Consider the following 57,671-nt stretch of genomic DNA (forward strand, 5'->3'; position numbering starts at 1 on the left):
TCATCTAGTGAATCTTTCCAGTATGGTATCTCTATATTGAATGTTTGTTTGATTTTTGATTTATTTAGTAAACTATAGTGTGGGCGCATTGCCGGTGTTGGGTACTCTTTTGTCTCAATTGGTTTTATTTTACAATCAAGTTTTGCCATACGCATAATCTCTTTTGCAAAATCATACCAAGAAAGTACACCTTCATTTGAATAGTTATATATCTCTACATCTTGATTGTCTATTTTAGGTAATATTTCTAAGATAGCAAGAGCTAAATCTTTTGCATAAGTTGGAGTTCCAACTTGATCAAAGATGACCCCTAAATTCTCTTTCTCTTTACCTAAACGAAGCATAGTCTTGACAAAGTTTGCACCATATGAGCTATATACCCATGACGTTCTAATAATTATAGAGTTTTTAGGATTAATCGTTTGAAGTGCTTGTTCACCATCAAGCTTTGTTTTTCCATATACACCGTTTGGAGCTACATTATCATCTTCACTATATGGTTTATAGTTTTTTCCATCAAACACATAGTCAGTACTTACATGCACAAATTTGATGTTTTTTTCTTTTGCTAACTCTGCCATATTCTTAACAGCTATATGATTGACTAAATCTGCATTTATTTCATCAGACTCTGCTTTATCTACTGCTGTGTATGCTGCACAGTTTATGATAATGTCAATATTATTTTCTTGAATATAGCTAGATAAAATATCTTTATCTGTAATATCCAAACTACTTCTATCTGTAAAAAAGTAATTTGCCGGATATTGGCTTGAGAGTTCTTTAATCTCAGAACCCAACTGACCATTAGAACCTGTTACTAAGATGTTATTCATAGTAATTGACTCCATACTCAAACAGGTCATCAGTTTCATTTAGCTTAGGTTGTACTTTATCTTTTGCAGAAAGGTTTAGTTTTTCATGCGGTACTTGCCAATCTATGTCAATATCACTGTCATTAAACGCAATTCCACGATCACATTCAGGTGAATAGTAACTATCAACTTTATAAGCAAATACAGTATTGTCTTCTAATACTACAAACCCATGAGCAAAGCCACGAGGTACTAAAAGCTGGCGTTTATTCTCGCTACTTAATTCAACTGCAACATGTTTACCAAATGTAGGTGAACCTTTTCTAATGTCTACTGCTACATCTAAAACTTTCCCTTGAATTACACGTACTAGTTTAGTTTGTGCATGTGGTGGAAGTTGGTAGTGTAGACCACGAAGTACACCATACGAGCTTTTAGATTCGTTATCTTGACAGAAGTTAATTTTATACCCTAAAAACTCTTGAAGTTTATCTTCACGGAATGTTTCTACGAAGTAACCACGGTCATCTCCATGGACAGTTGGTTCACATATAACTACATCAGGAATATCAGTTCTTATAAAATTCATTATCTCCCCATACCTCTTGGTTGATTCGCACGTTTAATAAGATATTGACCATATTGGTTTTTCTTGAGCGGTTCTGCCAGTTCTAGAAGCTCCTCTTTTGAAATATATCCCATCTCATATGCTATCTCTTCTATACATGCTACTTTTAAAGATTGACGGTTTTCAATAGTTTGGATAAAACTACTTGCTTCAAGAAGTGATTCATGTGTACCTGTATCGAGCCATGCATATCCACGTCCCATAGTTTTTACACGTAAGCGTTCCTCATCAAGATACATTTGATTAAGAGTAGTAATCTCGAGTTCACCTCTATGAGATGGTTTTACCTCTTTCGCTTTTTTAACGACATCATTAGGATAAAAGTAAAGACCAACTACAGCATAGTTGCTTTTAGGTTCTTTGGGCTTTTCCTCTATACTTATAACATTTCCATTTTTATCAAACTCTGCAACACCATAACGTTCCGGATCATTTACATAGTAACCAAACACTGTAGCTTTACTTTCATTTTTAACATTTTTTACACTTTGCGCTAAAAGTTCTGTAAGTCCATGTCCATAAAAAATGTTATCTCCTAATACTAAACATGCATCATCACCATCTAAAAACTCTTCACCAAGTATAAAAGCTTGAGCAAGCCCATCAGGACTAGGCTGTACGACATACTCAAACTTCATTCCAATGTCACTACCATCACCAAGTAAGTTTTTAAAACTTTGTTGATCTTCCGGTGTCGAGATAATTAATACTTCCTTAATTCCTGCTAACATCAGTACTGAAAGTGGATAATAGATCATAGGTTTATCATAAATTGGAGTTAACTGCTTGCTTACACCTCTTGTAATTGGATAGAGTCTTGTACCACTCCCTCCTGCTAATATTATACCTTTCATTGTTTGCCCTCCGTTAATTTTTTTAGACCATTAAGTGCACGTATTTGATTATCTTTTTGAGATTTTTGCATAATAGCTCTATTAATTTGTCCCTCCTTATCACTAAAACGTTTAGGATGCCAAAGGTGGTAAATATTTGCTATATAACGGCACGATTTCATTTGTATACCTAGTGCTTTAAATCTCCATGTGATGTCTACATCTTCACCCTCACCGGGGTTAACAAAATCTTCATTAAAACCATTAATCGCTTCTAAATCAGTTTTATAACAAGAAAAATTACATCCTATAATATGGCGAATCTTTCTTGAGGATGTAAATTTATTTAGCAGTGAAGAGTAAAGTCCATCTTCATAATGATGCACACCATCAGAATGTAGTGAAAAGATATTCCAAAGATAGTTTTTTGAAATTTTGTCAATGGATATTTCATTCTTTAAAATAGCTTGTGAATATTTTTCACCGAGTTCTGATCTTTTGCCACAACAAACTTTATGAACTTCAGAACAATTAAAATGTCCCTTGACAAACTCTTTATGAGGAACAACATCTCCATCTATGAAAATAATATATTCACTCTGGGTATTTCTGATAGCATTATTCAAAGCTTTATTCTTTTGCCAACCTAAATCTTCTTGAGAAATATGTTTAAGATTTGGAATACTCAAGGACTCTATAAAGTTTTTCATTTCAATAGAATCACCGTCTTCACTAATAATAATTTCATCAAGGGGATATGATTGATTTTGTAAAGAATTTAAAATAATCTCTAACGATTTTATATCTTTATAAACTGAAACTATGATAGCAATACTTGAAGGTTTTTCTTGATGTTTTAATGTCATTATTTCTCTTATTCTGTATTTTAGTTTATTTTATAAAAAATTTGTTTAAAACCTAGTTATTAGAATAATTTCGTAGATTTAATTTTATTATATACCATTTCAGTCGTAATCTGTTTCATGCAAATATTGTTTTTACACTCTTTCATTGTTTTTGTATTGTAACAAGGTGAACAGTCTAATTGTAATGATATTATATTAACATTGTTGTCAGGTGATTTGTATGGTGAATCTGTAACAGGGTCATTTGGTCCCATTAGTACATAAACAGGAGTGTTAACTGCTGCGGCAATATGCCCGACAGCTGAATCTGTACAAATAACAGCTTTTGCATATTTAATTACACTACAGAGTTCTTCAATATTGTTTTTCCCGACAAGATCAAGTGTATTGCCTGGAAAAGGACGAAGTAAATTAAAAAACTGTTCTTCAGATTTTGTCCCAACAATTACTATTTGCATCTCTTTTGCTAATTGTTCAGTCAGTTCGATCCATGAATGGTTTTCCCATGCTCGATGATTTACACCGGAACGGTTGACATGAGAATTACTAGGACTAAAGACTATGTACTCTTTATTAAGATTATATTTTGAATTAATTTTCTCAAAGTCAAGTGTATGGACACTTGGAAAAGCTTTATCTAGATTTTTTTGAGATATTTTGGACTTTAAAAAAAGTTTTTGAGCCTCACCTCTGTTGATTTTTTTATTTGATTGAATAGTATTAAACTGGGCACCAATTTTTTCTTTTGCATTAATATTTTGAAGAAGATCGCGAAATTGCTTCCCATATTCAAAATTTATTAACAAGTCGTAAGTAGTTTTTCTAGAATAGTTGATGATTTTTCTTTTTTCCGTACTAAAAAAAGTGGGAACTTTTTTATACTTCAAGTTAAAAACTTTATGAACTCTTGTATCATTTTCTAGTAGTTTTCCACTTCCTGGTGTACAAACAAAATCTATGAGCGTATCTTCCCCATATTCTAGAAGTAAAGCATCTATAACACTCGTTGCATAAACAAGATCACCTAAAGCTCCACATCTTATAACTAGTATTTTCATAGATTTAAGACTCCCGATAAAGATGTTGAATAATTTGTTGTGCGATATCAGCTAGTGAAAGTTGATTGATATCAATGTTTAAATTTTGTTCGCCAAGAGTTCCGTAGGCTGCAATGATGGTATGATTAAATAGTCCTATTGATCTGGCTTTGGAAGCAGCAGCTAAATGTAGAGGACCAGTATCAGCACTTATATAAGCATCGCATGCTCTAAAAAATGCACCAAGTTCTCTAAGGTTTTTATTTGAATACTCGAGAATATCATCATTTAGTTTTGATGGAATATCAGGAGATAATATATCAATAAATAAAAGATCATTTTTGAGTTCATTCATATGTATGATAAAGTCTTTCCACCAAGCATCTTCTATCTTTTTATCAAATCTGGCATTTCTAAAAATTGCGATTACTTTTTTCGATGTTTGAACCTTATACTCTTGCAATAAGTTTTTAAGTACATCCTCCCCTTGTTCTATTTCTTGCGGAGTTAATTTAATATCTAGTTCTAGTGGATGTTGATAGTGTGATATCCCAAAACCATTAAGTATTTCTAATGGTTGTAAGCTCGCATGAGTAAATAAACCTTTATAAAGTGCTTTGTGAGTTACAGGTGCCCAACTTTTTTCATCGTTAAAGCTAAGGGTATACTTTGAATTTACAAATAATGTGACAATTTGAGAACTAAGTGAACGTGAGGAGATATTTATACAAAGATCATACTTTTTAGTTCTGGTATTTTTTATAAACTTTAAAAGTTGGAAAGGATGAACAAGCAGTTTTCTAGAAATATCTATAATCTGATCTACATTTGGCATTGGACTTAATATTTTCCCGACATTCTGACTACCAATAAAAAGATCAATTTTAATATTTGGATTGTGTTCAGCTATTTCATTAATAAGGGGCGTTAAAAATATTATATTACCTATGCGGTAATTAGGACGTATCAGTGCAATAGTATCTATCTTTTTAATATCTAAAAGTTCTGTGTTTGCAGTAGATGAAAATATTTTTGCTAAGAAAGAATTGAATAATGAATTGAATTTTCTTCTAAATTTTAAATGTAATGGTATATTCATAAGGTACTTTTTTATGCAATTATACCAAATTAACTTTTAACTTGGATAGTTAGTGTAAAATATCGTTATTAATTACGGAGAAAATATTTGAAAGAGATTATTAAAAGATTTTGGCCCTATATAAAAGAGTATAAACTTCATTATATTATGGTGTTTTTTGCAGGATTACTCATAATTGCTGCAACTGCTGGAAATGCACATATTATGAAACCGTTAATGGATGATATGTTTATAGAGAAAAAAGAGGAGATGCTTTATCTTATTCCTCTTGGACTTATAGGAATTTATCTTACAAAAGCGGTTGGAAAATATATTCAAACTGTATTTATGGAGTATATCGGGCAAAGTATCATCACGCGATTCCGTGAGATCCTTTTAGAAAAGATGATATCTATGGATATGGCATATCTCTATCAAAACAGAAGTGGAGAACTAATCTCTAGAATTACCAATGATATTGGACGTATACAGTTTTTTGTCTCTAACATGCTGCCTGATATGTTCAGAGACCTTTTAGCAGTAATTGCATTAATTGGATATGTAATATGGTTAAACCCATTACTTTCATTTTATGCATTGGTTGTAGTACCTGTTGTTATTTTACCAATAATTTCTATAGCAAAGAGATTAAAAAAGTATTCTCACCGATCGCAGGCAAAAAATGCCGATGTAGTTTCCCGTTTGACAGAGGTTTTTAATAACTCTGAAGTGATTAAAGCAAACGCAACTGAGAAGTTTGAAATAGGGCGTTTTTCTGAGCACAACTGGCAGTTTTTCAAGATTAATATGAAAGCTATTTACGTCGGTGCAATAGTTTCTCCGATCTTGGAAATTGTCGGTGTGTGTGGACTTGCAACGGTTATCTATGTTGGTGGACGTGAAGTGTATGATGGCAATATGACAGTAGGGGAATTTACGGCATTTATCACTGCTATTATTTTAGTATTTGAACCGATCCGTAAACTCGGCGGGACATACTCAAAGATCCAAGATGCACTTGCAGCGAGTGAGAGGGTATTTGAAGTTTTAGATGAAGAGCCTAAAATCGTAAACGGTACAAAAGTTTTAGAAGATGATATTCATCAAATAGAGTTTAAAGATGTTTCACTTATGTATGAGGGTTCTTATGCACTTGATAATGTCAATATTACGATTAAAGAGGGGCAAAATATTGCCCTTGTTGGAGATAGTGGCGGTGGAAAGTCTACTTTTATCTCTATGTTGCTCCGTTTTTACGATCCGGATAACGGTATTGTAAAAATTAATGGTGAAGATATTAAAAACTATGATCTGAAATCTTTAAAACACCACATATCTTTTGTAACTCAAAGAATCTATATTTTCCAAGATACGCTTGCAGCAAATGTTGCTTACGGTGAAGAGAATATTGATGAGCAAAAAGTACTTCGAGCACTAGAACTTGCAGATGCACTTGGATTCGTTGATGAGCTTGAAAATGGAATAGATACAATGATGCATGAAGCGGGAACCAACCTTTCAGGTGGTCAGCGTCAACGTATAGCGATTGCCCGTGCAATTTATAAACACTCATCACTCATCCTCTTTGATGAAGCGACATCAGCTCTTGATAATGAGAGTGAAAAAAGGATACAAAAAGCACTTGACGAGTACACAAAAGATAAAATCACTATCACGATTGCACATAGATTAAGTACAATTGAACATGCAGATAAAATTTTAGTGATGCAAAAAGGGAAAATCGTAGCACAGGGCACACATCAGGAACTTTTAGAAAATTCGGATGTTTATCAAAGGTTGTCCGGAGAGATGAAACAGTAGTCAATGAAATAAATATTTTATGTTTTTTTTTGCTATAATCTATAGCAAAGGAAGGGTGTTGTGATGGAATTAACTTACAATATATTAATTGTAGATGATATTAGTGATAATATTAAAGTAGCTATGAATATTCTCAAAGAGAATAACTATAACTTCTCTTTTGCCCTAAACGGTAAGGAAGCTTTAGAAATTGTAACAACTAAAAAGTTTGATCTTATCTTATTGGATATTATGATGCCTGAAATGAACGGCTATGAAGTATGTCAACAACTCAAAGCTGATCCTCGTACACAAGATATCCCCGTTATTTTCCTCACTGCAAAAGCCGATGTTGACTCTATTACTGAAGGACTAAAACTCGGTGCAGTTGACTATATTACGAAACCTTTTCACTCTGAAGAGCTTATAGCAAGGGTTACAACGCATTTAGAGTTGTACCATGCAAAAGAGGTTTTAAAACAAAATAATCTTGACCTGAACGTAAAGATTGTAGAACGTGAAAAAAGATATTTGAGTGAACTGGAACAAACACAAAAAGAGATCATCTATCTTTTAACAGAGTTGATGGAGTCAACTTCAGATGAAACAGGAAGGCATATTAAAAGAGTCGCTGATGCTTCAAAACTTTTAGCAACACTTCACGGTGCACTCAGTGAAGAGGAGATAAATGATGTTTACTTCGCTTCACCGCTTCACGATATCGGAAAAGTAACTATCCCCCATGAAGTGTTAAATAAACCGGGTCGTTATACTGAAGAAGAGTTTAAAATTATGCAGGAACACACTACAAATGCACATAAATTCTTACAACATTCTCAAAGAAGATTGATCAAAGCAGGGGATATTATTGCTTACCAACACCATGAAAAATGGGATGGAACAGGGTATCCACAAGGTCTTGCAGGGGAGAAAATTCATATCTATGCAAGGATTGTTGCTATTGCCGATGTATTGGATGCTTTAACGCACAAACGAGTATATAAAGACGCCTGGAGTTTTGAAGAGGTAGTTAAATATATTATAGATCGTAAAGGGAAACAGTTTGATCCGTATCTGATCGAACTTTTTGAAAATAATATAGAAAGTTTTAAAGCAATTGTAGAAGAAGAGTAATGAAACTATTCTTTCAAGTTTACCTTTTATTTGTTGTTTTATCTACACAAATATGGGGTGATGTGGTTTTTACTCAGGAAGAAAAAAAGTATGTAAAAGAGCACCCGATTGTAACACTGGGAAGTGATTATAGGTGGCCCCCTTTTGATTTTATTGACTCACACGATCGCCATAGCGGTTTATCTGAAGATTTTATTCGACTCATCGAGAAAAAAAGCGGTTTAAAGTTTCGAATAAAGTCTGAAGTATGGGCACAAGCACTTGAAAATGCAAAAGAAAAAAAATATGATGGACTTGTGTGTTCAGTAAAAACACATGAGAGGGAAAAATATTTTAACTTCACAACACCCTATTTGACAGTACCTATGGTTGTTATTACTCAGGTGGGTAAAGATATCCATACGATTAGGGACCTTAAAGGTAAAACAGTTTCTATAAATAAATCTTCTTACATTCATGAATGGTTACAAGAGAAACATCCAGAGATTAAAATTATTCCATCATCATCAAACGAGGAATCTTTAGAATGGGTCTCACTCGGTAAAGCTGATGCCTATATAGGAAACTTAGCAGTTGGAACTTACATAATCAATAAAAATATTTTAAACAATTTACATATTGTAGAGAAGCTCAAAGAGTTTAGTACTTCTGTAAGTATCGCTATTGATAAAGACAATGTAACCTTGTTTAACATTATTCAAAAATCTGTTGCAGATGTAGAAGAAAATGAGATGCAGGCTATAAAATCAAAATGGAGCAAGAGTGCTGATTTTACGGGAAGTAGTTTACTTAATCTAACAAAAAAAGAACTAAAGTGGATCAAAGAGCATAAGACAATACACTATGTGATCGATAACTATTGGGAACCCGTAGAGTTTCTTTCAAAAAATGACGGGAAATATTCAGGGATAGCAAGTAGCTATATAGAACTGATTGCACAAAAAACAGGTTTAGAGTTTGTCCGTGTACCTACGAAAGAGTGGTCTCAAAGTGTAGAAGTCATCAACACAAGAAAAGCAGATCTCTATACCTGTGTTGCGAAAACGCCTTCAAGAGAAAAGGTGGTTAACTTTACAAAGTCGTATATCGATATGCCTCTTGTTTTTGTAGCAAAACATAATGTAGAATTCATTACCGATATGCAGCAGTTAAATGATAAGAAAGTGGTACTGGTGAAAGGGTATGCCGTAAATGAACTTTTGAGAAAAGAGCATCCTAAAATCACTTACATTGAAGTGGACAACCTTACACAGGCCTTTAAAGCTATCGTTAACTCTAAAGCAGATGTGTATATTGACCTCTTACCGATTGTAAGTAACTACATACAAAAAAAAGGTTTCTCAAATCTAAAAATATCAGGGACTACACCGTATCATCTCAAATTTCATATGGCTTTACGCAACGATTGGGATCCTTTAGGAGTAAAGATCTTTAACAAGGCGATCGACTCTATTACACCCGAAGAGAAAAATAAGATATATAACCGATGGGTGGATGTAAAATATGATAGACAGATCGACTACACAATTATTTTTGAAATAGCAGGGGTTCTTTTAGTACTCATTATTGCATCTTTATTTTGGAATAGGAAACTCTCTTTAGAGATAGGAAAAAGAAGAGAAGCGGAAGAGAAATTAAAAGATCTTAACAAACAGTTGATCGAAGCTATGAATGAGGCAAAGAGTGCTAGTGCGGCAAAGTCGACATTCCTCTCAAATATGAGTCACGAAATTCGAACCCCTATGAACTCAATTTTAGGTTTTACGGAACTTTTAGATGAACAGATCGAAGATAAAAAACTAAAGTCCTTTATTAAAACTATCCGTACATCTGGAAAGACTTTATTGGTACTTATTAACGATATTTTAGACCTCTCGAAAATTGAATCGGGGAAAATGGAGATCGTAAAGAAAAAAACAGACCTACATCAAGTATTGGAAGAGAGCATAGGGCTCTTTAAGTTGCAGGCAGAACAAAAAGGGCTTACTTTAGAACTTGAACTTGATCAAATGATGCCTGAAGCAGTCATTGGTGATGGTGTACGCCTAAAACAGATCCTAATCAATTTGATCGGAAATGCTATGAAGTTTACCGATGAGGGATTTGTTAAAGTAAGTGCGAAGGTTTTACCTATTGAGGGACATTTAAGCAAAATAGACTTTATAATTCGAGTAAGTGATAGTGGGATAGGAATTAAAAAAGAGGCTCAGGAAAAGATCTTCCATCTATTTGAACAGCAAGAGAATCAAGATGTTAAGAAGTATGGAGGAACAGGATTAGGACTTTCTATTTGTCGTAAACTTGCACTTTTAATGGACGGGAATTTAGAAGTTGAAAGTGAGATCGGCAAAGGTGCAACTTTCATACTGACACTGAAAAATCTTCCGATTGCCTCTATGTATGATGAGGAGTCGGATAATGGTTTGGACTTTGATATATCTAGTTTAGAGTTTGATGAAGCGACAATATTGGTTGCCGATGATGTAGCTGAGAATAGATTGTTGGTAAAAGAGAGTTTCTCCGGTACGAAGATACATATAATTGAAGCGGTTGACGGTGAAGATGCACTGCAAAAGGTCAAAGAGAACAAAATTGATCTGATCTTTATGGATATACGAATGCCGAAACTTGACGGTTACAGTGCTACACGAATGATCAAAGAGGAGTTTCAGATCCCGGTTGTAGCATTAACAGCATCTATTATGCAGAGTGATATAGAGAAGTTAAAAGAGCAGCGTTTTGATGATTACCTAAGAAAACCGGTAGCAAAAAAAGAGCTATATCAGGTGGTTTCTAAGTACTTAAATTACACGGCAGCAATCTCATCAGAAGAAAAAACAGAAGTTACTTCTGTGCAAAATGAGCAGGATATTACTGATTTTATTAAACAATTGCCTAAAGAACTTATTAAATTATTTCAAGATGCAAAAACGACAAATGATCTCTCTTTAATAGAAAATTTTGCTAAAACTCTTGAAGAGGAAGCACATAAATCTGAAGTTAGTTTTATGGAAGAGTTTGCAAAAGATTTAAGTGAAAAAGTTGAGATGTTCGAGATCGAAGAGTTGAAGCAGATGTTACAGCAATTTGAGAAGATTATAGAAGAGTAGAACTCTCTTTAATCGCTTTATTAGTCTTTTTTGGAGATAATCGCGGATACATATCACCGTTTTTAAAAGATAAAAAGAAGAGGACAAATCCTCCCTTCGGTCTGAGCCTCTTATTTTTACCTTTTAAAAACTACTTAAAGATGAAAGAAGAGGATAAGGGATGTCATTAGACTTTGCAAAATTTATAAAATACTCAAAACCGGGACCGAGATATACGTCATACCCGACAGCGTTGGAGTTTAGTGATGCCTTTGGTTACGATGAGTATATTAAAAAATTGGAAAATCAAGATGACTCTCGCCCTTTAAGTTTATACTTCCACCTTCCGTTTTGTAAAAATGCTTGTTATTTTTGTGGATGTAATGTTGTGTTTACCTCTAAAGAGGACAAGATGTTACGCTACATTGAGTACCTCAAGCGTGAATTAGAGATCCTCTCTAAGCATCTTAATATGAAACGTGAAGTGATTCAGATGCACTTTGGCGGTGGAACTCCGACATTTTTCTCTGCGGAACAATTAAAAGTAGTAATTGACGAGATCAAATCATACTTTCCAAACTTTACAGATGATGCGGAGATCTCATGTGAGATAGACCCTCGCCATATCGATGAAGATCAGATGCGTGTAATGAGTGAAGCGGGATTTAACCGTGTAAGTTTCGGTATTCAGGACTTCAATGAAAAAGTGCAAGTGGCAGTGCACCGTGTTCAGCCCTATAACATCACGAAAAATGCAATGGATTTAGCACGTAAGTACAATATGGTTTCAGTGAATGTTGACCTTATTTACGGACTTCCGTATCAGTCACTCGATACTTTCAAAGAGACGTTAGAGCTTTCTTTGACTTTAAATCCTGACAGATTTGCAGTATTTAACTATGCACATGTGCCTTGGCTCAAGAAAACTATGCGTAAAATTGATGAAACAACGCTTCCTGAACCGGATGAAAAACTGCAGATTATGCAGTATACGATTGATTATCTGACAAGTCACGGATACAAAATGGTTGGAATGGATCACTTTGCAAAACCTGAAGATGAACTTTTCCAAGCGATCGAGAAAGGGGAGCTTCACAGAAACTTCCAAGGCTATACTACAAAAGGTGGTGCTGACTTAATAGGAGTAGGGCTTACATCTATCGGTGAGGGTGTTGATTATTATGCGCAAAACCATAAAGATATGAAACTTTATGAAGAAGCAATTGATGCAGGAAAACTTCCATTTGAACGTGGTGTAATGCTCAGTGAAGATGATATGATCCGCCAATATGTGATCATGGAACTTATGAGTAACTTCAAGCTAGATATAAAAAGATTTGAATCTCTTTTCAATATCAACTTCAAAGAGTATTTTAAAGATGCCTTAGAAGAATTACAAACTTTTGCAGATGAAGATCTTATAACGATAGATAATGATAAAATTGCATGTAGCCAAACGGGTACATTACTTATAAGAAATATTGCTATGCCTTTTGATGCATATATGCATCAGCATGCAGGCAGTAAAAAAACTTTTTCAAAAACGGTGTAGAGTGTGAGTGTAGATAAAAAATTAGACGAGATATTTAATTTCGACCAGACTGCTGATGATTGTGTGAAATGTGGGAAGTGTATCCCTGTTTGTACGATCCATAAAGTAAATGCAGATGAGGTGACATCACCTCGTGGATTTATTGACCTTTTAGGTGCCTATAAACGAGGGCACCTAGAGCTTGACAAAACTGCAAAAGATATATTTGAGAGTTGTTTTTTATGTACAAATTGTGTAGATGTTTGTCCAAAATCACTTCCTACAGATATGGTAATCGAGCAAGCTCGTGCAGATATAGCGAAGAAGTTCGGTATCGCTTGGTATAAAAAACTTTTCTTTTTACTATTACGTCACCGCTGGTTAAATGATCTTGCTTTTAAACTCGGTTGGGCATTCCAAACATGTGGATTTAAAATTAAATCAGATATAGATTCTATGAAGTCGCGTTTTAATCTACCGATGTTAAAAGTTGACAGACTTTTACCGAGTTTACGTAAAACGTCGTTTTTAAATGCATATCCTGAAAACATAGATAACGGCGGTAAGAGAAAAGTAGCTATATTTATAGGGTGTTTAGCAAACTATAACTACAGATCAATAGGAGATTCACTTTTAGAGATCTTAGATGTATTAGAGATCGATGCATTCTTGGCAAAAGATCAAAAATGTTGTGGAGCTCCTGCATACTTTACGGGAGATTTCGATACTGTTGATTATAATGCGAAGCACAATATCAGATATTTTGAATCTTTAGGGGACGATATAGAAGCTATCATAGTTCCTGAAGCTACTTGTAGTGCAATGCTAAAAATTGACTACGAGCACTTTTTCCACGATCAGCCGGACTGGAAAGCACGTGCAAAATCTGTAATGTCAAAAGTATATATGGCTACTGAATGGCTGCAAAACCATACAGATTTAGAGAAAATTTTAGAAGAGAAAAAACAAAATACAAGAATTGTAACTTATCACGATCCGTGTCATGCAAGAAAGATGCAGGGCGTGTATCAAGAACCTAGAAACCTGATCTCTAAAAATTATAAAATTGTGGAGATGAGTGATCCAAATGCATGTTGTGGTTTCGGTGGTATTACGATGCAGACTGAAAAACACCACTTTGCAAAAGCTGCGGGTGCTCCAAAAGCTGCTATGATTGAAAAAACGGGTGCAGATGTTGTTAGTGCCGAGTGTAGTGCTTGTCGTATGCAGATTAATGCATCTATGAACTATGCAGGAAATGAAACAACAGTATTTAAAAACCCTATTGAACTGATCGCTGAGGCTCTGAAAAAATAATGGAACATCTCATCTGGAGTGTTAATCCCGTAGCACTCTCTTTTGGCGGGATGCAGATATATTGGTACGGGATACTTTTTGCTGCTGCAATTCTTGTCGGTTTAGAGATAATGAAATGGATATACAAACAAGAAAATAGAGATCTGCAAGAGCTTGACAGTATGTTCTTGTATGTAGTAGTGGGCATTGTAATCGGTGCACGTTTGGGGCATTGTCTGTTTTATGAACCGGATTATTATTTAACACATCCATTAGAGATATTATATGTTTGGAAAGGCGGTTTAGCCTCTCACGGCGGTGGTCTTGGCGCATTGCTTGGGATCTATCTTTATAAACGAAAACATACACTAAACCTTTTATGGTTTTTAGACAAAATTGCCATCCCTACGGCATTTTTTGCATTTTTTGTCCGTATGGGTAACTTAATGAACTCCGAAATTTTAGGAAAAGTTAGCGATATCTCTTGGGCCGTTGTATTTAGCAGAGTTGACAATCTTCCGCGTCATCCGGCGCAACTCTACGAAGCACTCTCTTATCTTGTGATTGGAATTGTACTTTTTAGTCTCTATATAAAACTTCATGATAAATATAAAGACGGGTTTTTATTTGGTCTGTTTTTAACACTTGTCTTCATTGTTAGGTTTTTAGTGGAGTTTGTAAAAGAGAGACAAGCCGATTATGCGACAGATATGTTCCTCTCAACAGGGCAGTTATTGAGTATCCCTTTTATTATATTGGGGCTTTATTTGATCGTAAGAAGTTGTAAAAAGTGATCAAAGAGGTAGCTTTTGTCTACTTTATATTTATCAATATAAGCGCTTTTTTTATCTACAGTTTTGATAAATACCGCTCTACAAAAACAAAAGCATCGCGTATAAGCGAGAGGGAACTTCATGTGTTTTCACTGCTGGGCGGTTTTTTAGGTGCTACACTTGCAATGGCTCTTTTTCGACACAAAATAAGTAAAAACTCCTTTTTATATAAACACATAACTATAATGTTAGTGTGGATTTTAGGAGTTAGTTACTTTTTCTTGCGAGAGCTTTTCTCTTTGTGAACTGAACTTCTCCAGAAATGATTCACGATAAAATATCCTACTGTTGAACCGATAACAGAATAGAGAACGGTTCCAAAATAAAGCGGAATGAAAATATCGTCTATATTCTCTGAGAACCACTCTAGTGTCAGTTCAACAGGTTTTGGCTCTATCCCTAATATGTATGAACCTGTAAGATACTCCATATAATACATAGGCGGCATAGTAAAAGGATTACTTAACCAACACATAGCAAGGGCAATTGGGACGTTAAATCGAAAGAATGGGACAAATAACAGTACTGCTGCCATCTGCATCGGCATAGGGATAAAGGCTATGAAAAGACCTAAGAAAACCCCACGTGAGATCATTTTTCTGTTGCCTGAAAGATATTCAGGAGGTATTTTGTACTTCTTTATAAAATCGTTTAGTTTTTTATTTTTTGTCGTTTTTTTGAGCGTTTTTCTGAGCATATAATCAAACTTATTATTTTTGTTTAATTATACTCAGATTTTTATAATTTTTCTTTAGGTTTTTCTATAAAATAGCCTTGAGACTTATCAACACCTAACTCTTTGAGTTTATTATCGATATCTTCATTTTCAACAAATTCACCGATTGTTTTAATATTCATCTCTTTTGCAAAGGAAACGATGATAGAGGTGATAAGTGCCGACTTTTTATCATGAACAATATTTTTAATGATGCTGCCGTCAATTTTAATATAGTCGGCTTGTAAGCGCATCAGGTACTCAAAGTTAGAATATCCTGTACCAAAATCATCAATAGAGATTTTAGCTCCGTAAGATTTTACATTATTGATAAACTTTTCAATAACATCAAACTTCTCAATACTTTCAGTTTCTACAATTTCAAATGAGACTTTTTCTCCGATCCCGTACTTTTGAAGCGAATTAATAATAAACGCATTAATATCAGGGTCTAGTATATCTTCAATCGTAATATTTACTGAAAAATAGAACTCTTTATCTTTGAAGTATTCAAAACTTTTATTAATTACGATTTTTGTTAAGTCTTTATAGAGTTTTGATTTTTTGGCAATCTCTAAAAACTTTTGAGGAGGGACAATATTTCCTTGCTCGTCAAGAAGTCTGATAAGCGTTTCATACTTGAAAATAGTGTTTGTTTTATTGTCTTTGATCGCTTGATAGTATAAAATCACTCTATCGTGTTTTATAGCATCTTTAATCTCTTTAACCCATTTAAGATTGTTTTCATACTCTTGGTTCAGGGATATTGCTTCTGAATAAAGAACAATATGTTTAGAGTTTCTTTTTGCTGATTTTAAAGCCATACTTGAAGACTCTAAAAGAGACTTATTCTCCTCTAAAGAGATACCGACAGAGATGCTCAGGCTAATATCCTGACCATCTATTGTAATAGGTCTATCATGAAGATATTTTATGAGATTTGCCATATTGTTCTGTATAGTAACTGGATCACGCTCTTCTGAGAGGACAACAAATTCATCGCCGCCGAGTCTGTAAAGATCACAACTCTCTCGTTGTTCAATGGCACCCAGTAAAAATTCGCTAAATTTGATGAGTACTTTATCTCCAAAAACTTCACCATAGAGATTGTTAATCTGACTAAACTTATCTATATTAATAAGTACCAATGAGTGTTGTACATTCTCATTCTTATCTCTAAAAAGTGCTTTTCTGTTTTTTAATCCTGTTAAAGTATCTGTATAGAGCAGTCTTGTAAGTGTCTCTTGTTTTTGTATAATCTCTGTAATGTCATAGCGGATCGCAATAAATTCTACAATATTATCGTCTTTGTCAAGTATAGGGGAGATGGCAGTTTCAACCCAGTATGTCGAACCGTCTTTTGCTTGGTTTTTTAGCTGCCCGTGCCAAGTACGTTTGTCTAAGACAGTGTCCCAAATTTCTTTGTATACACTCGGGTCTGTTTCGGGGTGGCGTACTATGTTGTGCTTAGCACCCAGAGCTTCATTTGCATTGTATTGTGAGATCTTATAGAAATTTTCATTGGCAAAAGTGATGTTTCCTTCAAGATCTGTTTTTGTAACTATTAGATTTGTATCGATCGTTGTTTTATAACTTTGTAAAAAAGAGACATTGTTATTTACATCGGTTTTTGTTTGATTGATGAAATATTTTAAAAGTACATATATCCCTGAAAGTACGGCAGATGTGTTTATAAGGAATAAAAACTCTTTTAACGTGTAAGCGATAGTTCTCTTAGCTAAAATAGGTTCTAGAGCAACAGAAAGACTCAAAAGGAGTAAAAATGCGATCAACCAATAAAAGGGCTCTTTTTTTTCAGTATAGAGTAATGCCATTATAGGTGCTAAGAATGCCCAAATCATAGTGTTACTACTATTTTCAAAACCACCTAAACTCCACATCATTAAGAATGGAAGTAAGAGCATTAAAATCATCTGTATTCTAATAAGGGTATTTTCTCTGAGTACTTTTTTATTTAGTAAAAGAGTTACTAAAGAGATAACTACATAAAAAAGGGTAATACTTGCTGCAATTACCTGCCCAAAATATAGATTTACTACCGACCAAATAAGGGCAAAAGGTAATATGAATTTTATAAGAGTAATGATCGAAATATTATGATGAGTATTTAAAATTGTTTTACCTTTGTTGATTGAAGTGATTATTTTTATAAATTATATCACAAAATTATCACTTTGCTATTCAATAGAAGATACTAAAGTATTATTATGTTAAAATATTATAAGAGATATATCTATACTTGTCAATAAAAAAGGTGAAAAATGTCATTTGAAAAACTAGGAGTTTTTAAGCCTCTGTTAGATGCGATAAACGATCTTGGCTATAGTGAGCCAACACTAATACAACAAAGAGCTATTCCGTTAGTTTTACAAAAAAAAGATCTTTTTGCAACAGCACAAACCGGAACCGGAAAAACAGCAGCATTCGCTCTGCCACTTTTACAAAAATTAAGAAAAAAAGATGAAAATAAAGGTGTAAGAGGTGTAATTGTTTCTCCCACAAGAGAGTTAAGCGTACAAATTTACGAAGATATTACCGCTTATGCAAAATATATGGATATTAAATGTGAAGCTATCATCAGCGGAAAAGATATCACAAAACAGATTCAACGTTTAAAAGGCGGGGCTGAAGTGATTGTCGCAACTCCGGGAAGACTGCTTGAGCTGACACAAAACGGACTGAAGCTGGATGATGTAGAAGTTTTTGTACTTGATGAAGCTGATCGTATGCTTGATATGGGATTTAGTAGAGATATTAAGGCTATTCATCCACTTTTACCAAAAAGACATCAAACACTACTTTTTTCAGCAACGTTTTCAGAAAAAGTAAGAAAACTATCAAAACTAATCCTTACATCACCTGCATTTATTGAAACTGCAAAGAAAAATACAACTGTAGATACTATTAATCAGGTAGCGTACTTGGTAGATGCTAATAGAAAAGCTGAGTTGTTAGCGTATTTGATAGGCTCGAGAAATTTCCCTCAAGTTTTAGTATTTACCAGAACAAAAGCGAGTGCAGATGTTTTAGGAAAAGAGCTTGAAAAAGATGGTCTAAAAGCGGGTGTAATTCACGGCGATAAAACAAAAGCAAACCGTCTCAAAACTTTAAAACAGTTTATGGAAGGGAAGTTCCGTGTACTGGTTGCTACAGATATCGCCTCTCGCGGGCTTGATATTGAAGAGCTACCGTATGTAATTAACTATGAACTTCCGTCTATTCCTGAGGATTATGTGCACCGTGTAGGGCGTACTGGTCGTGCAGGTCGCGAAGGGGAAGCTATCTCTTTACTTGATGTGTATGAGAAGTTTGAGATTCGTGATATTGAAAAGCTGATCGGTCAAAAGATCGAGAAAGAGACGGTAGAAGGGTTTGAACCCGATCCAAATATTCGTAGAAAAGATGTTGATGAAGTAAAACTAAAATCGGAACACAAAAAGCAAGACAAACGCTTTGTTGCGAAAAAAGCAGAGCCGAAGAAGACAACTGCCAAAACTGTAAAAATGGCAAAAAAAAGAAAAACTACCAAAAGGGATCCACGCTAGTTGTTTGCAGATTATACTTTAGAGATTTTATATCAAGACGAGTATCTAGTCGCGATCAATAAACCAAGCGGACTTTTGGTACACAAGTCTATGATCGACAGACATGAGATCTATTATGCGATGAAGATGTTGCGTGATCAGATAGGGCAGTGGGTATATCCTATCCACCGTTTAGATAAACCTACAAGCGGGGTGTTGCTCTTCGCCTTAGACAAAGAGAGTGCCCGCCTTTTAAATGAACAGTTCCGAGAACGTTCTCCCCAAAAAACTTACATAGCAGTGGTGCGTGGTTACTTAGAAGACGGCGTTATCGATTACCCGCTTAAAGAGAAGCTTGATAAGATTGCCGACAAGGATGCCAAAGAGGATAAAGAGGCACAAGATGCGCTTACCCACTATAAAGTTCTTGATCAGATAGAGCTGCAAGCAACTGTAGGGAAATACGATACTGTTCGCTATTCCTTAGTGGAGCTGAGTCCAAAAACGGGACGCAAACATCAACTGCGTCGCCATATGAAACATATCTCCCATCATATTTTAGGAGATACAAAATATGGTCGGGGCGAACATAACAAGTTTATCCGTAAGGAGTACAATGTGCATAGATTATTATTGCATTGTACACGTTTAGAATTTCTGCATCCCTATAATAATAGAGAATTAGTTATCGATGCAGAGTTCGATACGACATTTCAAGAATTATTTAAAAAATTTAATTGGAGTATATGATGAGTAGTGAAGTACAAGAGATATTTTTAAAAGATTATAAACAACCGAGTTTTGCTATTGAAAGCGTAAATCTTACATTTGAGCTTTTTGAAGAGGAAACAAATGTAACAAATATTATGAAGTTTAAAAAGCTAGACGGGAGTTCAGAGCTTGTTTTAGATGCACAGGAATTGGAGCTAAAAGAGGTTGTTCTTGAGGGTGAGATACTTGGAAGTGACCGTTATACACATGATGAAGAAACGCTTACTATTTCAAATGTACCACAGGAGTTTACTCTAGAGATCAGAAATAGAATCTATCCGCAAAAAAATACTGAACTAGAGGGGCTTTACAAATCTGGAGATATTTTTTGTACACAGTGTGAACCTGAAGGGTTCCGAAGAATCACACCATACCTTGATCGTCCTGATGTAATGAGTGTTTTTACTACAACTGTGATTGCAGAGAAAGAGAAGTATCCTATTCTTTTAGCAAACGGAAACAAGATCCATTGTCATGAGAGTTTCGATACACGTCATGGTGTAACATGGCACGATCCACACCCAAAACCTTCATACCTTTTTGCACTTGTAGCCGGAGACCTTGATTATATAACAGATAAGTTTGTAACTGCCGGCGGGAATGATGTTGAGTTAAATATCTATGTAGATAAAGGTAATAGCGATAAAGCGGACCACGCTATGAAAAGTTTGGTAAACGCTATGAAGTGGGATGAGGAAAAGTATGGTCGTGAGTACGATCTAGACATCTATAATATTGTTGCAGTTGACAGCTTTAACATGGGAGCTATGGAGAACAAAGGGTTAAACATATTTAACTCGGCATACGTACTTGCAGATGCAGATACTGCGACTGATGCAAACTTTATGGGGATCGAGTCTGTGATCGCACACGAGTATTTTCATAACTGGACGGGAAATAGAATTACGTGTAGAAACTGGTTCCAACTTACACTAAAAGAGGGACTGACGGTATTTCGCGATCAGTGTTTCTCTGCAGATATGAACTCTCGCGAAGTACAGCGCATAGAGGATGTTAAAGCTTTAAGAGAGCGTCAGTTTGTAGAAGATGCATCTCCTACGGCGCATCCGATTCAGCCAAAGTCATATATCTCTATGAATAATTTCTATACTGCAACGGTCTATGAAAAGGGTGCTGAAGTTATCCGCATGTTACATACTATGCTTGGTGAAGAAAATTACAGAAAAGCGACTGATCTGTATTTTGAGAGTTTTGACGGTCAAGCGGTAACAACGGATGATTTTTTATGGGCTATGAAAGAGTATGGAGAGTTTGATCTGGAACATTTCAAACTTTGGTACGATCAAAGCGGGACACCGAGTTTAGAGGTGAAAGAAAATTTCGAAGATGGAAAATATATCTTAACACTGACACAAAAAGTTCCAAACAAGGTAGACGGCTCACTCCAAAAGGCTATGTACTTCCCACTAAAAATTGCTCTGTTGGACCAAAACGGTACGGTAGTTGAAGAAAAGATGCTTATTGTTTCAAAAGAGAGTGAATCTTTTAGTTTTGAAGGTTTTACACAAAAGCCAATCATCTCAATCAACAGAGACTTTTCGGCACCGGTTATTATTGAACATCAAAATGTTGATTTCGCATTTTTAATGAAGCACGATACTAATAGTTTTACAAAATATGAAGCTGCGCAAGAGTTTGCCATTACAACACTATTTAAACTTATAGAGGATATTGAAAGTGATATTAGTGAATATTTAGAGGCATTTGGAGCACTGCTTGAACTAGATATGGATCTTTCATATAAAGCGCTTTTACTTGAACTCCCTTCAATCTCTACATTGATGCAAAAACAAAAAGTGGTTGATTTTGAACCTTTATATAAAGCAAAAGATAAACTTTCTTATGAAGTTGCTAAAAAATATGAAGCAAAACTGTTAAAACTTTATTTCCAAAATCATGAACCGCTCAATAGTGAACTAGATAGTCAAAGCATTGGTAAGCGTGCATTGAAAAACAGAGTACTTTCTCTTTTAAGCGCTTTAGAATCAAAAGAGATAGCAACTGTTGCAAAAGAACAATATGAACATTCGTTAACTATGACAGACAGAATTACCGCTTTAGATGTTTTAGAGTCAATTGATGCCCGGTTGAGTGAAATAGCTTTTAATAACTTCTATAATAGATACAAAAATAACACTTTAGTGATGAATAAATATTTTGCACTCTTAGCAGCATCACCAAGAGAGGGTGTGCTTGATCGAGTGATGGCATTGCAAAATGATGAGGTGTATGATGAAAAAGTTCCAAATCTTGTACGTTCACTTATAGGTGTTTTTGCAAGAAATTATAAATATTTTCACGCTAAAGACGGATATGGGTATAAATTTTTAAGTGATAAGATTATTGAGATAGATAAAATAAACCCTCAAATGGGCTCAGCCCTTGCAGGAGCATTCAAAATTTACCCGAAAATGATTGAATCTAACAAAAAATTGATGAAGAATGCTTTAGAATGTATCATATCTACACAAGATATTTCAAAAAATACATTTGAAATCGTAAGTAAAATTTTAAAGTAAAATAAGTTTTTCAAATTAATCATAGTTGTTCAGTGCCATACTTTAGGAATTTAAAAAAAATTATGTAGAGTATAACTTTACGAAATAGTAAATTTTAAGCTTTTTATTGTGATAATAATGTGATTTTATTCTGTTAAAGTTGTATTAGAACTTATTAAAAGGGAAGGTTTATGGCAAGATTAGTCGTACTTGGTGGTGGTGTTGCAGGTCATACTGCAGCTACATTCGCCGCAAAATGGTTAGGTTCAGCACACGAAGTTGTGGTTGTGACTCCAAATGCAAAATGGAACTGGATTCCGTCAAACATTTGGGTTGGTGTTGGTGAGATGTCAAAAGAGGAAGTAACTTTTGAATTAGCTCCTGTTTATGCAAAAGCAGGTATCACATATAAGCAAGCTAAAGCAGTTTCATTAAATCCGGAAGGAAGTGAAGCAACTGATAAGCCTTTTGTAACTATTGAATATACTGGACAAGACAAGGTTGGGGAGTCTGAAAACGTAGAGTATGATTACATCATTAATGCTACTGGTCCAAAACTAAATTTTGGTGCAACTCCTGGTCTAGGTGAAGGAAGTGAGATCGGTGAGCATACAGTATCTGTATGTACAGCTGATCACGCAGTTCACGCATCTGAAGAGTTTGCGAAGTGTATCGAAAAGATGAAAAACGGTGAACGCCAAAAATTCTTAATCGGAACAGGCCACGGTATGTGTACATGTCAAGGTGCTGCTTTTGAGTACATCTTCAATATTGAACATGAATTAAGAAAAGCTGGTGTTCGTGACATGGCAGATATGAAATGGATCTCAAACGAGTCGTTCTTAGGTGACTTCGGGATGGGTGGACTTCATATGAAAGTTGGCGGTTATGTAGTAAGCTCTAAACTTTTTGCTGAATCACTTTATGCTGAAAGAGATGTAGAGTGGTTAATCGGTGCACACGTATCAAAAGTTGAGAAGGGAAAACTTAACTATGAGCTTCTTGATGGAACATTCGGTGAAGAAGAGTTTGACTTTGCAATGCTTATTCCACCGTTTGCAGGTGTTGGCTTAAAAGCTTACAATAAAGCGGGTGAAGATATTACTGATGTAGTCTTTGCTCCAAACGGATTTATGAAAGTTGATGCTGACTATACTGCTAAGCCTTATGCTGAGTGGAAAGCTAGTGACTGGCCAAGAACATACCAAAACCCGACATACCCAAATATGTTTGCAGCAGGTATCGCTTTTGCACCACCGCATCTTATCTCTCAGCCGATGAGTTCACCAAACGGAACTCCTATCAATCCTACTCCGCCAAGAACTGGTATGCCTGCTGGTATCATCGGTAAAGCGGTAGCTCACTCTGTATGTGATCTAATCACTAAGGGTGAAGGTGCTCATTTACATGAAGCTTCTATGGCTGAGATGGGTGCTGCATGTGTTGCATCTGCAGGTAAAGGTTGGTTTGACGGACAAGCGGCTGCAATGACTGTTTATCCTGTTGTACCAGATTTTGAAAAATATCCTGGAACTGGACGTGATACAGATTATACATTCGGTGAAATCGGTCTTGCTGGGCACTGGATTAAACATATTCTTCACTATATGTTTATCTACAAAGCGAAGCTAAATCCAGGCTGGACAATGATTCCAGAATAATAGAAGGAGTATAAAATGAAACACGAAGAAAAAAACTTTGCAAAAAGTAGAGACTTTAACTTAACTATGATTCCAGGAAAGTTCGCAAGAGCTATGAGAACATGTGTTATTTATCAGTTTCTTAGATTTTTAGTTATCAATATTAAGATGCTAATCGTAGTGAGTAAAAGTCACTAAATTTTTCTATCTAAGCTATGTTTTTAGCTTAGATAGTACACAGAATGAAAAAAAGTAAGAGATGGTAAAAGAGTTAATAAAATATCCAACTCCGCTCAGTGTTGAGTATGGAATAAATGTACGTGAATTTGATGAAAAATTATTTTCCTTAATAGATGATCTCAAAGATACTATAAATGAAAATAATTTAAAAGCATTATCGGCTTTTCAAATAGGGAACTATTTAAATGTTATAGTTTTAAAAAATGAAGATGGTAGTTTTTTAGAACTTATCAATCCTAAAGTGATCGCTCATAGCGGGGAAGTTACTACAGTAGAAACTACATCGTATTATGATAACTTAAGCGCTCAGGTAACGCGTTATGAGAATATTAGCGTTATATACCAAAATAGAGCAGGTGAAAATCAAGTTTTAAAAGCTGAAGGTGATCTGGCAATTATTCTACAGAGAAAAATTGATTATACATTTGGTTCAACATTTATAAATAAGTTGTCAAAAGAGGAAAAACAAAGATTTGAAGGAAGCTTGGAATTTGGTTCTGATATAGGGTATGAGAACTATTGTCCAACAACATTTTTTAAAGATAAAATTATAAGATTTATAAATATTATAATAGCTTTACTTTTTTTCGTTTTTGTAATATCATTCTTGGTAGAAGATAAGAAAATGTTATCTGACATTTGGCAGTATCAACTATATACATCATATTTTATAGGTCTCATGACTATTGTATATATCGTTTACGGTAGATATGAAGGGTTACAATATAAAACGTGTACAAGTTGTCAAATAGGTAATATTTTAGGGACGGCATTTATCGCAATGGTAAAACTATCTGCAGTGATGACACTTTCTTATATCTTCGTAAAATAAAGATATTAAAGAAATGAAAATGGCAGAAAATATAGGCTCTTTATATGAGTGTAAAGATATCTTTTCTAAATCAAAACAGAGTATATTGCAGCAATGGGTTAGCTATGATACCTCGGCGGAGATTTTACAACTTCATAAGATAGATAAAGATTACTTTATTGAAACGTATGGAAGTGGCGTTTTTGACTATTTTATGGGTGTAATCTCTGGAGAAGTACAAATAGGCAACTGTCCTGTTATGCAAAACTTTTTGAGCTATTTGAAAAACAGAGAAATTAGTGCCGATGAGCTCTTTGAATTATGTAGTCATTTTAGACGCTCAATGATCGACTTCTCTTACGATGCAAAGATTAACTCTAAAGAGGTTTTTGATGCAATCTCTTACATCTTCGATCAAAATTTCCGCGGTATTCTAAAGTACTATACAGACGTAATTTTTCAAAAACTTGTTGATGCGAGACAAGAAGCTCTTATAGCATCACAAGCAAAAGAGTATTTTTTATCGAATATGTCACATGAGATACGCACACCTTTAAATGCGATTCTCGGTTTTGTAAATCTCCTTTTAGATGACGATCTTCCAAAAAAACATAGAAACTATTTGGATATTATATTGAACAGCGGAGAAAATCTTTTAAGTATTATTAATGATATTTTAGACTTTTCAAAACTCAGAAGCGGAGAGTTCCATATTGAGCCAAAAGTGTTCTCTCTTCATGATGAGATCTCGCATACTATGGAGTTATTTGTAGCAAGTGCAAAGATGAAAAATATTACTATAACTTCATTTATCGATCCTAAAATACCACTTCAATTAGAGGGAGATATTTTAAGAATCAAACAAATACTCTCCAACTTTTTAAGTAATGCTATTAAGTTTACACCTTCAGACGGGCATATTCACATAGAAGCAAATTGTAAAGATCAAGTCTTGAAAATTTCTGTTGAAGATAACGGAATAGGGATCTCTCAAGAGGATAAAGAGAATATCTTTTTAGCTTTTGGACAAGCTCAATTTGCAAAAGAGAGTAGAAGTGACGGAACCGGCTTGGGACTTTCAATATCTTGTCAGTTGGCAGAGTTGATGGGTGGAGATGTTGGAGTAGAGTCGGAAGTAGATCAAGGAAGCCTTTTTTGGATGAAGATCCCGGTAGAGATTCATACAGATGAACATCTATACTTTGAAGAGGTGGAAAAACTTAAAAACTTTAAAGTTGCAGTATATGCAAAAAACTATTCTCTTAACTATAAACACAAGTCATTTCTAAACTATGCAGAAGTGTTCAATATGGATATTGCCATAGTTAACTCTTTAGATTTAGAGTATGACATATGTATATTTTTACATGAAGAGTTAACTTCGGAAGATATGAGCAAAATAATTAACTCCGATAAAAAGTTTATTAGTATAGTTTCTCAAGAGTGTGACATTTACGATAATTATATGCATACAAATACTATCTCTTTCCCTTTGTATTGCGAAAAATTGAAAGTTGCTTTTGAGGAGCTTTTATATCCTCAGGAGTATTTAGAACACAGAAAGAAGATCTCTAAACACTTTAAAGGGAATATTTTAGTAGCTGAGGATAATGAGGCAAATCAGGAACTTATTAAAATCATACTCTCAAAATACGGTTTGGAGTTTGATATTGTCAATAATGGTCTTGATGCTATTGAGTTATATAAAATCAATAGATATGACCTTATTTTAATGGATGAACAGATGCCAAAAATGGATGGCACGCAAGCGGTTGAAAAGATAAGAGAGTTTGAAAAAGAGAACGATTTGGAACATACACCTATCTCTGCATTGACAGCAAATGTTTTAAAAGGTGCTAGAGAAAAAGGGCTGTTACACGGATATGATGCATTTTTAGGAAAACCTATTGTTTTAAAAGACTTAGAAAATCTTTTTGATACATTTTTAGAACCTGACTATACACATCTTTCAGTTGATCAGAGTAAGAGTTCATCCGATGTTAAGATACTCGGTTTAGATGCAAAAGCACTCACAAAAGAGTTAATGTTAAGTATTGATGAATTAACAATGTTAGTCGATCTTTTTGTGACTAAAATGCAACAAGTTTTACCTGAACTACAAGAGGCTATAGAGAAAAAAGATTACTACAAAATAGCTAAAAAAGCACATAATATTAAAGGCTCTAGCGGTAATTTTAGAATAGAGTTTTTACAAAAGACAGCAAGTGAAATGGAAGAGATGGCCAAAAAAGAGGAATCTTTTTATGACTATGAAGGAAATTTCTTGAAAATGAAAGAGGCTATAGAAGCTATAAAAATTTTATAGAGTTTTTTTACTCTTCGATATAATATCCGATTCCGGATGCATTCTTAATAATGTCTGTTTCAAGTTTATTTCTAAGTCTCCATACAAGTGTACGGACACTGTTTTCTGTAGCACCTTTGTCTTCCCAAACATAATTTACGGCTTGTTCAAACGTTACTACAGAACCGAGTTGTGCTACCAATAGTCTTAAAAAAGCGTTCTCTTTTTTTGTAAGTTTTAACTTCTTTCCATGATAAAACGTTTCACAGATACTAATATCTAGGTGATAGTCGTCTCCAAAAGGGACAATAGGTTCATCAGAAGAGCGTTTTGCATAAAGCATTTTTTCGAGATTCATTTTATCAACTTTTAGTGTGTCGATATCATGTTTTCTCTCGTTTTCTACCTGGAATTTGAACAAAGCCATTTGAATTGTAGCATGTAGTGAATTCGGATCAAAAGGTTTTACAATGTATCCGTAAGGTTCTGTCACTTTTGCTCTTGTAATTATCTCATCATCAGTGTAAGAAGTGAGGTAGATAAAGGGAATGTTATAGTTCTCTTTTATATATTTGGCAAGTTCAATTCCGTCATCACTCTCTTGTAAAGAGATATCGATAATAACTACACTCGGACGATGTGTAGATATCTTGATCTTAGCCTGTTCAATGTTATCACATACTCCAACTACACTGTAGCCGTGTTTTTGTAAAGATATGTTGAGATTAAGTGACGTTATTTCATCATCTTCAACAACTAGTATTTTATCTTTAGTATTCATCTTTACACTTCCTATATCAAAAAAAAATGATTAATATGTGATAACACAATATCTAAAATTATAATATAACTTTTTTTTATTTACAATACTTAATCTAAATAAGTGTAAAATTTGTTACAAAATGATACTAACAGATTATAATATAATCTCAAAAGGATTGATAATGCGCTTATTTATGACGTTTCTATTAGTAGTATATGCAAGTATTATATCTGCAAATGAAGTAAAAAAATTACCGAAATTAGAACTAAAACCTTTAACAGAAAAAGAAAAATCTGTAATTATTTATAAGGGTACGGAGAGACCTTTTAGCGGAAAATATTATAATTTTGATGAAAACGGTACATACTATTGTAAACAATGCGGTGCAAAACTTTTTTATTCAAAAGATAAGTTTCACAGCGGGTGTGGTTGGCCTAGTTTTGATGATGAAATTGAAGGAGCCGTAAAGAAAGTAAAAGATGCCGACGGTAAAAGAGTAGAGATATTATGTGCAAGATGCGGAGCACATCTAGGTCATGTTTTTGAAGGGGAGGGGCTTACAGATAAAAATAGAAGATATTGTGTAAACTCTATCTCTTTAGATTTTCAAAAAGCTGATCATAACACTCTAAAAAAAGCTTATTTCGCAGGGGGATGTTTCTGGGGAGTTGAGTATTATCTTGAAAAGAAAAAAGGGGTAATGAGTGTCGTATCCGGTTATATGGGTGGAGATAAGCCAAATCCTAGTTATAGAGATGTATCACATGGAGATAGCGGTTATCTGGAGACTGTAGAGGTGACTTACGATGCAACTCAGGTTGATTATGAAACATTGGCAAAACTCTTTTTTGAGATCCATGATCCAACGCAAAAAGACGGGCAGGGACCAGATATTGGAACACAGTACAGTTCAGCTATTTTTGTCTCTAATCTAAATGAGAGAAAAATAGTGCAGAAATTGATCAAGCTTTTAGAGTTAAAAGGGTATGATGTCGCTACAACTATTCGAGATAAAAAAGAGTTTTATGAGGCTGAAAAGTATCATCAAGACTATTATGACAGAAAAGGGAAAAAACCGTATTGTCACGGTTATGTAAAAAGATTTTAAAAGGTAGAATAATTGATAGAATATGTTTTAATGGATGAGTATATAGAGTTATATAAACTAATCAAACTTTTAGACTTGGTAGACAGCGGAGCTGAAGCTAAACAACTGGTTGCTCATGAGTATGTATTTAGAAACGGTGAACTTGAAACAAGAAAAAGAGCAAAAATTGTTAAAGGCGATGTTTTAACGATAGGTGATGAAGTAACTATAAAAGTTGTGTAAACTTTTATAGTACAAATGAACTTATAAGCCCTATAACTCCTCCAAATACTCCGCCCCAAACAACAAGCCATTCAAGATGTTCACGAATCAGTTTCTGTACTAATTCTTTTACCATTTGCGGTGTAAGTTCATTCAGTCTTGTATCTATTACGGTTTCAATAGAGTTAAGAATGTCTTCGTTTAATGAAGAGCTTTTAAGATGTTTATCAAGTGTTTGTGCAAAACTTTCAGAAGAGACAATAGTTATCATCGCTGACTTTAGTTTATTTGTAAAAGGTTCGCGTAGCCCCTCTAACGCTTTTTCTCCGCCAAACATACCAAGCATACCGCCAAAAGGGGAATCCATTACGGTTTTGGTAAGTGCATCATAAGCAGGGGAAAAATCACTCTCTTCAATGATCGGAGTTAAGTCTATCTTCTTCTCCTCATTTTGAAAGAAGTTTTCCAACTGCTCTTTTGTAAAAAACTGCTCCATTAAAAGGTTTTTGATCGCACTTTTAAATGCTTCAAAACGTGAAAGAATCACTCCAGAACCATAAAGAAAAGGAACTTTTTCAAAAAGCATATGGACCGCTAGTTGATTTGTAAGGGCACCTGAGAGTGCAAAAAGACCCGTAAAGAGTAAACTTGAAGCAACTAAAGGATCTAAACCTGGCATATAAGATAAAGCGATGAATAGTATTGCGGTAAAGTTAGTTATAAAACTTTTATTTAATATCAAATTATTCTCCAAATTTTTGGGTAATTATATATAAAAATAGTATTATTACAAAAAAATGAGGCTGATATGAAAGAAGAAACATATAGATTATTTGAAACAGCTACAATTGATGAGATCGTCGATACAATTCTTAGAGAGCTGGATACAAGAAATGAATCTCCTTTTTGGAAAGAGAAGGTTGGACCGTTTTCCAATGCGGTCTTATCTGTACTTATCCCTTTAAGAGATAGCGGTATTTTATTTGACCCGCAAGGTGACAAAACAGAGCTCTTAACACCTGAACTGTTTTTAGAGTGGAGTGATTTTGTATCGTTAAAGATGTTAGTTTTTACAATAGCAAAATCAAATGAGGCAAATCAACTACTTAGAACAAAGTTAAGCGAAGAAGATTGTAATAAATATACACCTATAGACCTTGAAGCACTTGGAACTTACTTGAGTAAATATAGTGTGAATTTAGAGAATGAAGCACTTGACTTTCCAATAGCGAACTATAACTTACATCAAGGTGTAAGCAACGTTATAAAATCATTACTATAGTGAGATAGAGTCTAGGGAGTCTTGTAAGACTCCCTTATGCAGTTTGTAAAAAATAAGCTATAATGATTTTAAGAGATACATTATGGAGGCCTATTATGAAACATTCATTACCTGCTTTACCGTATAAATCAGATGCTCTAGAACCTTTTTTATCGGAGCAAACATTACTTTTCCATCATAAAAAACATCATGCAGGATATGTTAATAAACTCAATAGTTTGATCGAGGGTACAGATTACGAAACTATGAGCTTAGAGTATATTATCTCACAGTCCGAGGGTGCTATTTTTAATAATGCAGCACAAATATTCAACCATAACTTTTATTGGAATTGTCTCTCTCCTACAAAGACAACACCATCAGATGCTCTTGCACAAAAGATATCTGAAGTGTTTGGAAGTATGGAAAAGTTTAAAGAAGAGTTTTTAAATGCTGCCGTTGGTAATTTCGGTTCAGGATGGACATGGCTGATCATCGATCAGCATGAACATCTAAAAATTGTAAATACATCCAATGCCAATACACCTATTGCACATTCACAAACACCGCTTTTAACTTGTGATGTCTGGGAACATGCATATTATCTTGATTATAAAAATGAACGTCTAAAATACCTTGAAGGGTTTTGGGAACACATTAACTGGGACAATGTATCAAAAGTATATGCAGACAAAGAACATCTGAATGTGATTGGTCTTGCAGGGATTGTAAATAACGATCCTGATGATCTTATGTCGGATTATTTGGATGAATTGCAACATCAAGAAGAGACTTCTTCTTGAGTTTTTAATAAAATATCAGATATAAAAATCCCCATAATAAAAAGATGAGGAAACTTAATACTGCAAAAGTGATTACTACGCGCAGTGTAAAGTGAAATAAAAACTTGAAAAAGCTTTTCATCTTTTATATGGATATGTTATGAGTTTTAATCCTCTGGTTGCATAATCCATCCCGCCTTGAAGATTGATCACTTTGTAGCCTAATTTTTCAGACATCCAAGGTCCCACTAGCGATGTACGGCTTCCCGTATGACAAATGATTGCAAACGGTTTTGAAGTATCCACTTTTGCATTGAGCTCTTTTAGGAAGTTGTCTATATTATATCCGCCACGCTGATCGAAGAACATAATAGGGATAGCACCTTTTAATAAACCTGTTTCTCTCCATTCAGGCGGAGTTCTGATATCTACGATAGGTGTCTTAGAATCTAGTAGCTCTTGAGTGATATATTGACTTTTATAATCAGCAAATAAAGAGATTGTAAGAAGAGTTAAAGTTAAGAAAATTCTTTTCAATTTTTTTCTCCAAAATAAAATTGTATAATTATAACTACTTAACACAAATAGGATCATAATGGCAGCCTCTAAAAAAGCGATAGACAATGCAAACAGACTACGATATATAAGGGCATTGGAAAGATTTCATAAAAGTATCAACTCATACCTTGCAAACACTGATGATTTATCAAAAGAGAAGTTTGTAAAAAAAGTTGAGAATGGTATGAAACTTTTAAATCGAGTTGAAGAGGTACAACTTTATAAAGGTGAATTGCAAGATCTGCAAACTTTAGTAAAAAAGATAATCGCCTATAAAGAGAGTGATGAAGATATTGAAAAAATTAAAGAAGAGATCACCTATGCTTCAAATCAGCTAGATAAAAGTAAAAATGCCAGACGTTATAAAAAAGACAAGCATTCCCAGTCAAAATATCAAGACTGGGAATAGAGAAAGTTTTTGAGGTTTATCCCTCTACTTGATTTACATCTTTCCCATGTGCTTCAATAATCATACTATCTAGTAGATCAAAGAGTTCGTGAGATGCTTTTTCCATCGTATCAAAGTTTTCAATGATAGTTTGCTCATGTTCTAAGACTACTTGTTCCGGATTTGCCATCTCTACATAGTGAAGATTAACATTCGCTTTATCATGAACTATAGCATGAACAGACTCAGATTTTTTATAAGATGTTGTATAGCTGAATCTGCGTTTTCCTTCATTATTATGCCATTTTCCAAGGTTACATTCATTATGCGATGTAGGATTAAGCGTTTTCTGAAGTGTCATTAAAGAGTTATATGCACGTGCTTTGTAAAGGATGTGATCAATTTTAGCAAGTACAATAAAGATGCTGTTTTCCATATGGTAAGACTGATCAACAATTTTTGCAGAGTTTGAACTGAGTTCAACCAATGTATCTTCAAACTGTTCGATTTTCTCTGTTGAGTCATCTACCGTTACTTTCATCGCTTCAGAACTCTCTTGGATCTCATTCATACCTTGTTGTAAAGATTTGATAGAGACTGAGATTTCACTTGTAGCTTTATGAGTTCTTTCAGCCAGTTTTCTTACTTCGTCCGCAACAACTGCGAATCCACGGCCGTGTTCACCTGCACGAGCAGCTTCAATAGCAGCATTAAGTGCAAGAAGATTCGTTTGATCTGCAATATCCGTAATAAGGTCGATAACCGTAGTGATACTACTTGTTTGAGCAGCTAACTCTTCTATGCTGCCATTGTTAGTAGTTACTTGTTGGTGCAGCGTGTGTAACTCTTCAACTACTGCAGTGATATTGTCGCGTGAATCGTTTGCTAAATTAGACGCGTGTTTCGTTGATGAAGTTACAGCTTTTAAGTTTTCTATATTTGTTTGTAGATTTGTTTGGATAAGACTTAACGACTCTGTAACCTGCGTGCTTTTTACACTCAGTTTAGAGTTAAGTGCATCACGTTTCCCTTTTTGGTGTTGTTCTTTCATAAAGTCAATGCTTTGTGAAACACTGTCAATAGCTAAAATAAACTCACCTTTTAATCCCTCAGAAGAGATAGGTTTTGAAAAATCACCTTTTGATGCGTTTGTAATAGTAATATTGATCTCACTGATAAGTTTCTCAACATGTTCTAGAAGTTCAGCAAGATGGCTTCCCATGATGCCGAGTTCTGTTTTATCATCTGCAGCAATATTGCATTTATGTGAGAAATCACCGTTTGCCGAGTATGTAATTAAATCTGTAAAGTTTTCTATACCCGAAGTGATAGATTTTCTAATGAATGCAGCAGCAATTAAAACAATCAGACCTACAAAAACGCCTGCAATGAATACAAAGTATTTGTAAAAAGATATTTTTGTTTGCATATCTCTTGAATCGTTATTGAGTGCATCTTGTCTTAGTTTTGCAAGCTCTTTGAAATATTTTCTAGATTTTTCTGCATAAGGCGTTAAATTCTTTCTATATTTTTCATATATTTCAGCTTTAGAGTTTTTGATCTCCTCAGGAGTAAGTGAAGAAACCATTTTATATGCGTTGTCTAAAAATAAAAGTGTTGAATCTTTTGCTTTGACAGATAACTCATAAGAACTATCATTTTCCAAAAGTGCATCAAGTGCTTCAAAATCTTTTTTAATGTTATCAATAGTTGTACGTAATTTTTCTAGATCTTTTTCGCGATCACCACCGAGCATTACAGCTCTATCTGTTCTACTAACATAGTTCATGTTCTTTTCTATCTTAAGTGTTAGTAAACCAGCTTGTAAAGAACTTTTATGAAGCTTTTCATAGTCACTGTCTATATCACTCATAGCAAAAAATACAAATGCTGTAGCAGCTAAAATTGCAAATGTCGCTATTGCGATGAGGTAGTTCATTTTTTGTTTAATACTTAAACTTTTGAACATAGTTATTCCACCTTTTTCCGTTTTGTGTTGCTATTCTAACACATAGAGGTGGATTCTTAGATTAAAGCATCTTTAATTTTCAAAAAAAAATCTCTTTTGTGATACAATTAGCAGCATAAAAAATATTAATAAACATTTACTAATTCAAGGTGGAAAAATGAGCTTTGCCGAGTCAGAGATTCAAAAATTTAAAAATTCTAACTGTGCTGAAAACAATGTGTTTTATCAAGCATTGGATGAGGTTATATACTCTATATCTCCATTATTGGAGTCTGATAAAAAGTACGCAGAGCATTCTATTTTAGAACGTTTGGTTGTTCCAGACAGAATCATAAAATTTAAAGTAACGTGGCTGGACGATAAGAACCAAGTTCAAGTAAATACCGGATACCGTGTGCAGTTTAATAACGCTTTAGGACCATATAAAGGAGGTCTTCGTTTTCATCCAACTGTGAATGAAGGGATTTTAAAATTTTTAGGCTTCGAGCAGATCTTAAAAAACTCCTTAACAGGTTTACCGATCGGTGGAGCTAAAGGTGGAAGTGACTTTGATCCAAAAGGGAAAAGTGACTCTGAAATTATGAAATTTTGTAAATCTTTTATGATCGAACTTCACAAATACATAGGACCGCGTATGGATGTTCCTGCAGGGGATATCGGTGTCGGTAGTCGTGAAATAGGGTACCTTTTTGGAGAGTATAAAAAGATAACTTCTACATATGAAGGGGTTCTTACAGGAAAACCTTTCTTTTTCGGAGGTTCTTTAATGCGTCCAGAAGCAACAGGTTACGGTGCCGTTTATTTTACTGAGACTATGTTGGATATGGAGGGGAAAGAGCCGTTAAAAGGTCAGATCTGTACGGTAAGCGGAGCAGGGAATGTTGCTCTGCATGCTATTGAAAAACTTTATCATATCGGTGCACTGCCGGTGAGCTGTTCAGACTCTAGCGGAACTATTTATGATTCAAGAGGAGTTGATTTAGAGCTTTTAAAAGATATTAAGCTTGAAAAACGTCTCTCTTTAGAAAAATATTTAGAAACGCACCCTGAAGCAAAATATATTACTGTTGATGAATACCCAGAAGGTGGCCATGCAGTTTGGGACATCCCTTGTTATGCGGCTTTCCCTTGTGCTACACAAAATGAACTTACGGAAGTTGATGCTAAAAACCTCATAGAAAACGGTTGTATAAGTGTAACCGAAGGTGCAAATATGCCTTCAACTCCTGAAGCTATAGAACTTTTACAATCACATAAACTTTGTTTCGCACCTGCAAAAGCGGCAAATGCCGGTGGAGTAGTTGTAAGTGAATTCGAGATGAGTCAAAACGCTTCAATGAGTAAATGGAGTTTTGAAAAAGTTGATGAGAAGTTAAAATCAACAATGCAGATGATCTGTAAAAGGGTAGCACTAACAGCTAAAGACTACGGCGTTGAAGGAAACTATGTTGACGGAGCTAACATCGCGGGATTTAAAAAAGTTGCTGACGCTATGATCGCAGAGGGTATCTAGGTAAATTTAATGAAAAAAATACTGTTTTTATTTGTAATCATTTTTTCAAGTAGTTTAATCGCTGCATCCTATTCTACATTTATAGATGCACAGCTACAAAACTATTATAAAATGGACGATAACAATATATCTGAAGAAGAGATTCAACAGATATTGCAAGATGAAAATAGGCTTTATAATAATGCTTTAACAACGTTATTGGTTGATAGAAATAAGTATATAAAAGAGTTCGCAAAATATGAGCAAAAGATCTTTTCATTACAAAAAATTATTGCAATTAACAAGCGTGCGGGGAATAGTACAGCCGTACTTAGAGATGAGGTGCAATTAAAATCATATCAGATCTTACGTAGCCAAGGAAAAATGTTAAAAGATATTCTTTTCGCTTTGGATAAACCGAGCCTTGAGATGTTTGAAAATCAGTTGACTACACTGGTTAATCAAAATCAAGCAGAGATTTTGAAAATAGATGATACTAACTATAAAGAGTACTTTTCTTGGCCAGCAGATTCAAAGGTTGTAGTCGATCTTCAGGCAAATGTGAAAGAGTACTATGCACTTTTAGAGTTAAACAGAGATATTATAGTTTATCTTTACCGTCTTAAAGATAAGATGTATGGACTCAATAAGTATGAAAAATACCATTTAATTCAAGTAGTCTATACTTTAGATTCTTTAGAATTTTTTCAACCTTTCAACAATCTGCTTGAAAAATACGGTTTAGATGTTACTAAACTATTAATGATGATTATGTTAAGTGTCATTGTTTATATCTTACGAAAAATTGCTTTATTTGCGTTGCGAAATATTATGTCGCAAATTGCGTATTTAAAGGAGTACTCTGAACGTATCGTTGTAAAGCTGATTAAACCGATTGATAGTTTATTTATTATTATCAATATAAATTTACTGATATACCTTTACAATAATTTTAGTTCGATAGACCCTTTAACAAGAGGGTTCAATATAATCTATGGTTTTTATGCAACCTATATTCTTTACATTATTGTAAACAGAGTAGCAACAATTAAACTCCGTTCCATAGATACGACAAGTAAAAACATCAAAAAAGACATCATAAACGTCAGTATTAAAATTATTAACTTTGTAATTTTAATTATTGGTATATTGCTGGCACTTTATTTTGCGGGAGTAGATTTAACAACTGTACTTTCAGGTTTAGGTATCGGTGGATTTGCTCTTGCATTTGCAGCCAAAGATACAATATCTAACTTTTTTGGAACGGTATCTATCCTTTTTTCTGATGTGTTCTCACAAGGGGATTGGATTGCTATAGATGACAAAGAGGGTGTCGTTGTTGAGATCGGGCTTAGGGTAACTACGATCAGAACATTTGACAATGCCCTTATCGCCATACCAAACGGTACATTTGCTTCAAAAGATGTCAAGAACTGGAACAAACGTAAAGTTGGTAGAAGAATCAAGATGAACATTGGGGTGAAGTATAGTTCAAAATCGGATGATATTAAAAGAGCAGTTGCACAGATCAAAGAGATGTTACTGGCACATCCGGATATCGCTACGCCAAATACAAAGTATGAGTATAAAAAAGAGGAGATGACTAAGCTTGTTTCCAAAGATGATTTAGAAGGGGTGAAAACAAATTTACTTGTCTATCTAGACCAGTTCTCATCTTCAAGTATCGATATCTTAATATATTGTTTTTCGAAGTCTGTAATGTGGGAAGACTGGTTAAAAACAAAAGAGGATGTGATGCATAAAATAATGAAGATACTTGAGGAGAATTCCTTAGAATTTGCGTTCCCGTCGCTCTCTGTGTATCAAGAAAAATAAATAATCTTTATTTTAGTATTTTATGATAAAATCTCCAATTCGAAAATTTATTAGCTAAAGAGAATTTATGGAAGAAACACAAGCAAGAATAAATATTTATGCTTTATTATCACGTATATTACTACAAGAATTAGATCTTGAGACTCTTAACATCATCAAAAATGATGAAAATATTTTAGAGTTTTTCCCGGTTTTAAAAGAGTGGGAACCATTCTATACTATGGATGAAAAAACGCTTCTGGATGAGCATATTAATCCTGATTTTGTAAACCTGTCTATTTTACACTTGATCCCTTATGAGACGTTTTACACACGCGAAGATCAAATGATAGAAACTGGCGGTGCAAACCCGGTTACTGATATCTACAGTGCATATGATTTTATGGTTGACTATGAAGCTGCACGTACGGTTTCATCTGACCATATCGGTGTAGAGTTAGAGTTTATGCATCACCTTGCAAAAGCGGAATTAAAAGCGATTGAAGAGGGTGATGAAGAAGCTGTAGCGGAACTTAGACGCGTACAACACGACTTTTTAAATAAACATCTTATTAAATGGGCACCACTGTACTTGATCAACATGAAATATGAATCAAGAACACCGCTTTACTACGAAGCTGCAGATATGGCTTTAGAGTTTATCTTAAGTGATAACGAATATCTTACAAAAGAGACGCACGCATAGTATGATTAACTTAAATGCAGGTTTATGTGTTCGCTCGCTTAGTATAGATAGTGAGTGTAATAGATGTGAAGTGGTATGTCCGACAAATGCTATAGTTATTCAGCAAGGCAAAACACTTCCTGCAATCAATTTTTCTGAGTGTGTAACTTGTGGAGCCTGCGGGGCAGTTTGTCCAAGTGAAGCACTTACTATGGATGAGTTTTCCCCTACAGATTTTTTCTTTGATTTTGTACAGGAAAAGGATCCTCTTATATCATGTCGTAAAAATGTTCCTTGTATAGCAGCACTGAGCGTTGAGCATATTATTTCACTTGCAGTACTTAAAAAAGAGCTTGTGTTTGATATGGGACATTGTGGTGAGTGTGAAATAGCCTCTACATGTAAAGCTCAGATAGAAGCAAATTTTGAAGAAGCTACATACATCTTAGAAGCGATGGAGAATGATGCTGTTATCTCTATGGAAGATATTAAGTATGAAAACTCTGAAGAAACTATGGCTGATCGTAGAGAGTTTTTAAACTCGTTAAATCTTAAAACTGTTGCAAAAGCAAGAAAATCTTTTGAAGATGAGGTGCAAAAAGCAACTGATGAACTAGTAGAACATAATCTACAAAAAACAGATATTGCACTTTTAAAGAAAAAGATTATTCCGGAAAGAAGAAAGATTTTTTTTACTGCAATCAAAAGAGCGCCAAAACCTTCACAGTTTCATGTAATTGATGCTACAGAGGTAAGTTTTACTTCACAAAAGTTGATGGATGAAGAGGCTTGTACAGCATGTCAAATGTGTTATAGGGTTTGTCCAACAGGAGCACTGAGCTCTGATGTAAAAAATTCTAAGATAGACTTTGACCCATTTTTATGTATTAAGTGTCATATATGTCATGATGTATGTGCCCCTGATGCAATAACACTTTCAAGCTCTTATAAAGTAAAAGAGTTTTTTGAACCTGAAGTGGTAAACCTTATCGGTTTTAATGTAAAAAGATGTAATGAATGTAATGTGATCTTTAGTACGACAGGTGATGAAAAACTGTGTTACAGATGTAAATGTGAAGATGAAGAAGCCCGAGAACTATGGGGAATTACGGAGAAATATTAGAACTATGATGAATAATGATAATAAAATATCTAACCAAACAAAACTCTTTGGTTATATCGGTGAACATGCAGGGGTAAGTAGATTTTCTGCAATCATCAACAAAATGTTTAAAGAGAACAACGATGATGTGATGATGATCCCTATGAATATTCGCGAAGATGATCTTTATTTTACTGTGAGCAACATGAAACAGTCTCACGTAAACGGTGCAGTGATCTCAAGCGAATATGTTACAGATGTAGTGGAGATCGTCGATGATGCATCCTCACTTGTGAAGCGTAGCGGGATGTGTGATATCATCTATCGTGAAGATCAAACACTTAGAGGGGATATTTTCTCTATTCGTGTTTTAACAGAACATCTTAAAGACCTCTATGCTTCGAAAATTGCGATCATCGGTACGAACCATTATGCAAAAGCATTTTCATTCTTAGCATGTGGATTTAACGTGAGCTATTTTAACGATAGTCTTGAAGAGCTTTTAGCTTTTACACAAGAAGTTGAGATAAGCGATGCCGATATCAATAGAATAGCATCTGATTTAAAAGTAGATTTTTCAGAGTTTGATGCAGTGTTGGATTTTTCAAGTATGAATGATCTTTCAATGATCGAAAAACTTGGAAAATATAATCTTGATATGAAAAATACAAAACAGTTCTCAGCACTTAAAAAACGTGCAGATGAACTAAATGCATCATATACAAGTTATGATGACTTATTAGAAAAATTAACAAAAAAAGCGTATAGTTTAATTAAGTAAAGGAAAAAATATGAATCATGAAGATTTAGCTGATTTAAGAGCAGAGTTCGATAAATTTGTACAAGAGAAGTGTTCACTTGAACCTGAACAAAATGGTGCTCAAAATCCGGATATCGGGGATAAAGAGGATGAAGAGCCTGTTCCACAGTTTGTTGATGCATTAACTGAAAAACTGTTAGCACCGGCAATTAGCGGTGTATATCTTTCACGTTTAGATATTAAAAGAATTGCAGAAGGGATCGATGAATCACTTCCTATCAAAGAGCGTTTAAAAATGGTAAGAGCTCTTTTTAGACATACTACATCAAAAGATTATTTAAGAACGGCATTTGATGAAATTAACAAACATATCAACGGACGTGTGTTAATTTATAATCAACTTGCAGAAGCATTTCCTGCATCTAAAACTGTTTTCGAAGAAAACATTGTTAAAGCGGAAAAAACAAAAAAGATGTTTGAGCAAATTATAGAAGATTTTGAAGAGATCGAACCTACTGACGATCCAATGTTTATTTAAAAGGAAAATAGCAACGTAACTTCTGCGTTGCGTGGAAATGTAACTCTCTTTTTTAGAAGAGAGTTTCCAGTTGTAACCAACCTTGCCAAAGTAGGGCAGAAGTGATTCCTGCTGCAAATCCTGCGATGATATCATCACCCATTACACCAATACCACCTTTTGCTTCTCTGTCAATTTTACCTATAATAGAAGGCTTTGTAATATCGAAATATCTAAAAAGTACAAAAGAGAGTAATGACTGGATTAAAAAACCGTTTTCAATATTCATCACTTCGGGCATAGCTACACTCATAGCCGGTGCAACTGAGAGTGCAAACCACATACCTGCAAGTTCATCGATTACAATTTTTTGATTGTCATGGATACCTGATTTCTCTTCATAACTGTTGATAGCTTTGATCGCTATAACAGAGATAAGAAGTGTCGCTAAAAAGAGTGTACTCGCTCCAAAATAGATAAGTATGAGCATACCTAAAGGGAGTGATACTAACGTACCGACAGTCCCGGGTGCTTTAGGAGAAAGTCCACTGTAACCTAAGGTTAAAAAAAACCAATTCATTAAATTCCTTATGTAAGTGAAGTTGTTTGATAAAGTTTCATCAACTCAAGATAAAAATCTTTTTCCGTATGCTCTTCAAGCAGTCCCGTAACAGGGAAAGTATCGTAGTAAAGCTTTTCAAGATTTTTAAATCGGTTGACAAATAGTTTCGATAAGATAAACGAAGATATCTCTTTTCTAATAAGTACTGCAGGCGGAAGCAGTCCATACTCAAGTATCTCTAGAATAGAATCTGCATGATATGAGATTTGATGGTGTTGCCCGTGTGGACAAGTGTTTTTACTTACAAGTGTACGACACTGGTCACAGTAAACATATTCACTTGCAACGGTAATATCTATCTCTATCCCCATCACTCTGTCTACAATAGATTTGTTTGAGTTACAATCATAAAACATTCCAAGACCTGCATGGTTACGTCCAATTGTTAATCTATTACATCCGTAATTTTTTGCAACTATGGCATCAATGATGATCTCATTGTAGCCTGCAAAAATATAACTGTTTTCCAATGGTACGATAATCACTTTACTTTTTGGAAGATAGTTGTTTATAAAGTATTCCAGTGATTCTTTTCTGATGTCGAAACTAAGATTTGCATTATCGTAAGGTTTCAGCAAGAATATTACTAACAGATCTGTATTCTCTAACGTCTGACGAATCAGTTTTTCATGTGCACGGTGTAGAGGATTAGCCCCCATCACAAGAGAAGTGACATGTTTAGCTCCGAGTAACTCTTTTGCTTTTTTGATCGCTTCTTTAGATTCGTTCTCTTTCTGCTCAATAAGCTCATACTCACCGCAAATAGCATATTTTCCAAGACGTTTTAGAGTTGCCATAACACCGGGATGGGTATGATCATCTGTCCCATAGATATGTTTTACACGATCTTTTGGATCGATTGAGAATATCTCATCAATAACCATTGTCGCATATTCTATACCGTCACAAAGAATTAAGACCTCTTCACCTTTTTTTAGTGACTTGATCACCTCTTCATTCTTTTTCCCTGATGGAGCTAAAATAAACGGGAAAGGAAAAGTTTTACCATCAATAAGTCCTGTACGTAGAACCTCTTTAGACTCAGCTTCGTTCATAAGTTTTGTAACCGGTAATAACAGTCCGTCTTTTACAAGTTCTAATGCAGAAGCAGCCTCTTTATCTATATATAGGGTTTTATTTTTTCTTGATGATGTCATATTTCTTACGTTTCTCCCATAAGCTTTTACGACTGATACCTAGCTTTTTCGAGAGTTCAGTGTCAGGATACTTATCTTGATAATTTAATACTATATATTTTACATAGTCTTCAATTGGGAGTATTTCATTTTTATCAAATACATTACTCTCACTTTTTATCTCAACAACCCTGTGCTCAACTTCATCAATTTTATCCGTTGAAGATATAATTGCTTTTTTATCTGCTATCAGTTCACAAAAAGTTTTTTTATCGGTTTTTTTCAAAGCCTGATAATCTATAAGATAAATTATACTGTTTTGTGGGAGGTTTTCGATCTCTGTTAACGCTTTTGGATCACTAAGTGTTACGAAATGTATAGGTAGGTTCTGTACTCTGGCATATTCAAATGCAAAAGCATCTGCATATTTTTGAAAATTTGAAGAGATAAAAAGTGGAAGTTCAACATTTTCTAAAGAGATCTCATTTTTAGCATTTGCAAATGTATAATCTAGATACTTCTCATACGCTAAATTACGTTTTTTTAGTCTTTCATAGTCTTGATAATGATCTATCTTTCTTACAAGTTCTTCGATCATAAACGGTTTTAATATGTAGTCTTTTGCTCCGGCACTTAACGGTTTTGAAACAGTGTCATTACTAATGTAAGAAACCATTAAAATAACAATAGAGTTTTTAAATGTCTCTATAACAGGATTGAAATCTTGACCATTTATATTGGTAGATAAAAGTACCACGTCGTAGTTGTTGCCACGAATCGCATCTTTTGTTGATGTACACATCTCACATACATGTCCAAGTTCACCTAGCTTTGTTGCTATACTTTGTGCTAAATATACTTCGTTTTCTATAATTAATATCTTCACTTTATATCTTCCAATTAAAATATTTTAAATTTGCATTTGACCAAACACCAACACCTTCAGCTCTTCCTATAAATCCGAGCTTTTCAGTAGTTGTTGCTTTTATATTGATCTTAGATTTTTCAATCTGCATAACAGATGAAAGAGTTTCTCTCATCTTATCTTTGTACGAACCTATGCGTGGCTTTTGTGCCGCAATAGTGAGATCAACATTGACTATTACATAGCCAAAGTTATTTATTTTTGAGACAACTCTTTTGAGTAACTCTTTTGAGTCTATCCCTTTGTATTGATCGTCATTATCAGGAAACATCATACCTATATCACCCATTCCGGCAGCACCGAGCAGGGCATCTATAAGGGAATGTATCGCTACATCTCCGTCACTATGTGCCTTAAATCCAAAATCAGAGTCAATCTTCACTCCGCCAAGCCACATTTCACCTTTAGTATCAAAAGCATGAACATCAAATCCATTTCCACTTAAAATATCATTTGACGGTGCATCTAGACACGGTATCTTATTCAGATCTTCAATGTAGGTGATCTTATGTGCTTGTTCATCACCTAAAATAAATTTTCTTGAACCACCATGTGCAACGATAGCACTACTTTCATCAGTAAACTCTTTGTCTGTTTCAAGAGCACTTTGTAAAACTTCTGTTTTTGAGAGTTGCGGTGTCTGCAGACGTTTGACTTTGTCTCTATCTATAGTAGTATCATCATACACTATAGTATCTGTTGCTTTGAGGTAAGGAACAACGCAGTCGGCATCGGCATGATTATCTATAATTTTGTTTAAAAGTTCTTCGCTTACACATGCTCTGGCAATATCACTTACTAAAACATATTCACTCTGAACATGAGATAACGCATTTTTGAGCGATTGTTGTCTTGTTGTTCCACCTGTTACAAAATGGTATGAAGCATAGTTTTTCATAAAATTGATATCATCATCTGAAGCAACAATAATAATCTTTGAAAATTTTTGTGTCTTTTCAAAGTTTTTCGCAACATAGTACCATAACGGTTTATCTTCAATACGTAACCATTGCTTTTTAACCTCCATCTCAAATCTAGTGGAGTTTCCAGCAGCAAGTAATACAAGTGTCAAGTTAGACAAAAAGTCTCCTGATGTTTAAAAGTGTTACGAAATTATACAGATCAAAAACTTTTTAAATCTTAAACTAGAAGATTATTCGATGGTTTTTACATTTTTTTTTAGGTTAAATTAACTTTATTTGACTATATTTCCACTATATAATATATATTTTAGGAGAAGCTATGAGATCTTCATGGGTAAAAGAGCGTGAGAACGATCCTGTTAGAACACAGATGTATTACGCTAAAAAAGGCATCATTACACAAGAGATGGAATATGTCGCAAAAATCGAAGACTTGTCTCCTGAACTAGTTCGTAGTGAGATAGCTCGTGGAAGACTTATTATCCCAGCTAATGTGAATCACACTGCACTAGAACCGATGGCTATCGGTCTTGCAGCTAAATGTAAGATTAATGCAAACATCGGTTCATCTGCAATAGCATCAGATGTTCAGGGTGAGATAGAAAAAGTTCAAGTATCACAGCACTATAAAGCAGATACGGCAATGGACCTCTCAACTGGCGGAGATCTTGATGAGATCAGAAAAGCGGTTATCGAAAACTCTAAGATACCTATAGGTACGGTACCAATTTATCAAATTTTACACGATGTAAATAATAAGATTGAAGACCTTTCAATTGAAGTTATGCTTGAAGTATTAGAGCGTCAAGCTAAGCAGGGTGTATCTTACTTTACTATTCATGCAGGTTTCTTACTTGAAACTATGCCGAAAGTTGCTAAGCGTAAGATGGGTATCGTATCTCGCGGTGGTTCATTAATGGCTGCTTGGATGATGCATTACCATAGAGAAAATCCTTTCTATACGGCATTTGACGATATCTTAGATATCTGTGCAAAATATGACGTGTCTTTATCATTAGGTGATTCACTTCGTCCGGGTTGTTTAGCAGATGCTTCTGATGATGCACAACTTGGTGAGCTAAAAGTACTAGGTGAATTAACACTTCGTGCTTGGGAGAAAAATGTTCAAGTTATGATCGAGGGTCCTGGTCACGTTCCGTTGAATCAGATTGAGCGTAATATGAAGATTCAAAGAGAGCTTTGTCATGAGGCACCTTTTTATATTCTTGGACCTTTAGTTACTGATATCGCTGCGGGATATGATCATATCTCTTCTGCAATCGGTGCAGCTGTTGGTGGATGGCATGGAGCTTCAATGCTTTGTTACGTTACGCCAAAAGAGCACTTAGGTCTTCCAAATGCTGATGATGTTCGTGAAGGTATCATCGCTTATAAAATTGCAGCTCACGCTGCTGACATTGCTCGTGGACGTAAAGGCGCGAGAGATGTTGATGATGAGATGAGTGATGCACGTTATACATTCGACTGGGAAAAACAGTTTGAATTAGCACTTGATAGTGAACGTGCTCGTGAGTACCATGATGAGACTCTTCCTCAAGATGTATTTAAAGAAGCAGAATTCTGTTCTATGTGTGGACCGAAATTCTGTTCATATAAAATTACACAAGATATTATGGATAATCCTGAAGCGATCGCAAAAATCGCTGAAGAAGCAAAGTTAGCGGAAGCTCACTAAAATTTTAGAAAAGGAAATAAAATTATTATGACTGAAGAAATTGTAAAATCAGCACTTTCAAAAGTTATGTATCCGGGTTTTACTAAGGATATCGTAACTTTTGGATTTGTAAAAGATATCGTAATTAGCGGAACTGATGTTAGCTGTACTGTTGACATCACTTCATCAGCTCCTGAAGTAGCACAGCAAATCACTGACGAAGCTACTACTGAGTTAAAAAGAGCGGGAGCTGCAAATGTAAACGTAAACATTAAAGCACCTGTAATGCCGAGAGAATCTTCTTCTCGTGGTAAAAACATCGCTCCACAAGTGAAAAACTTCCTAATGGTAAGTTCTGGTAAAGGTGGTGTTGGGAAATCAACAACATCTGTAAATGTTGCTGTTTCACTTGCTAAGATGGGTAAAAAAGTTGGTCTTTTAGATGCAGATATCTATGGTCCAAACGTTCCTCGTATGCTTGGTGTATCTGATGTAAAACCTGAAGTGAACGGAAATAAAGTACTTCCTATTAAAGCATACGGTATCGAGATGATGTCTATGGGTTCACTTATGGAAGAGGGACAATCTTTAATCTGGCGTGGTGCTATGATCATGAAAGCGATCGAGCAGTTCTTACGTGACATTTTATGGTCAGAGTTAGATGTATTAGTTATCGATATGCCACCGGGAACTGGTGACGCTCAGCTTACTTTAGCGCAAAGTGTACCTGTAACTGCCGGTTTAACAGTTACAACTCCACAAAGCGTATCTTTAGATGATTCTCGCCGTTCATTAGATATGTTCAAAAAACTGAACATTCCTATTGCAGGTGTTATTGAAAACATGAGTGGATTCATCGCTCCGGATACTGGTGTAGAATACGATATTTTCGGTAAAGGTACATCTGAGCCAATGGCAAAAGAGTTCGATACTGAAATCATCTCTGAGATCCCTATTGAACCAGCTATTAGAACTGGTGGTGACGAAGGGAAACCTGTAAGTTTTGTAGCACCTGAGAGTGAAAGTGCAAAACGTTATATGAAAGCTGCTGAGTCTATCTGGGCTTTCATTGAAGATATCAATGCAAAAGGTGGTGTTGATAACGCTGCCGTTCAACCAACTACGCCTCCAGGTGTAAGTGCATGTTCAACAGGTGGAGCTTCGTCAGCTGCCCCACAACAATCTAGCGGCGGAAGCTGCGGAACAGGATGTGGTTGTCACTAAGGTGACACCCCGTTCTCCACTTTTTACTTTTCCTCTCTTTTACAAACAAATCTTATTTAACAAACTATAATTAACATTAATGTAACAAATAACATATACAATAACAGCTTCAGGGTAAAAGGGATTACTTTTTTCTACTACGCCAAAAAAAGAAAGAAAAAAGTAGTTATACAGTACACGCAAACAAAAACAACTTCTTGCTACGACCTCCTTTTATCCTAATTTTATATTAAGGAGCAGTTGTGGATACAATAGGACAATTTCCATTGTTTTATTTTCCGGAGTATGGAAGTGCTTGGATGATGGGTATTACAGGTACTATACACATTTTAGCGTCACATACTTCTGTCGGTGCGGCAATGTTATTTGCCTTTTTAGCTTATAAAGGGTACAAGGAAAATACTACAGAGTATTTACCGTATATGAAAAAATACGGGATGTTTTTACTTATCTTCTCATATGTTATAGGTTCTATCACAGGGCCGGGGATTTGGTATACGGCAACAGCCGCGAGTCCAAGAGGAATTAGTGCACTTATACATAACTTCGTATGGGTATGGGCAACAGAATGGGTGTTTTTTGTTTATGAGGTTATAGGTGTTTTTGCCGTTGTATATTTTATTAATAAAGTAGATATACGTACACATCTAAAACTGACATATACATTTGCACTTGCTTCGGTTGGAACACTTGCCTTAATCATCGGTATTATCAGTTTTATGATGTGGCCTGGTAATGAAGCATTTTACTTAAGCGGAAGTGCTAGTGACGGTTTCTTTGGAATAAATACATTCCCGCATATGTTTTTAAGAATCGGTTTTATGATTATGATGTCTGGTGTTATTGGTCTTGTGATTGCAAGTGCTATGAAAAAAGAGAACTTAGAACTTTCACGCGAGTTGACTAAAAAAATGGGCTATGTAAGTTTACTTGGTGGTTTTGTTACGATGTTCTTTTTTATGTGGTATATGGGAACTTTACCGGAAAATGCTCATGCAGTATTTAATGTTTCAAAAGAGAGTATTCTTCAAAGTAGAATTATACTTACAATAGTCTTTTCACTCTACTTTATACTGGCTATTGCCAAACCAAACTTTATCAATCCTATTTTTGCTTCAACAATGATTGTAGTAATTTTAATCGCAGGACTTTGGCCAGGTGAGAAATTACGTGAATCAATGAGAAAACCTTACGTTGCAGGTCAATATATGTACTCAAACCAGATTGTAAGCCGTGATGTTCCAGGAAAAGGGATCAAAAGTGAGTTACCTGTTATTGCTGAAAAAGGATTATTACAAGTAAATCCTTTTATTCCTGATAACTTAAGAGTGATCACTGCTGAGAATAAACTTGAAGCCGGAAAACTTTTAGCAAAACTATCCTGCTCAAACTGTCATTCATTAGAAAAAACAGGGGTATATAGACCGTTAAAAGATAGATTAACCGGTATGGATAAAGATGGAATAAAATCTATCCTTTATGCAATAGGTGCAGGCGGAATCTCTTATATGCCGAAACTTCAATTGCCAGAACATGAATACGATGCGATTGCAGAGTATCTTGCATCACAACACTACTAAGAAGGAGGATTTTTATGGATGCATCAACATTATTAGCTCTTCGTGACCCTGCAGGGATCCCTTTTTATCCAGTAGTTTTTCAAGGGCTTTATATTTTAACTTGGGCTTTACATGCCGCATTTGTTTTTCTTTCACTCGGATCGATGGGATTATCGCTTTATGGAACAACGAGACAAACAAGTGATTCGAACTGGAAAATTTTAACTCCTCATTTATTACAAACAGGAAAGATTAGTGTCTCATTATTAATTGTACTAGGTGTAGCACCATTACTCTTTACTCAGGTTATTTATGATCCAAACTGGTATGTTGCAAATACATTGTCAGGTATGTGGGTTTTTACATTTATTTATGCTTTAATTGCAGGATACGTTATGTACTATTGGTATTATTATGCAAATCATGCAAAAGAGGGCAGTGGCAAGCTTATCGGTATTATTTCGTTTGCTATTTTAGTTTTTGCCGGTATTTTAATGCATAACTTTGCCGTTACCTCAATTATGCCAAACGAGTGGATGGAAATGTACGCTCCAAATGGTGTTGTAGATACAAGTGGAACAACGCTAAATATAGACTTTATTAGACTAATATTTATGTTAAGTTTGTGTATCCCTGTAGTTGGCGTATTTTTACAAAACTATAGTAAGTTTATTAGTACAAGGGATGATTTTTCTAATGAGTTAAAAACATATACAGCACATCTAGGTACAAAAATTGGTTTATACGGTTTAGTACTCAGTGCAATACTTTTTGTTGCTTGGATGTTTCAAGTCGATTATTTAACAAATCCGGTTGTAATTGCTACAGTTTTGGGTGTAGTAGTATTACTATTTATGATCGCTAACAATAAAAACAGCTATATTACTACAGGCGTATTAGTTATTGTTGCTATCTTAATATCCACTGTAAGAGAAGTGATTAGATATGAGATCATGGCAGAGCTGGGATACAATATTTACGATTACACTGTAAATCTTGAGATACCGTCTATTACAATGTTCTTGCTTACGTTCTTAATTATGGGTGGAGTGGGTGTTGCTTACATTTTAACTATGGCTTGGAAAGTTGGTAAAACACAAGGCGTTTTTGATGGGACAAAAGAAAAAACAGTAAATAAATTAGCTAACTATACAATTAGTATTATGGTTGTTTGGATGGTGGTTTATTTTGGATGGGGTATGTTTACGCTTTTTAGCAATACATTATAAGATCAGGAGGGTTTGTACCTCTCTACTACGCCAATAGAAAGAGAGGTACAAACACACATTACACGCAAATGTAACTTCCAATTATAACATGTTTTAAGAGGGGAAATGAGAAATTTTTCCCTCTATAATTCTCTTGTTTTTATGGGAAAGGGGATTAGAAATCCTCCCCTTTAAACATATCTGCTTGGAACTCTACTATTTTATTTCTACCAGTATTTTTTGCTTCGTACAAGGCAGTATCTGCAAATTTGATTGTTTTCCAAATGCTGTCTGCATCATCAGGGTATTTTGCAATACCGATACTAATAGTCTTTTTCATCGTTTCACCCATTCCAACATCAAAAGTAAGTGCAGCAAATGACTGGTGGATTTTTGCAGCAACATTTAAAGCACCTTCAGCTGTTGCATTGTGAAGTAGTATTAAGAACTCTTCTCCACCGTAACGTATTGCCAGATCAGCTTCGCGTATACTTTTTTTGAGAACGTTTGCAAGCTCTACAATAACTTTATCACCCAGATCGTGTCCATAGGTGTCATTTACCATTTTAAAGAAGTCGACATCAAGCATTAATACTGTGTATGTTTCATCTTTACGATTTGCTTGAGAGATAACTTGATCGATAAACTCTTCTAAAAATCTTCTATTGTATAAACCTGTCATCCCGTCTCTTAAAGATGTATCACGCAGTTTTGCTGTAAGAATTCTACTCTCAATTACAGGTTTCGCAGCTTCTAGATAGTTCTTTATACTAGGTGTTTTCGCATTAATCTGACTAACTTCACTCTCATTTTTTGCTGCTATGTTAAGTACTATACTATAGTCATCATTGATACTAAAAGGGATACAAACATAAAAACCGTCTTGTTTATGACATGCTTGACACAGATCAATATACTCTGTAGAGATTACATCTGATTGTGTTCTAAAAGCACGGCATAAGCTTGCATTGTGATTTACATGATCGCTACACATTGCTTTATCTGTAGATGAATAGATCAGTTTTCTCTCATGAGTAGATTGATTGACTTGGTAGAATGCAAACTCATGAATATCAAATTTATACTCAAGCGCATCAATAAATCTTTTGTAAACAGTCTCTTTATCGAGGTCTAGTTCAATAGTCTTTTTAAATTTATAGATATCCGAGAGTTCACCTATAATAGATTTTGCTTCCTGCAGAGGATCTTTTGAAGCGACACACCCTTGAGGGATAAAGGTAGAGAGGTTGTATTTGATATTTCCAAATGTCTCTTGCATCTTGCTAAAAAGAGTATTGAGTTGTTCTGCAATGTTTCTTGCGTCACCTTTTACATTAGTAAAAAATGTATGTGTAAAGTCACCGCTGTATGCTTTTGTAATACCCTCTTGCATACTTGAGAAAAGTTTCATATACGGAGATACATAATGGTTAAGTAAAAATAATACGATTACGATAAATCCAAGGTTGATCGCAAGAATTTTTAAGATAGTAACCATTCCGGCATTACGCATATTTGTAATGTCAAACTCCATACTGATCGCACCGAGCGTTTCACCTCTTTGTACATTATGACACTGTAAACAGTTTGGTTGAGATGTTGTTGCAATATAAGGAACTGAGACTCTTAAAATAATTGAATCTGTTCCCTCTTGAATAGTTTGCACTATTTTACCGCTTTGCAGCGTCTCTTTATCTATTTCGTCACGAAGTGTTTCACTTGAAAAACCTTGACCGTATTGTTTAGTTACAAGTGGTGAACGTACAATCCATAAAGATTTTACTTCACTATGATTGTTGGAGATCTGGTCTAAGAAGTATTGACGTTTATCCATCATATCGTTTACCATATGTGCAGTTAAACCGTCTTTTACTATAGCAGCCGTCATAGTTGCTTTTTCAGTAGCACCTTTAATACTGTATTCTCTAAAATTTAGAGATACATTTACTATTGTAGCAATAGCTAATGCTAGCAACATGATTGTGACTATAAATAATAACTTAAACTTTGTCCCCATATATTCTACTCCACTGTAACGCTTTTTGCTAGGTTCCTTGGCATGTCAACATCATTACCTAATCTTATAGAAACCTCTAATGACAACAATTGTACCACAACCATCATCTCAAAAAACTCTAACATGTAAGATTCGTGCTTTTTTGTTGCAATAAAGTCGTCTGCCTTTTCAAATTGTAACGGACTGATAGCACAAATTGTTGAATCTCGTGCGCTGAGCTCTTCAACATTGCTTTTTGATTTCTCATATAGCATATGTTCAGGGAGTAAAGCAATTGTAAAAAGTTCCGGATCGGCAAGTGCAATAGGTCCATGTTTCATCTCTCCGCTTGGATAACCTTCTGCATGAAGATATGAGATCTCTTTGAGCTTTAAAGCACCTTCTAGTGCTAACGGATAGAAGATATCTCTTCCTATAAAGAAAAATCCATGACCGTGTAGATATCTTTTCGAGAGTCTTTTAATCTTTTCATGGATCTCATCGCGTACTTTTACTGAAGCCGGAACCTGACGGATAAGTTCAATCTGTTTTGCGATCTCTGTTTTATCTAACGTACCTCTGAGGTTTGCCAGATGAAGTGATAACATCCAAAAAATAGTTACCTGTGTAGCAAATGCTTTTGTTGATGCAACCCCTTTTTCAACACCTGCACGCGTTAAAATCGTTGCATCTGAAAGTCTTACCATAGAAGAGTTGTCTACATTACATATAGTAAGAGTTTTTAAACCGGCATTTTTTGCCATTTTTAATGTTTCTAATGTATCGGCAGTTTCACCGCTTTGAGAGATAGCGACAAACAGTGTATCTTCTGTCATGATCGGTTCACGATATCTAAATTCACTTGCAATTTCAACAGATGTTTTCACTCTTGCATAACGTTCAAACAGATATGAAGCCGAGAGTGCTGCGTGGTAACTTGTTCCACAGGCACACAGTTTGATCTCATTAATCCCATTAAAGAGTTCTGGGTCAAGTTCTTCAAATATTACATCATCAGTTCCGAGTCTTCCAAGTAAAGTATCTGTAATAACATTACTTTGTTCATAGATCTCTTTTTCCATAAAAAATCTAAATCCGTCTTTTTGTGCCGAGAGTTTATTAGTTGAGAGTTTTGTAAAATGAGGTTGTTTTTCTTGTTTATTTTTATTGAAAATTTTGATCTCATTTGGTGTAACGTAGCCATAATCTCCGTCATCAAAATAGTTGACATCCTCACAATGACCGATTAGTGGAGTATCTGATGATGCAAAATATTTTTCGTTCTCTTTATTTCTTCCCACAAGCATAGGTGAACCTAACTTTGCAAAAAATATAGTATCTTCTTTTGATTTTGTAACAAGTAAGATAGCATACGCACCTTGAAGCTGAGAAATTGTTTGTTCAAACGCCTCAAATTCAGATGTAGCAGTTTTTAGGTTTTTTTCAAATTGGTGTACGATCACTTCCGTATCTGTCTGGCTTAAAAACTTTACACCATCACTTTCCAACTCTTTTTTTAGTTCTGCATAATTTTCAATAATACCGTTATGAACTACGTAAGAACATTCACCCAAATGGGGGTGTGCATTTAGCTCTGTCGGTTTTCCGTGCGTAGCCCATCTTGTATGTCCGATACCCACTGCAAAATGTTCTGTTTTAAAATCTTTTGTTTTTTCTTCAAGATTGACTAACTTCCCTACAGCTTTGAAATTGTTAAATTCACCATCGCTTAAAACTGCAATTCCCGCTGAGTCATATCCTCTGTATTCAAGTTCTTTTAAACCGTCTAATAAAATCTCTTTTGTATTATTTTTTCCTATATAACCGACTATTCCACACATATGTACAACCCTAAAAAACTTATTTTGTTAAAAATTTGTAAATTTCATCAGCATTATTGCATATATTATTTTGTTTTTCCATTAAGAAACTGTCTCTGACTTTAAATTTACTCGAATGAATTTTTGCACTGACGATATTAATATTTAGCTGCTCGAATTTATGCATCACATATGCAAGCAGTCCAATCTGATTTTTCGTTTGTATATTGATCTCAGCATGTGTTAATGAATGCTCACAATCGATAGTAATATCACTTTTTTTAATCTCAATGTTACGAAGTTTAACCTCTTTAGACATATCAAAAGCATCTTCAACCATAATCTTAATATCTTCAAGAATACTCGGATCAACATTTTGTGTAAAATCTATTTTAAAATATTTTACATTATCAAAGAGAGTAAAAATTTCCATTGATGCAACATCAAGATGTGAGAGTGTTGAGAGTAAATAACCAACATTGAGAGGAATTCTTCTAAAGATCTCGATTGTTAAAGAGTTCTCATTTTGGATATTGTAACTATAATCTTTTGTCTCTTGTGCCTGTTGTGCAATTTTTAGAATATTTTGCGGTGTATTTTTAAAGAAAAAGAGGTTGGAAACAACAGATAAAATTTTATTTTGCAACACTCTTGGAAGCGTTTTAAACTCTTCAAGGTTTTTTACCTTTTTTTCAATAATGACACGTTTTTTGGCATCTGTTATACGCTCTTTATTTTGCGCAACCTCTAAAGCACTTGTGTAGAGTTCGTAAAGGAGTTTTGCACTAAAGACTGTATATGTTTTTCCGCCAACTCCGTCAACTCCGTTGATATCCGCATAAGTAAGTACGTAAAGGAGTTTGAGATTTTTTTCATCTCCGACATTCGACATGAATTTATAAAGTGTTTTTTCATTGTGAATGTTGTCTTTAAATGCAACAGAACTCATAAGTATATGGTGCTTTACAAGTGTGATAGCGCGTGACGTATCTTCTCCGTCAAGTTGCATTTTTTTTGCAAACTGAGCTACGAGTTTTGCTCCCACTTCACTGTGATCTTGTTTTCTCCCTTTTCCGCTATCGTGTAAGAAAACAACTATTTTAAGTAAAAACTTCTCTTTTTCATCCATTGAATCATATAAACTTTTGATAAAAGGTTCTTTAATGTTTTCAAGCGCTTCTATACATTTTACAGAGTGCAGATCTACCGGAAAATGGTGATATCCGTCAAACTGTGGCAGATGAAGTACTTTTTTAAAGTTAGGAAACAGCTCATGGAGTATCCCTGCGTCATAAAAAAGTTTTAAAAATGAATAGATGTGTTCTTTTTTCAAAAGCTTTTTAATCAGAGTATATGTTTTTTGTTTGAGTGGGTGGGAAATTGTCGTATATGTAAACTGATTTAAAAAACCGGCATCAAACTTATAATCTTGATCTTCAAGGTTAATCAGAAGTTCTAAAAGCTCATTGATAGGTCTCGGTTTTAGATTATAAGATGCAAAAAGTCTGTCATCTCGTTTATAGATCCCTTTTTGAATTCTACATTTGCGGAACTCTGAAATATTATGTTTATCGTAAATAAAACTACGCACCATTTTTTTTACAAAGATTTGGGTAAAGTTATTGACACGCCATCCAGCTTCAAGCACTTTACTTGAAAGCTTTTTTTGATTTGAAAATCCTAAAAGTTTTGTAACCTGAGGAATATGTTCAAGTCTAAGGGTGTCTTCTTGTTTCCCCGTTATAAGATGCAGGGCACTTCGAACACGGAAGAGCAGTTCTATAGCGATTCGATACTCTCTATACTCTTCATCGGTAAACAATTCCCCGCTTAGCTCTTTGATAGATTCGATTCCGTAAATAGTTTTCGCTATCCAATAGATCAGTTGAGCATCACGAAGTCCGCCGACACCCTCTTTGATATTCGGTTCCATTGAGATTGAGAACCTTTTTCTTCTCCCTTGGGCTTCTTCGATCTTGTTTAAAATAAACTCTTTTTGCTGATAGAGTCTCATCTTATGCAGTTCACGTGTAGTTGCATGCCAAGTAAAAGAGGAACCGCAGATGAAGCGAGATTCCATTAAAGATGTTCTAATTGTAATATCTTCATTAGAAGCTTTAAAAAGATCTTGTACTTCATGAACGCGATGTCCCAGTTTCAGTCCTGCATCGAGTGCCAAATAAAAAAGTTTTTCTATAATGAGTTCGGTATTGTATCCGTGTACATCTTCATAAACGATCAAAAGGTCTATATCACTGTGGACACATAGTTGTTCCCGCCCGTAACTTCCAAGTGCAACAACTGCTATAGGTATAGAGCTTCTCATAGGGAGATAGTTCCCAAATGTACGTCTAAGTACGGTTTTATACATTAACTCAATGATAGAGTCGAGCTTTTTTGTATGTCGTACGAGAAAGTCTTTTCCTTGGTTTTTTTCAAAAAGCTGGTCTAAAGAGTCTTTATATTCTTTTATATACTGTTTAAAAAGTTTTGAAAGTTCGAAGTCTGAACCATTGTTTTCTATGATGTTTTCAATTTGCAATAATATATCCATGGTTTTAATTATATACCAAATTTTGCTATAATCATCTAAAAAATTGGACAAAAAGATGGCAATTACAAAAAGAGTGACTTTTATAGCAAAAGAAGGGTGTGAAGAGAAAATGAAAGAGCTTCTTTCAGCAATGGTAGTACCTAGTAAAGCTGAAAAAGGTTGTGTTTTTTACGAGATCGTACAATATGAAAATAATAGAAGAAAATTTATGGCGATAGAAACATGGGCAGATGAAGCAGCACTTGACGGGCACAGAGCCTCTGCACATTATGCTGTGTATAAATCATCGTATGAACCGTATTGTGAAGAAAAGTATACAGATGAATTAGAGGTATTAGGGTAGGATATGAAAAATTTATGGAATGATAAAAACGCTTCAGAGTGTAAAGATGAACTAGATTTTAGAGTTTATACATCAAACCTTTTGGGTAAAAATGATGAACTGGTATTACATGGTGGTGGTAACACTTCTGTCAAAGTCGATAACCTCCTATATGTAAAAGGAAGTGGTTGGAATCTTGTTGATATTGAACGAGAAGGTTTCTCTCCGGTTAATATGGATGCACTTTTAGATATGGCAAAGCTTGAAACTTTAAGTGATAGTGATATGGTGAGATTACAACGTGCTGCAATGACAAATCAAGATGCACCAAATCCATCTGTAGAAGCTATTTTACATGCACTAATCCCTTACAAGTTTGTTGACCATACACATGCTGATGCTGTTGTGACTATCTCTAACTCAGTAAAAGGGAAAGAGCATATTGAAAAGTTATATCCAAACTTTTTAATCGTTGATTATGTGATGCCTGGATTTGAATTGGCACATAAAATTTATGAGATGACAAAAGATATTAACTGGGACTCAATCGAAGGGATTATCTTACATAATCACGGAATCTTTACTTTTGATAATGATGCCAAAAAATCGTACGATAAAATGATCGAAGCGGTAACAAAAGCGGAAGAGTTTTTAGAAGAAAATGCTCAACTTGAGATTCAAAGAAGCTACGAGCACAGTGGTTGTGACATTGCAAAGATTACAAAAGTGTTTTCAAAGTACAAAGGGTATGAAGTTCATCTCAATATCAACCAATCACCTTTAGCATCTTTTTATGCTTCACAACCAAACTTAAAAGAGT

The 57,671-nt window shown here is 34.7% G+C and carries 50 protein-coding genes (1 of these 50 running past the window's edge); 31 read left to right on the forward strand and 19 right to left on the reverse strand.

What is annotated here, in order from left to right; translation table 11 throughout:
- The 6 genes from rfbD to QWY88_RS00030 all read right to left on the reverse strand — a co-directional run.
- The coding region (gene rfbD / locus QWY88_RS00005) for a dTDP-4-dehydrorhamnose reductase (protein WP_304542734.1) at nucleotides 1–836 on the reverse strand (836 nt) is incomplete at its 3' end.
- Complete coding sequence (gene rfbC, locus QWY88_RS00010) at nucleotides 829–1,404, reverse strand: dTDP-4-dehydrorhamnose 3,5-epimerase (RefSeq protein WP_304542736.1); 576 nt, start codon at nucleotides 1,402–1,404, stop codon at nucleotides 829–831. The genes rfbC and rfbD, both read right to left, overlap by 8 nt.
- Nucleotides 1,404–2,297 carry a glucose-1-phosphate thymidylyltransferase RfbA gene (gene rfbA / locus QWY88_RS00015; RefSeq protein WP_304542738.1) on the reverse strand — a complete coding sequence of 298 codons (894 nt, stop codon included), beginning with the start codon at nucleotides 2,295–2,297 and terminating at the stop codon, nucleotides 1,404–1,406. The genes rfbC and rfbA overlap by 1 nt, the downstream gene beginning before the upstream one ends.
- Nucleotides 2,294–3,142, reverse strand: a complete 849-nt coding sequence (locus QWY88_RS00020; RefSeq protein WP_304542740.1) for a glycosyltransferase — start codon at nucleotides 3,140–3,142, stop codon at nucleotides 2,294–2,296. The genes rfbA and QWY88_RS00020 overlap by 4 nt, the downstream gene beginning before the upstream one ends.
- A 59-nt stretch (nucleotides 3,143–3,201) precedes the next feature.
- Nucleotides 3,202–4,200 carry a glycosyltransferase family 9 protein gene (locus tag QWY88_RS00025; protein ID WP_304542742.1) on the reverse strand — a complete coding sequence of 333 codons (999 nt, stop codon included), beginning with the start codon at nucleotides 4,198–4,200 and terminating at the stop codon, nucleotides 3,202–3,204.
- 4 nt (nucleotides 4,201–4,204) lie between these two features.
- On the reverse strand, nucleotides 4,205–5,278 hold the full coding sequence (locus tag QWY88_RS00030; protein WP_304542744.1) for a glycosyltransferase family 9 protein: 1,074 nt from the start codon (nucleotides 5,276–5,278) through the stop codon (nucleotides 4,205–4,207).
- A gap of 87 nt (nucleotides 5,279–5,365) precedes the next feature.
- Here QWY88_RS00030 and QWY88_RS00035 point away from each other — a divergent pair, with 87 nt between their 5' ends.
- The 7 genes from QWY88_RS00035 to QWY88_RS11630 all read left to right on the forward strand — a co-directional run bounded on the left by QWY88_RS00035 (nucleotide 5,366) and on the right by QWY88_RS11630 (nucleotide 15,185).
- Complete coding sequence (locus QWY88_RS00035; protein ID WP_304542747.1) at nucleotides 5,366–7,078, forward strand: ABC transporter ATP-binding protein; 1,713 nt, start codon at nucleotides 5,366–5,368, stop codon at nucleotides 7,076–7,078.
- A 63-nt stretch (nucleotides 7,079–7,141) separates the two neighbouring features.
- Entirely contained in the window at nucleotides 7,142–8,191 is a 1,050-nt protein-coding gene (locus QWY88_RS00040) for a response regulator (RefSeq protein ID WP_304542749.1), read from the forward strand.
- Nucleotides 8,191–11,301: a transporter substrate-binding domain-containing protein gene (locus tag QWY88_RS00045; protein WP_304542751.1), complete on the forward strand. Its 3,111-nt coding sequence runs from the start codon at nucleotides 8,191–8,193 to the stop codon at nucleotides 11,299–11,301. The genes QWY88_RS00040 and QWY88_RS00045 overlap by 1 nt, the downstream gene beginning before the upstream one ends.
- A gap of 160 nt (nucleotides 11,302–11,461) precedes the next feature.
- The gene (hemN, locus tag QWY88_RS00050; RefSeq protein ID WP_304542753.1) at nucleotides 11,462–12,832 is read left to right on the forward strand and encodes an oxygen-independent coproporphyrinogen III oxidase; all 1,371 of its coding nucleotides are present in this window, start codon (nucleotides 11,462–11,464) and stop codon (nucleotides 12,830–12,832) included.
- Between the two features lie 3 nt (nucleotides 12,833–12,835).
- On the forward strand, nucleotides 12,836–14,128 hold the full coding sequence (locus tag QWY88_RS00055; RefSeq protein ID WP_304542755.1) for a (Fe-S)-binding protein: 1,293 nt from the start codon (nucleotides 12,836–12,838) through the stop codon (nucleotides 14,126–14,128).
- Nucleotides 14,128–14,901 (forward strand): prolipoprotein diacylglyceryl transferase, encoded by a 774-nt coding sequence (gene lgt, locus QWY88_RS00060; protein WP_304542757.1) that lies wholly within the window; start codon nucleotides 14,128–14,130, stop codon nucleotides 14,899–14,901. The genes QWY88_RS00055 and lgt overlap by 1 nt, the downstream gene beginning before the upstream one ends.
- On the forward strand, nucleotides 14,898–15,185 hold the full coding sequence (locus QWY88_RS11630; protein ID WP_369811200.1) for a DUF1294 domain-containing protein: 288 nt from the start codon (nucleotides 14,898–14,900) through the stop codon (nucleotides 15,183–15,185). The genes lgt and QWY88_RS11630 overlap by 4 nt, the downstream gene beginning before the upstream one ends.
- Here the strand turns inward: QWY88_RS11630 and QWY88_RS00065 are convergent.
- Both QWY88_RS00065 and QWY88_RS00070 read right to left on the reverse strand, forming a co-directional pair.
- Nucleotides 15,152–15,637 (reverse strand): DUF2062 domain-containing protein, encoded by a 486-nt coding sequence (locus tag QWY88_RS00065; RefSeq protein WP_304542759.1) that lies wholly within the window; start codon nucleotides 15,635–15,637, stop codon nucleotides 15,152–15,154. The genes QWY88_RS11630 and QWY88_RS00065 overlap by 34 nt on opposite strands.
- Nucleotides 15,638–15,678: 41 nt before the next feature.
- Entirely contained in the window at nucleotides 15,679–17,589 is a 1,911-nt protein-coding gene (locus tag QWY88_RS00070) for a sensor domain-containing phosphodiesterase (RefSeq protein ID WP_304542761.1), read from the reverse strand.
- Between the two features lie 348 nt (nucleotides 17,590–17,937).
- On the opposite strand from QWY88_RS00070, the gene QWY88_RS00075 reads away from it, so the two are divergent.
- The 7 genes from QWY88_RS00075 to QWY88_RS00105 all read left to right on the forward strand — a co-directional run bounded on the left by QWY88_RS00075 (nucleotide 17,938) and on the right by QWY88_RS00105 (nucleotide 27,507).
- Entirely contained in the window at nucleotides 17,938–19,221 is a 1,284-nt protein-coding gene (locus QWY88_RS00075; protein WP_304542764.1) for a DEAD/DEAH box helicase, read from the forward strand.
- On the forward strand, nucleotides 19,222–19,950 hold the full coding sequence (truC, locus tag QWY88_RS00080) for a tRNA pseudouridine(65) synthase TruC (protein WP_304542766.1): 729 nt from the start codon (nucleotides 19,222–19,224) through the stop codon (nucleotides 19,948–19,950).
- Nucleotides 19,950–22,511 (forward strand): aminopeptidase N, encoded by a 2,562-nt coding sequence (gene pepN, locus QWY88_RS00085; protein WP_304542767.1) that lies wholly within the window; start codon nucleotides 19,950–19,952, stop codon nucleotides 22,509–22,511. The genes truC and pepN overlap by 1 nt, the downstream gene beginning before the upstream one ends.
- 170 nt (nucleotides 22,512–22,681) lie before the next feature.
- On the forward strand, nucleotides 22,682–24,151 hold the full coding sequence (locus QWY88_RS00090; protein WP_304542769.1) for an NAD(P)/FAD-dependent oxidoreductase: 1,470 nt from the start codon (nucleotides 22,682–22,684) through the stop codon (nucleotides 24,149–24,151).
- Between the two features lie 15 nt (nucleotides 24,152–24,166).
- Nucleotides 24,167–24,328, forward strand: coding sequence for a hypothetical protein (locus QWY88_RS00095; RefSeq protein ID WP_304542771.1), 162 nt, complete (start codon nucleotides 24,167–24,169; stop codon nucleotides 24,326–24,328).
- Nucleotides 24,329–24,389: 61 nt separating this feature from the next.
- Entirely contained in the window at nucleotides 24,390–25,202 is an 813-nt protein-coding gene (locus QWY88_RS00100) for a peptide deformylase (protein ID WP_304542773.1), read from the forward strand.
- A gap of 19 nt (nucleotides 25,203–25,221) precedes the next feature.
- Entirely contained in the window at nucleotides 25,222–27,507 is a 2,286-nt protein-coding gene (locus QWY88_RS00105) for an ATP-binding protein (RefSeq protein WP_304542775.1), read from the forward strand.
- A gap of 7 nt (nucleotides 27,508–27,514) precedes the next feature.
- Here the strand turns inward: QWY88_RS00105 and QWY88_RS00110 are convergent, their stop codons facing one another.
- A complete protein-coding gene (locus QWY88_RS00110) occupies nucleotides 27,515–28,267 on the reverse strand; it encodes a response regulator transcription factor (RefSeq protein WP_304542777.1) in 753 nt (250 codons plus the stop codon).
- A 163-nt stretch (nucleotides 28,268–28,430) separates the two neighbouring features.
- On the opposite strand from QWY88_RS00110, the gene QWY88_RS00115 reads away from it, so the two are divergent.
- Together QWY88_RS00115 and QWY88_RS00120 are read left to right on the forward strand one after the other, a co-directional pair.
- A complete protein-coding gene (locus tag QWY88_RS00115) occupies nucleotides 28,431–29,357 on the forward strand; it encodes a bifunctional methionine sulfoxide reductase B/A protein (protein ID WP_304542779.1) in 927 nt (308 codons plus the stop codon).
- A 12-nt stretch (nucleotides 29,358–29,369) separates the two neighbouring features.
- Nucleotides 29,370–29,579: an RNA-binding S4 domain-containing protein gene (locus QWY88_RS00120; RefSeq protein ID WP_304542781.1), complete on the forward strand. Its 210-nt coding sequence runs from the start codon at nucleotides 29,370–29,372 to the stop codon at nucleotides 29,577–29,579.
- Nucleotides 29,580–29,583: 4 nt separating this feature from the next.
- Here QWY88_RS00120 and QWY88_RS00125 read toward each other — a convergent pair whose 3' ends face one another.
- Nucleotides 29,584–30,300 carry a DUF445 domain-containing protein gene (locus QWY88_RS00125; RefSeq protein ID WP_304542783.1) on the reverse strand — a complete coding sequence of 239 codons (717 nt, stop codon included), beginning with the start codon at nucleotides 30,298–30,300 and terminating at the stop codon, nucleotides 29,584–29,586.
- Between the two features lie 66 nt (nucleotides 30,301–30,366).
- On the opposite strand from QWY88_RS00125, the gene QWY88_RS00130 reads away from it, so the two are divergent.
- Both QWY88_RS00130 and QWY88_RS00135 read left to right on the forward strand, forming a co-directional pair.
- A complete protein-coding gene (locus QWY88_RS00130) occupies nucleotides 30,367–30,840 on the forward strand; it encodes a hypothetical protein (RefSeq protein WP_304542785.1) in 474 nt (157 codons plus the stop codon).
- Nucleotides 30,841–30,935: 95 nt separating this feature from the next.
- Nucleotides 30,936–31,622, forward strand: coding sequence for a superoxide dismutase (locus QWY88_RS00135; RefSeq protein WP_304542787.1), 687 nt, complete (start codon nucleotides 30,936–30,938; stop codon nucleotides 31,620–31,622).
- 117 nt (nucleotides 31,623–31,739) lie between these two features.
- Here the strand turns inward: QWY88_RS00135 and QWY88_RS00140 are convergent, their stop codons facing one another.
- Complete coding sequence (locus tag QWY88_RS00140) at nucleotides 31,740–32,138, reverse strand: rhodanese-like domain-containing protein (RefSeq protein WP_304542789.1); 399 nt, start codon at nucleotides 32,136–32,138, stop codon at nucleotides 31,740–31,742.
- Nucleotides 32,139–32,196: 58 nt separating this feature from the next.
- Between QWY88_RS00140 and QWY88_RS00145 the strand changes: the two genes are divergently transcribed.
- Entirely contained in the window at nucleotides 32,197–32,568 is a 372-nt protein-coding gene (locus tag QWY88_RS00145; RefSeq protein WP_304542791.1) for a hypothetical protein, read from the forward strand.
- 16 nt (nucleotides 32,569–32,584) lie between these two features.
- Here QWY88_RS00145 and QWY88_RS00150 read toward each other — a convergent pair whose 3' ends face one another.
- Nucleotides 32,585–34,516 carry a methyl-accepting chemotaxis protein gene (locus tag QWY88_RS00150; RefSeq protein WP_304542793.1) on the reverse strand — a complete coding sequence of 644 codons (1,932 nt, stop codon included), beginning with the start codon at nucleotides 34,514–34,516 and terminating at the stop codon, nucleotides 32,585–32,587.
- Nucleotides 34,517–34,673: 157 nt separating this feature from the next.
- Here QWY88_RS00150 and gdhA point away from each other — a divergent pair, with 157 nt between their 5' ends.
- The 6 genes from gdhA to QWY88_RS00180 all read left to right on the forward strand — a co-directional run bounded on the left by gdhA (nucleotide 34,674) and on the right by QWY88_RS00180 (nucleotide 40,908).
- Nucleotides 34,674–36,029 carry an NADP-specific glutamate dehydrogenase gene (gene gdhA, locus QWY88_RS00155; RefSeq protein WP_304542794.1) on the forward strand — a complete coding sequence of 452 codons (1,356 nt, stop codon included), beginning with the start codon at nucleotides 34,674–34,676 and terminating at the stop codon, nucleotides 36,027–36,029.
- Between the two features lie 9 nt (nucleotides 36,030–36,038).
- Complete coding sequence (locus tag QWY88_RS00160) at nucleotides 36,039–37,844, forward strand: mechanosensitive ion channel family protein (protein WP_304542796.1); 1,806 nt, start codon at nucleotides 36,039–36,041, stop codon at nucleotides 37,842–37,844.
- 67 nt (nucleotides 37,845–37,911) lie between these two features.
- The gene (locus QWY88_RS00165; RefSeq protein WP_304542798.1) at nucleotides 37,912–38,529 is read left to right on the forward strand and encodes a TorD/DmsD family molecular chaperone; all 618 of its coding nucleotides are present in this window, start codon (nucleotides 37,912–37,914) and stop codon (nucleotides 38,527–38,529) included.
- Between the two features lies 1 nt (nucleotide 38,530).
- The gene (locus tag QWY88_RS00170; RefSeq protein ID WP_304542800.1) at nucleotides 38,531–39,631 is read left to right on the forward strand and encodes a 4Fe-4S dicluster domain-containing protein; all 1,101 of its coding nucleotides are present in this window, start codon (nucleotides 38,531–38,533) and stop codon (nucleotides 39,629–39,631) included.
- A gap of 4 nt (nucleotides 39,632–39,635) precedes the next feature.
- The gene (locus QWY88_RS00175) at nucleotides 39,636–40,391 is read left to right on the forward strand and encodes a hypothetical protein (RefSeq protein WP_304542802.1); all 756 of its coding nucleotides are present in this window, start codon (nucleotides 39,636–39,638) and stop codon (nucleotides 40,389–40,391) included.
- Between the two features lie 10 nt (nucleotides 40,392–40,401).
- Nucleotides 40,402–40,908 (forward strand): hypothetical protein, encoded by a 507-nt coding sequence (locus QWY88_RS00180; RefSeq protein WP_304542804.1) that lies wholly within the window; start codon nucleotides 40,402–40,404, stop codon nucleotides 40,906–40,908.
- Nucleotides 40,909–40,960: 52 nt separating this feature from the next.
- Here QWY88_RS00180 and QWY88_RS00185 read toward each other — a convergent pair whose 3' ends face one another.
- The 4 genes from QWY88_RS00185 to QWY88_RS00200 are packed head-to-tail and all read right to left on the reverse strand — an operon-like array spanning nucleotide 40,961 to nucleotide 44,651.
- Nucleotides 40,961–41,467 (reverse strand): phosphatidylglycerophosphatase A family protein, encoded by a 507-nt coding sequence (locus tag QWY88_RS00185; protein ID WP_304542806.1) that lies wholly within the window; start codon nucleotides 41,465–41,467, stop codon nucleotides 40,961–40,963.
- An 8-nt stretch (nucleotides 41,468–41,475) separates the two neighbouring features.
- Complete coding sequence (locus QWY88_RS00190; RefSeq protein WP_304542808.1) at nucleotides 41,476–42,666, reverse strand: sulfate adenylyltransferase; 1,191 nt, start codon at nucleotides 42,664–42,666, stop codon at nucleotides 41,476–41,478.
- A complete protein-coding gene (locus QWY88_RS00195) occupies nucleotides 42,644–43,531 on the reverse strand; it encodes a response regulator (protein ID WP_304542811.1) in 888 nt (295 codons plus the stop codon). Before QWY88_RS00195 ends, QWY88_RS00190 begins: the two co-directional genes overlap by 23 nt.
- Nucleotide 43,532: 1 nt before the next feature.
- Nucleotides 43,533–44,651: a bifunctional 2-C-methyl-D-erythritol 4-phosphate cytidylyltransferase/2-C-methyl-D-erythritol 2,4-cyclodiphosphate synthase gene (locus QWY88_RS00200; RefSeq protein WP_304542813.1), complete on the reverse strand. Its 1,119-nt coding sequence runs from the start codon at nucleotides 44,649–44,651 to the stop codon at nucleotides 43,533–43,535.
- A gap of 161 nt (nucleotides 44,652–44,812) precedes the next feature.
- On the opposite strand from QWY88_RS00200, the gene thiC reads away from it, so the two are divergent.
- The 4 genes from thiC (at nucleotide 44,813) to QWY88_RS00220 (ending at nucleotide 50,180) form a co-directional block, all read left to right on the forward strand.
- Nucleotides 44,813–46,189 carry a phosphomethylpyrimidine synthase ThiC gene (gene thiC / locus QWY88_RS00205; RefSeq protein WP_304542815.1) on the forward strand — a complete coding sequence of 459 codons (1,377 nt, stop codon included), beginning with the start codon at nucleotides 44,813–44,815 and terminating at the stop codon, nucleotides 46,187–46,189.
- A gap of 27 nt (nucleotides 46,190–46,216) precedes the next feature.
- Nucleotides 46,217–47,392, forward strand: a complete 1,176-nt coding sequence (locus QWY88_RS00210; RefSeq protein ID WP_304542817.1) for an Mrp/NBP35 family ATP-binding protein — start codon at nucleotides 46,217–46,219, stop codon at nucleotides 47,390–47,392.
- A 242-nt stretch (nucleotides 47,393–47,634) separates the two neighbouring features.
- Nucleotides 47,635–48,972 (forward strand): c-type cytochrome, encoded by a 1,338-nt coding sequence (locus tag QWY88_RS00215; protein WP_304542819.1) that lies wholly within the window; start codon nucleotides 47,635–47,637, stop codon nucleotides 48,970–48,972.
- A gap of 14 nt (nucleotides 48,973–48,986) precedes the next feature.
- A complete protein-coding gene (locus QWY88_RS00220) occupies nucleotides 48,987–50,180 on the forward strand; it encodes a hypothetical protein (protein ID WP_304542821.1) in 1,194 nt (397 codons plus the stop codon).
- 154 nt (nucleotides 50,181–50,334) lie between these two features.
- Here QWY88_RS00220 and QWY88_RS00225 read toward each other — a convergent pair whose 3' ends face one another.
- Genes QWY88_RS00225 through QWY88_RS00235 form a run of 3 tightly spaced genes read right to left on the reverse strand, consistent with a single transcriptional unit; the run spans nucleotide 50,335 to nucleotide 56,529 of the window.
- A complete protein-coding gene (locus tag QWY88_RS00225; RefSeq protein WP_304542822.1) occupies nucleotides 50,335–52,137 on the reverse strand; it encodes a GGDEF domain-containing protein in 1,803 nt (600 codons plus the stop codon).
- A 44-nt stretch (nucleotides 52,138–52,181) separates the two neighbouring features.
- Complete coding sequence (glmS, locus tag QWY88_RS00230) at nucleotides 52,182–53,996, reverse strand: glutamine--fructose-6-phosphate transaminase (isomerizing) (protein ID WP_304542824.1); 1,815 nt, start codon at nucleotides 53,994–53,996, stop codon at nucleotides 52,182–52,184.
- A gap of 19 nt (nucleotides 53,997–54,015) precedes the next feature.
- Nucleotides 54,016–56,529, reverse strand: a complete 2,514-nt coding sequence (locus QWY88_RS00235; RefSeq protein WP_304542826.1) for a [protein-PII] uridylyltransferase family protein — start codon at nucleotides 56,527–56,529, stop codon at nucleotides 54,016–54,018.
- Between the two features lie 55 nt (nucleotides 56,530–56,584).
- On the opposite strand from QWY88_RS00235, the gene QWY88_RS00240 reads away from it, so the two are divergent.
- Together QWY88_RS00240 and QWY88_RS00245 are read left to right on the forward strand one after the other, a co-directional pair.
- On the forward strand, nucleotides 56,585–56,872 hold the full coding sequence (locus QWY88_RS00240; protein ID WP_304542828.1) for a putative quinol monooxygenase: 288 nt from the start codon (nucleotides 56,585–56,587) through the stop codon (nucleotides 56,870–56,872).
- A 3-nt stretch (nucleotides 56,873–56,875) separates the two neighbouring features.
- Nucleotides 56,876–57,671: the 5' portion of a class II aldolase/adducin family protein gene (locus QWY88_RS00245; RefSeq protein ID WP_304542830.1), read on the forward strand. 368 nt of this gene lie beyond the right edge of the window; the window shows 796 of its 1,164 coding nt (coding positions 1–796); it begins with the start codon at nucleotides 56,876–56,878; its stop codon lies off the right edge, out of view.

Origin of the sequence: Sulfurimonas sp. hsl 1-7, assembly GCF_030577135.1 — a bacterium.
Lineage (GTDB): Bacteria > Campylobacterota > Campylobacteria > Campylobacterales > Sulfurimonadaceae > Sulfurimonas > Sulfurimonas microaerophilus.

Coding starts and splice junctions, on each gene's coding strand:
- lgt (WP_304542757.1), top strand. CDS start 14,128: ATGGAACATCTCATCTGGAGTGTTAATCCCGTAGCACTCTCTTTTGGC.
- QWY88_RS00105 (WP_304542775.1), top strand. CDS start 25,222: ATGGCAGAAAATATAGGCTCTTTATATGAGTGTAAAGATATCTTTTCT.
- pepN (WP_304542767.1), top strand. CDS start 19,950: ATGAGTAGTGAAGTACAAGAGATATTTTTAAAAGATTATAAACAACCG.
- QWY88_RS00240 (WP_304542828.1), top strand. CDS start 56,585: ATGGCAATTACAAAAAGAGTGACTTTTATAGCAAAAGAAGGGTGTGAA.
- gdhA (WP_304542794.1), top strand. CDS start 34,674: ATGAGCTTTGCCGAGTCAGAGATTCAAAAATTTAAAAATTCTAACTGT.
- rfbC (WP_304542736.1), bottom strand. CDS start 1,404: ATGAATTTTATAAGAACTGATATTCCTGATGTAGTTATATGTGAACCA.
- QWY88_RS00170 (WP_304542800.1), top strand. CDS start 38,531: ATGATTAACTTAAATGCAGGTTTATGTGTTCGCTCGCTTAGTATAGAT.
- QWY88_RS00130 (WP_304542785.1), top strand. CDS start 30,367: ATGAAAGAAGAAACATATAGATTATTTGAAACAGCTACAATTGATGAG.
- QWY88_RS00160 (WP_304542796.1), top strand. CDS start 36,039: ATGAAAAAAATACTGTTTTTATTTGTAATCATTTTTTCAAGTAGTTTA.
- QWY88_RS00075 (WP_304542764.1), top strand. CDS start 17,938: ATGTCATTTGAAAAACTAGGAGTTTTTAAGCCTCTGTTAGATGCGATA.
- QWY88_RS00025 (WP_304542742.1), bottom strand. CDS start 4,200: ATGAAAATACTAGTTATAAGATGTGGAGCTTTAGGTGATCTTGTTTAT.
- QWY88_RS00165 (WP_304542798.1), top strand. CDS start 37,912: ATGGAAGAAACACAAGCAAGAATAAATATTTATGCTTTATTATCACGT.
- hemN (WP_304542753.1), top strand. CDS start 11,462: ATGTCATTAGACTTTGCAAAATTTATAAAATACTCAAAACCGGGACCG.
- QWY88_RS00175 (WP_304542802.1), top strand. CDS start 39,636: ATGATGAATAATGATAATAAAATATCTAACCAAACAAAACTCTTTGGT.
- glmS (WP_304542824.1), bottom strand. CDS start 53,996: ATGTGTGGAATAGTCGGTTATATAGGAAAAAATAATACAAAAGAGATT.
- QWY88_RS00030 (WP_304542744.1), bottom strand. CDS start 5,278: ATGAATATACCATTACATTTAAAATTTAGAAGAAAATTCAATTCATTA.
- QWY88_RS00185 (WP_304542806.1), bottom strand. CDS start 41,467: ATGAATTGGTTTTTTTTAACCTTAGGTTACAGTGGACTTTCTCCTAAA.
- QWY88_RS00070 (WP_304542761.1), bottom strand. CDS start 17,589: ATGATTTTAATGCTCTTACTTCCATTCTTAATGATGTGGAGTTTAGGT.
- QWY88_RS00040 (WP_304542749.1), top strand. CDS start 7,142: ATGGAATTAACTTACAATATATTAATTGTAGATGATATTAGTGATAAT.
- QWY88_RS00095 (WP_304542771.1), top strand. CDS start 24,167: ATGAAACACGAAGAAAAAAACTTTGCAAAAAGTAGAGACTTTAACTTA.
- QWY88_RS00135 (WP_304542787.1), top strand. CDS start 30,936: ATGAAACATTCATTACCTGCTTTACCGTATAAATCAGATGCTCTAGAA.
- QWY88_RS00150 (WP_304542793.1), bottom strand. CDS start 34,516: ATGTTCAAAAGTTTAAGTATTAAACAAAAAATGAACTACCTCATCGCA.
- QWY88_RS00100 (WP_304542773.1), top strand. CDS start 24,390: ATGGTAAAAGAGTTAATAAAATATCCAACTCCGCTCAGTGTTGAGTAT.
- QWY88_RS00145 (WP_304542791.1), top strand. CDS start 32,197: ATGGCAGCCTCTAAAAAAGCGATAGACAATGCAAACAGACTACGATAT.
- thiC (WP_304542815.1), top strand. CDS start 44,813: ATGAGATCTTCATGGGTAAAAGAGCGTGAGAACGATCCTGTTAGAACA.
- QWY88_RS00180 (WP_304542804.1), top strand. CDS start 40,402: ATGAATCATGAAGATTTAGCTGATTTAAGAGCAGAGTTCGATAAATTT.
- QWY88_RS00225 (WP_304542822.1), bottom strand. CDS start 52,137: ATGTTGCTAGCATTAGCTATTGCTACAATAGTAAATGTATCTCTAAAT.
- QWY88_RS00220 (WP_304542821.1), top strand. CDS start 48,987: ATGGATGCATCAACATTATTAGCTCTTCGTGACCCTGCAGGGATCCCT.
- QWY88_RS00090 (WP_304542769.1), top strand. CDS start 22,682: ATGGCAAGATTAGTCGTACTTGGTGGTGGTGTTGCAGGTCATACTGCA.
- QWY88_RS00045 (WP_304542751.1), top strand. CDS start 8,191: ATGAAACTATTCTTTCAAGTTTACCTTTTATTTGTTGTTTTATCTACA.
- QWY88_RS00110 (WP_304542777.1), bottom strand. CDS start 28,267: ATGAATACTAAAGATAAAATACTAGTTGTTGAAGATGATGAAATAACG.
- QWY88_RS00190 (WP_304542808.1), bottom strand. CDS start 42,666: ATGACATCATCAAGAAAAAATAAAACCCTATATATAGATAAAGAGGCT.
- rfbA (WP_304542738.1), bottom strand. CDS start 2,297: ATGAAAGGTATAATATTAGCAGGAGGGAGTGGTACAAGACTCTATCCA.
- QWY88_RS00020 (WP_304542740.1), bottom strand. CDS start 3,142: ATGACATTAAAACATCAAGAAAAACCTTCAAGTATTGCTATCATAGTT.
- QWY88_RS00115 (WP_304542779.1), top strand. CDS start 28,431: ATGCGCTTATTTATGACGTTTCTATTAGTAGTATATGCAAGTATTATA.
- QWY88_RS00210 (WP_304542817.1), top strand. CDS start 46,217: ATGACTGAAGAAATTGTAAAATCAGCACTTTCAAAAGTTATGTATCCG.
- QWY88_RS00235 (WP_304542826.1), bottom strand. CDS start 56,529: ATGGATATATTATTGCAAATTGAAAACATCATAGAAAACAATGGTTCA.
- QWY88_RS00065 (WP_304542759.1), bottom strand. CDS start 15,637: ATGCTCAGAAAAACGCTCAAAAAAACGACAAAAAATAAAAAACTAAAC.